The sequence below is a fragment of the Acetobacteraceae bacterium genome (genome assembly GCA_004843345.1).
In the GTDB taxonomy this organism is placed as follows: Bacteria; Pseudomonadota; Alphaproteobacteria; order Acetobacterales; family Acetobacteraceae.
On the sequence record CP039460.1, the window covers coordinates 1938700 to 1996370 of the forward strand.

At 39.6% G+C, this 57671-nt stretch carries 57 protein-coding genes, 1 tRNA gene and 1 pseudogene (2 of these 59 only partly in view); 42 read left to right on the plus strand and 17 right to left on the minus strand.

Going from position 1 to position 57671, the window contains the following annotated elements; translation table 11 throughout:
• Positions 1–37 carry the end of a preprotein translocase subunit YajC gene (yajC, locus tag FAI40_09460; GenBank protein ID QCE35534.1) on the plus strand. The gene continues 323 nt to the left of window position 1, outside the view, so only the last 37 of its 360 coding nucleotides appear in the window; its start codon lies off the left edge, out of view; its stop codon occupies positions 35–37.
• 90 nt (positions 38–127) lie between these two features.
• Here the strand turns inward: yajC and FAI40_09465 are convergent, their stop codons facing one another.
• Positions 128–730 (minus strand): superoxide dismutase, encoded by a 603-nt coding sequence (locus tag FAI40_09465; GenBank protein QCE35535.1) that lies wholly within the window; start codon positions 728–730, stop codon positions 128–130.
• A 289-nt stretch (positions 731–1019) separates the two neighbouring features.
• Between FAI40_09465 and FAI40_09470 the strand changes: the two genes are divergently transcribed.
• From FAI40_09470 to FAI40_09600, 27 genes are all read left to right on the plus strand, one after another.
• A complete protein-coding gene (locus FAI40_09470) occupies positions 1020–1361 on the plus strand; it encodes a DNA-directed RNA polymerase subunit omega (GenBank protein QCE35536.1) in 342 nt (113 codons plus the stop codon).
• A 45-nt stretch (positions 1362–1406) separates the two neighbouring features.
• Positions 1407–3623, plus strand: a complete 2217-nt coding sequence (locus tag FAI40_09475; GenBank protein QCE35537.1) for a bifunctional (p)ppGpp synthetase/guanosine-3',5'-bis(diphosphate) 3'-pyrophosphohydrolase — start codon at positions 1407–1409, stop codon at positions 3621–3623.
• Entirely contained in the window at positions 3620–4021 is a 402-nt protein-coding gene (gene acpS / locus FAI40_09480; protein ID QCE35538.1) for a holo-[acyl-carrier-protein] synthase, read from the plus strand. Before FAI40_09475 ends, acpS begins: the two co-directional genes overlap by 4 nt.
• A 31-nt stretch (positions 4022–4052) precedes the next feature.
• Positions 4053–4919 carry a signal peptidase I gene (gene lepB / locus FAI40_09485; GenBank protein ID QCE35539.1) on the plus strand — a complete coding sequence of 289 codons (867 nt, stop codon included), beginning with the start codon at positions 4053–4055 and terminating at the stop codon, positions 4917–4919.
• A gap of 3 nt (positions 4920–4922) precedes the next feature.
• Entirely contained in the window at positions 4923–5627 is a 705-nt protein-coding gene (gene rnc / locus FAI40_09490; GenBank protein QCE35540.1) for a ribonuclease III, read from the plus strand.
• Positions 5624–6562, plus strand: coding sequence for a GTPase Era (locus FAI40_09495; protein QCE35541.1), 939 nt, complete (start codon positions 5624–5626; stop codon positions 6560–6562). Before rnc ends, FAI40_09495 begins: the two co-directional genes overlap by 4 nt.
• 85 nt (positions 6563–6647) lie before the next feature.
• Entirely contained in the window at positions 6648–7379 is a 732-nt protein-coding gene (locus FAI40_09500) for a UMP kinase (protein QCE35542.1), read from the plus strand.
• A 42-nt stretch (positions 7380–7421) separates the two neighbouring features.
• Positions 7422–7988 (plus strand): ribosome recycling factor, encoded by a 567-nt coding sequence (locus tag FAI40_09505; protein ID QCE35543.1) that lies wholly within the window; start codon positions 7422–7424, stop codon positions 7986–7988.
• Positions 7989–8005: 17 nt separating this feature from the next.
• The gene (gene uppS, locus FAI40_09510; GenBank protein QCE35544.1) at positions 8006–8731 is read left to right on the plus strand and encodes a di-trans,poly-cis-decaprenylcistransferase; all 726 of its coding nucleotides are present in this window, start codon (positions 8006–8008) and stop codon (positions 8729–8731) included.
• Positions 8694–9485 carry a CDP-archaeol synthase gene (locus tag FAI40_09515; protein QCE35813.1) on the plus strand — a complete coding sequence of 264 codons (792 nt, stop codon included), beginning with the start codon at positions 8694–8696 and terminating at the stop codon, positions 9483–9485. The genes uppS and FAI40_09515 overlap by 38 nt, the downstream gene beginning before the upstream one ends.
• A gap of 24 nt (positions 9486–9509) precedes the next feature.
• Entirely contained in the window at positions 9510–10700 is a 1191-nt protein-coding gene (locus tag FAI40_09520) for a 1-deoxy-D-xylulose-5-phosphate reductoisomerase (GenBank protein QCE35545.1), read from the plus strand.
• Positions 10693–11805 (plus strand): RIP metalloprotease RseP, encoded by a 1113-nt coding sequence (gene rseP, locus FAI40_09525; GenBank protein QCE35546.1) that lies wholly within the window; start codon positions 10693–10695, stop codon positions 11803–11805. Before FAI40_09520 ends, rseP begins: the two co-directional genes overlap by 8 nt.
• A gap of 177 nt (positions 11806–11982) precedes the next feature.
• Entirely contained in the window at positions 11983–14451 is a 2469-nt protein-coding gene (gene bamA, locus FAI40_09530; protein ID QCE35814.1) for an outer membrane protein assembly factor BamA, read from the plus strand.
• A gap of 32 nt (positions 14452–14483) precedes the next feature.
• Entirely contained in the window at positions 14484–15410 is a 927-nt protein-coding gene (locus tag FAI40_09535; GenBank protein QCE35547.1) for an OmpH family outer membrane protein, read from the plus strand.
• Positions 15411–15456: 46 nt separating this feature from the next.
• Complete coding sequence (gene lpxD / locus FAI40_09540; protein QCE35548.1) at positions 15457–16518, plus strand: UDP-3-O-(3-hydroxymyristoyl)glucosamine N-acyltransferase; 1062 nt, start codon at positions 15457–15459, stop codon at positions 16516–16518.
• A 62-nt stretch (positions 16519–16580) separates the two neighbouring features.
• On the plus strand, positions 16581–17084 hold the full coding sequence (fabZ, locus tag FAI40_09545) for a 3-hydroxyacyl-ACP dehydratase FabZ (GenBank protein QCE35549.1): 504 nt from the start codon (positions 16581–16583) through the stop codon (positions 17082–17084).
• 55 nt (positions 17085–17139) lie between these two features.
• Positions 17140–17955 carry an acyl-ACP--UDP-N-acetylglucosamine O-acyltransferase gene (gene lpxA / locus FAI40_09550; GenBank protein QCE35550.1) on the plus strand — a complete coding sequence of 272 codons (816 nt, stop codon included), beginning with the start codon at positions 17140–17142 and terminating at the stop codon, positions 17953–17955.
• Positions 17924–18790: an LpxI family protein gene (locus FAI40_09555; protein QCE35551.1), complete on the plus strand. Its 867-nt coding sequence runs from the start codon at positions 17924–17926 to the stop codon at positions 18788–18790. Before lpxA ends, FAI40_09555 begins: the two co-directional genes overlap by 32 nt.
• Positions 18791–18870: 80 nt before the next feature.
• A complete protein-coding gene (locus tag FAI40_09560) occupies positions 18871–19005 on the plus strand; it encodes a 50S ribosomal protein L34 (GenBank protein ID QCE35552.1) in 135 nt (44 codons plus the stop codon).
• A 9-nt stretch (positions 19006–19014) separates the two neighbouring features.
• A complete protein-coding gene (gene rnpA, locus FAI40_09565) occupies positions 19015–19362 on the plus strand; it encodes a ribonuclease P protein component (protein ID QCE35553.1) in 348 nt (115 codons plus the stop codon).
• Positions 19363–19366: 4 nt separating this feature from the next.
• Positions 19367–19579: a membrane protein insertion efficiency factor YidD gene (yidD, locus tag FAI40_09570; protein QCE35554.1), complete on the plus strand. Its 213-nt coding sequence runs from the start codon at positions 19367–19369 to the stop codon at positions 19577–19579.
• 44 nt (positions 19580–19623) lie between these two features.
• A complete protein-coding gene (gene yidC / locus FAI40_09575; protein QCE35555.1) occupies positions 19624–21411 on the plus strand; it encodes a membrane protein insertase YidC in 1788 nt (595 codons plus the stop codon).
• A 40-nt stretch (positions 21412–21451) separates the two neighbouring features.
• Positions 21452–22126, plus strand: a complete 675-nt coding sequence (locus FAI40_09580; protein QCE35556.1) for a YihA family ribosome biogenesis GTP-binding protein — start codon at positions 21452–21454, stop codon at positions 22124–22126.
• A gap of 12 nt (positions 22127–22138) precedes the next feature.
• The gene (argB, locus tag FAI40_09585; protein QCE35557.1) at positions 22139–22960 is read left to right on the plus strand and encodes an acetylglutamate kinase; all 822 of its coding nucleotides are present in this window, start codon (positions 22139–22141) and stop codon (positions 22958–22960) included.
• A gap of 24 nt (positions 22961–22984) precedes the next feature.
• On the plus strand, positions 22985–23818 hold the full coding sequence (gene dapD / locus FAI40_09590; protein QCE35558.1) for a 2,3,4,5-tetrahydropyridine-2,6-dicarboxylate N-succinyltransferase: 834 nt from the start codon (positions 22985–22987) through the stop codon (positions 23816–23818).
• Between the two features lie 21 nt (positions 23819–23839).
• The gene (gene dapE / locus FAI40_09595; GenBank protein QCE35559.1) at positions 23840–25006 is read left to right on the plus strand and encodes a succinyl-diaminopimelate desuccinylase; all 1167 of its coding nucleotides are present in this window, start codon (positions 23840–23842) and stop codon (positions 25004–25006) included.
• Positions 25003–25341, plus strand: a complete 339-nt coding sequence (locus tag FAI40_09600; protein ID QCE35560.1) for a multidrug efflux SMR transporter — start codon at positions 25003–25005, stop codon at positions 25339–25341. Before dapE ends, FAI40_09600 begins: the two co-directional genes overlap by 4 nt.
• A 68-nt stretch (positions 25342–25409) precedes the next feature.
• On the opposite strand, the gene truA is transcribed toward FAI40_09600, so the two are convergent.
• The 9 genes from truA to FAI40_09645 all read right to left on the minus strand — a co-directional run bounded on the left by truA (position 25410) and on the right by FAI40_09645 (position 31858).
• Positions 25410–26198 (minus strand): tRNA pseudouridine(38-40) synthase TruA, encoded by a 789-nt coding sequence (gene truA / locus FAI40_09605; protein QCE35561.1) that lies wholly within the window; start codon positions 26196–26198, stop codon positions 25410–25412.
• Complete coding sequence (locus FAI40_09610) at positions 26195–27121, minus strand: methionyl-tRNA formyltransferase (protein QCE35562.1); 927 nt, start codon at positions 27119–27121, stop codon at positions 26195–26197. The genes truA and FAI40_09610 overlap by 4 nt, the downstream gene beginning before the upstream one ends.
• Positions 27122–27123: 2 nt before the next feature.
• Positions 27124–27672 carry a peptide deformylase gene (locus tag FAI40_09615; protein ID QCE35563.1) on the minus strand — a complete coding sequence of 183 codons (549 nt, stop codon included), beginning with the start codon at positions 27670–27672 and terminating at the stop codon, positions 27124–27126.
• Between the two features lie 57 nt (positions 27673–27729).
• On the minus strand, positions 27730–28473 hold the full coding sequence (lptB, locus tag FAI40_09620) for an LPS export ABC transporter ATP-binding protein (GenBank protein ID QCE35564.1): 744 nt from the start codon (positions 28471–28473) through the stop codon (positions 27730–27732).
• 1 nt (position 28474) lies between these two features.
• Positions 28475–29380 (minus strand): hypothetical protein, encoded by a 906-nt coding sequence (locus FAI40_09625; GenBank protein QCE35565.1) that lies wholly within the window; start codon positions 29378–29380, stop codon positions 28475–28477.
• Positions 29377–30141: an LPS export ABC transporter periplasmic protein LptC gene (locus FAI40_09630; GenBank protein ID QCE35566.1), complete on the minus strand. Its 765-nt coding sequence runs from the start codon at positions 30139–30141 to the stop codon at positions 29377–29379. Before FAI40_09630 ends, FAI40_09625 begins: the two co-directional genes overlap by 4 nt.
• 308 nt (positions 30142–30449) lie before the next feature.
• The gene (locus tag FAI40_09635) at positions 30450–31067 is read right to left on the minus strand and encodes an SIS domain-containing protein (GenBank protein QCE35567.1); all 618 of its coding nucleotides are present in this window, start codon (positions 31065–31067) and stop codon (positions 30450–30452) included.
• Positions 31068–31083: 16 nt separating this feature from the next.
• Positions 31084–31731, minus strand: a complete 648-nt coding sequence (locus FAI40_09640; GenBank protein ID QCE35568.1) for a ribonuclease D — start codon at positions 31729–31731, stop codon at positions 31084–31086.
• A gap of 40 nt (positions 31732–31771) precedes the next feature.
• Positions 31772–31858 (minus strand) — tRNA-Leu (locus FAI40_09645).
• A gap of 181 nt (positions 31859–32039) precedes the next feature.
• Between FAI40_09645 and FAI40_09650 the strand changes: the two genes are divergently transcribed.
• The 6 genes from FAI40_09650 to FAI40_09675 all read left to right on the plus strand — a co-directional run bounded on the left by FAI40_09650 (position 32040) and on the right by FAI40_09675 (position 39817).
• Complete coding sequence (locus tag FAI40_09650; GenBank protein QCE35569.1) at positions 32040–33857, plus strand: M3 family oligoendopeptidase; 1818 nt, start codon at positions 32040–32042, stop codon at positions 33855–33857.
• The gene (locus tag FAI40_09655; GenBank protein ID QCE35570.1) at positions 33844–35253 is read left to right on the plus strand and encodes an AarF/ABC1/UbiB kinase family protein; all 1410 of its coding nucleotides are present in this window, start codon (positions 33844–33846) and stop codon (positions 35251–35253) included. The genes FAI40_09650 and FAI40_09655 overlap by 14 nt, the downstream gene beginning before the upstream one ends.
• Positions 35250–37355, plus strand: a complete 2106-nt coding sequence (gene uvrB / locus FAI40_09660) for an excinuclease ABC subunit UvrB (GenBank protein QCE35571.1) — start codon at positions 35250–35252, stop codon at positions 37353–37355. The genes FAI40_09655 and uvrB overlap by 4 nt, the downstream gene beginning before the upstream one ends.
• Positions 37356–37360: 5 nt before the next feature.
• Positions 37361–37798, plus strand: coding sequence for a transcription elongation factor GreB (locus tag FAI40_09665; protein QCE35572.1), 438 nt, complete (start codon positions 37361–37363; stop codon positions 37796–37798).
• Complete coding sequence (gene gshB / locus FAI40_09670; GenBank protein ID QCE35573.1) at positions 37799–38770, plus strand: glutathione synthase; 972 nt, start codon at positions 37799–37801, stop codon at positions 38768–38770.
• A gap of 393 nt (positions 38771–39163) precedes the next feature.
• Positions 39164–39817, plus strand: coding sequence for a class I SAM-dependent methyltransferase (locus FAI40_09675; GenBank protein QCE35574.1), 654 nt, complete (start codon positions 39164–39166; stop codon positions 39815–39817).
• Positions 39818–39854: 37 nt separating this feature from the next.
• On the opposite strand, the gene FAI40_09680 is transcribed toward FAI40_09675, so the two are convergent.
• The 6 genes from FAI40_09680 to tsaD form a co-directional block, all read right to left on the minus strand.
• On the minus strand, positions 39855–41120 hold the full coding sequence (locus tag FAI40_09680) for an insulinase family protein (GenBank protein QCE35575.1): 1266 nt from the start codon (positions 41118–41120) through the stop codon (positions 39855–39857).
• 151 nt (positions 41121–41271) lie between these two features.
• Positions 41272–43944, minus strand: coding sequence for a hypothetical protein (locus FAI40_09685; protein QCE35576.1), 2673 nt, complete (start codon positions 43942–43944; stop codon positions 41272–41274).
• A gap of 10 nt (positions 43945–43954) precedes the next feature.
• The gene (gene mutS, locus FAI40_09690) at positions 43955–46489 is read right to left on the minus strand and encodes a DNA mismatch repair protein MutS (protein ID QCE35815.1); all 2535 of its coding nucleotides are present in this window, start codon (positions 46487–46489) and stop codon (positions 43955–43957) included.
• Between the two features lie 76 nt (positions 46490–46565).
• A complete protein-coding gene (murJ, locus tag FAI40_09695; GenBank protein ID QCE35577.1) occupies positions 46566–48158 on the minus strand; it encodes a murein biosynthesis integral membrane protein MurJ in 1593 nt (530 codons plus the stop codon).
• 24 nt (positions 48159–48182) lie between these two features.
• On the minus strand, positions 48183–49166 hold the full coding sequence (locus tag FAI40_09700) for an NAD(P)H-dependent glycerol-3-phosphate dehydrogenase (GenBank protein ID QCE35578.1): 984 nt from the start codon (positions 49164–49166) through the stop codon (positions 48183–48185).
• Between the two features lie 51 nt (positions 49167–49217).
• On the minus strand, positions 49218–50318 hold the full coding sequence (gene tsaD, locus FAI40_09705) for a tRNA (adenosine(37)-N6)-threonylcarbamoyltransferase complex transferase subunit TsaD (GenBank protein ID QCE35579.1): 1101 nt from the start codon (positions 50316–50318) through the stop codon (positions 49218–49220).
• Between the two features lie 122 nt (positions 50319–50440).
• Between tsaD and hemC the strand changes: the two are divergent.
• Both hemC and FAI40_09715 read left to right on the plus strand, forming a co-directional pair.
• A pseudogene (gene hemC / locus FAI40_09710) lies at positions 50441–51498 on the plus strand (hydroxymethylbilane synthase).
• Positions 51499–51534: 36 nt separating this feature from the next.
• Positions 51535–52236 (plus strand): uroporphyrinogen-III synthase, encoded by a 702-nt coding sequence (locus FAI40_09715; protein QCE35580.1) that lies wholly within the window; start codon positions 51535–51537, stop codon positions 52234–52236.
• A gap of 46 nt (positions 52237–52282) precedes the next feature.
• Here the strand turns inward: FAI40_09715 and secB are convergent, their stop codons facing one another.
• Complete coding sequence (gene secB, locus FAI40_09720) at positions 52283–52810, minus strand: protein-export chaperone SecB (protein QCE35581.1); 528 nt, start codon at positions 52808–52810, stop codon at positions 52283–52285.
• A 244-nt stretch (positions 52811–53054) separates the two neighbouring features.
• On the opposite strand from secB, the gene FAI40_09725 reads away from it, so the two are divergent.
• From FAI40_09725 to FAI40_09750, 6 genes are all read left to right on the plus strand, one after another.
• The gene (locus tag FAI40_09725) at positions 53055–53756 is read left to right on the plus strand and encodes a hypothetical protein (GenBank protein ID QCE35582.1); all 702 of its coding nucleotides are present in this window, start codon (positions 53055–53057) and stop codon (positions 53754–53756) included.
• Between the two features lie 43 nt (positions 53757–53799).
• The gene (locus tag FAI40_09730; GenBank protein ID QCE35583.1) at positions 53800–54282 is read left to right on the plus strand and encodes a hypothetical protein; all 483 of its coding nucleotides are present in this window, start codon (positions 53800–53802) and stop codon (positions 54280–54282) included.
• A 117-nt stretch (positions 54283–54399) separates the two neighbouring features.
• Positions 54400–55584 (plus strand): iron ABC transporter substrate-binding protein, encoded by a 1185-nt coding sequence (locus FAI40_09735; GenBank protein QCE35584.1) that lies wholly within the window; start codon positions 54400–54402, stop codon positions 55582–55584.
• Between the two features lie 41 nt (positions 55585–55625).
• Positions 55626–56663, plus strand: coding sequence for an iron ABC transporter permease (locus FAI40_09740; GenBank protein QCE35816.1), 1038 nt, complete (start codon positions 55626–55628; stop codon positions 56661–56663).
• Positions 56660–57439 (plus strand): ABC transporter ATP-binding protein, encoded by a 780-nt coding sequence (locus tag FAI40_09745; protein QCE35585.1) that lies wholly within the window; start codon positions 56660–56662, stop codon positions 57437–57439. The genes FAI40_09740 and FAI40_09745 overlap by 4 nt, the downstream gene beginning before the upstream one ends.
• 128 nt (positions 57440–57567) lie before the next feature.
• A protein-coding gene (locus tag FAI40_09750) for a co-chaperone GroES (protein QCE35586.1) crosses the window boundary here: on the plus strand, positions 57568–57671 show its start. The gene runs 187 nt beyond the window's last position; 104 of the gene's 291 nt are visible here — the first part of the coding sequence; it begins with the start codon at positions 57568–57570; its stop codon lies off the right edge, out of view.

Genomic DNA, 57671 nt, shown 5'->3' on the forward strand with positions numbered 1-57671 from the left:
TGTTATTTCGAAGACAAAACCTGCAAATGAAGCTTAAATCGTAGCGTTGTAATTTAAAATGTTATGAAAAAAGTCCTGCCACTTAGTTAAGAGGCAGGACTTTTTATTTTAGACTGAACTATCAGAATTAAGCGAGTTGCTCTTCTACAAATTCATAATTTGCAAGATGATTTAAGAAATTATCTGTAAAATCAGGTCTGCGGTTCTGGAAGTCTAGATAGTAAGCGTGCTCCCAAACATCCATAACGAGCAGGGCTTTTCCTGTATTTTTAGAGAGGGGGCTCTCTGCGTTGGCTGTTTTTGTAACAGAAAGCTTGCCATCAGCTGTCTGAATAAGCCAAGCCCAGCCAGAACCGAATTGGGTTGTTGCTGCGGTTTTAAATGCGGCTTTAAAAGCATCAACGCTACCAAAATCTTCGATCAGCTTTTTTTCTAGTTTGGCAGGAATTTTTCCACCGTTTGGTGAGAGACTTTTCCAAAAAAGGGAGTGGTTGTAGTGTTGGCCCGCGTTGTTAAGAACAGGTGTTAAATCTGCTTTGTTTGCAGCAAATTGAACCAGTTCTTCTAGACTTTTTCCTTGCAGTTCTGGATTTTTTTCGACCAAGGCATTTAAGGCATTAACATAACCTTGATGATGCTTTCCGTGATGAAGATCTAAAGTTTCCTTTTTCATTCCTTTTTCAGAAAGGGCTGTGTCGGCAAAGGGTAGGGAAGGGAGTTGAAAGCTCATTCTATGTCCTCATGTATAATGCTGTTTTTTGGAGAAAGGAATTTCTCCAATGTATAAAAGATGGGTGTGCTTTTATAAAACTTCAAGAGAAACGAAGCGGTTTCTGTATAAGCAAAAAAAACGTGTTTTTAAGAACTCAAACTCAAAAATAATGCCGAATAAAGAAATTATAATGAAAAATAGATAAAAATGTGATAAGTAGGTTTGCTACTATGTTTAGGTATTGTACTCGCTCTCTTTATCTACATGTACTTATGTAAGCTGATATGAATTAGGGATTGAATTAAGTATGGCACGCGTTACCGTTGAGGATTGTATTGAAAAAGTTTCAAATCGTTTTGAGCTTATTTTGTTAGCAGCTCGGAGAGCTCGTGCGCTTTCTTGTGGAGAGGAGTTAACTCTTCCAAGAGATAATGATAAAAATACAGTTGTTGCGCTTCGTGAAATTGCAGAAGCGAATATTAGTCCAGAAAACCTAAGAGAATCTATTATTCATTCCTTTGTGGCTCTTCCGAAAGACGAGGCAGATGACGATGAAGGTGAAGATTTGATTTTAACGGATCAGAATGTTTTTGGGTTGCAAGAAATTTTGCCTGAGGAGCCAGCTTCAGGAGAAGAAGGTGAGTATTGATTCTCACCTTATTTGTGATAGAAATTTGTTATTGATTTCAGGGTAATGAATCTTCCAAGCCTCCTTGCTAAAAAAATTGAAGCAACAGTGGAGGAGGCTTGGAAAGAAGATTTAGAGTCTAATCTTCTTTCCTATCTTCCTTTAGAGGAAGTTCTTAAAGTAAAAAAGGCACTGCTGTTTGCTGCTACTTCTCACGGAGATCAAAGCAGAGATAGCGGGGAATTATATATTACACATCCTATTTCCGTTGCGCATTCTTTGGTCGCATGGAAAATGGATTCCTCTGTTGTGATTGCTGCATTTTTACACGATGTTCCAGAAGATACTGGTGTATCGCTAGACGAGATTTCTGAACTTTTTGGGGAAGAAGTTGCTTTTCTGGTTGATGGTGTCACAAAACTAAAAAAAATGGAATTGCATCCTGTTGGTCATAAGCAGGCGCAGAATTTCAGAAAACTTGTTCTGGCGATGGCTAAGGACGTTCGTGTTTTACTGATTAAACTAGCCGATCGTCTTCATAATGTCGGGACACTTCGTCATATAAGGTCCGAAGAAAAACGTAGAAGAATAGCCGTAGAAACATTGCTGATTTATGTCCCTCTTGCTGAACGTTTGGGGATGTATGAGGTAAAAAATCGCTTAGAACGGCAAGCTTTTTCTATGTCAGAGCCTAAGGCGGATATCGCCATTCGTGAGCATCTGAATCATTTGCGCACAGATGGAGGAGAAGGCATTGATTCTATTATCTTAGCGTTGAAAGAAAATTGTCAAAAGCATGGTTATCTTTCAGTTGAAATTTTTGGACGTGAAAAAACGCCTTATTCTATCTGGCGGAAAATGAATGCAGGGCAGTTGAAGGTAACGCAACTTTCAGATGTTCTCGCTTTTCGTATTATTGTCGAAGATGTTGCAAGTTGCTACGCAGTGCTAGGAATTTTGCACCATGCTTATCGTGCTGTAAATGGAAAATTCAAAGATTATATTTCTACTCCCAAAGCAAATGGTTATCAGTCTATTCATACCGTTCTTAATTTGCAGAATAAAAGCCATCGCATTGAGATTCAGATTAGAACAAAAGTCATGCATGAACAGGCTGAACATGGGATTAGTGCGCACTGGATCTATAAAGAAGGAAGTACGCTTTCTGCAAAAAATGGTTTAAAATGGCTTAAAAACCTGAGTTATGTTGCAGAACACTCTATTGATACAAGAACTTTTGAAATTGATTCAAGATTAGAGCTCTATGAGGATGAAGTTTTTTGTTTCACTCCAAAAGGAGATATTATTTGTTTGCCAGCTGGAGCAACGCCGATTGATTTTGCTTATGCAGTTCATACAGAAATTGGGGATCGCTGTGTTGGAAGCAGAGCCAACGGTAAATGGGTGCGTTTGTCAGATACTCTTGAGAATGGGGATGAGATTGAAATTATGACCGCTCTTGGTGCGATGCCACAAAGAAACTGGGCAGAGAAAATTGTTAGTGGCAAAGCAAGGACAAGGGTTAGGCAAGCGATACAAAAGCTTGATATGGCTTTGCATCAGAAAAAGGGGCAGCGCTATCTTGCACAAATTTTTAATGAAGCCGGCGTTGCTGGAGACGAGAAAATTTTGGCAACCGTGCTTGAGAAGTTTTCTTGCAGTACGATGTCCGTTTTGTATCAGAAGGTCGGTCTAAATATTGTTTCTGCAGAAGTTGTTCTTAGGACAATATATCCTCGCATTTCTTCAGGGGATGTAGAATTAGCAAGAGAGCGCTCTTCTTCTGTTGATGAGAACAGTTCTTTGATTCAAGAGTGGGAAGATATATACGCAAATGGTGGAATACATTTGGCTTTAGCATCCTGTTGCGCCCCTTTACCGGGAGATGCCGTGAGTGCTGTTTTGGATGCTTCTAATATTTGTATCGTTCATCGTTCTGAGTGTCATAATTTAGCGGAAAAAGGGGCTGAAAGCTTTCCCGTTATGTGGAATTTAGCTAAACAAGATCGGTATCCGCACTTGTTAAATGCACATCTCTTTTTAGTGATTGATCCACGTTTGGAAGCAACAGCAGGAATTGTTCCTCTCGCAGAAGAGCATGAATCTATTTTAGAGCGTATGAATGTGGTTATGCGACAGGATCGTTTTGCGGAGATTCAAATGGATTTAAAGGTTCCTTCTTGGCGGCATTTAGAAGAGTTGCTTGAGGTTATGCAAAAACGTTCTGGTTTCTTCCATGCAGCAAGAGCGATCTTTTCTCCAAAAGAAGGTGTGATGACGTGATTATAGGTATAGGAATTGATCTATGTCGCATTTCAAGAATTGAAGAAATTATCTGTAAATTTGGAGAGAGTTTTTTAGATCGTATTTTTGCAGAAGAAGAGCGAGAATATGCAGATAAATTTACGTTATTACCTTTGCGTTCTGCTGCTTATGCAAAGCGTTGGGCTGCGAAAGAAGCCTGTGCTAAGGCTTTAGGGACAGGATTTGGTAAAAGGGTGGTTTTTCAGGATATTGTTGTTATACGCGATGATCTAGGAGCTCCCTCATTAGTACTTAAGGGAGGAGCGTTGGCGGTTTTGAAGGAAAAAACACCTCAAGGAAAATTAGGGAAAGCCTTTTTGAGCTTAACGGATGATGAGCCTTTTGCAATGGCTCAGGTTATCCTTGAAGCATATTAATTAAAAAAAGTAGAAAGCTCATAGGAAAATAATGGATAAAAAAACAGATATTCAGAGATTATTACGACAGGCAAAAGATGATGGATGGCTTTTATTTTTAGCTCAGATTATCTTCTTATTGTTCTTGGTATTCGGATTTAGATCCTTGGTATTTCAGCCATTTACTATTCCATCAGGTTCAATGGTGCCTACTTTGCTTGTTGGAGATTATATTTCTGTTACAAAATATGATTATGGTTACTCGCGTTATTCCTTCCCTTTTCCTGTCCCTTTTTTAAAGGGGCGTATTTTTGAATCAGAGCCAAAACGGGGTGATGTAATTGTTTTTCGTTTCACGCAGGATAGCTCCATTGATTATATTAAAAGAGTGGTCGGGGTGGCTGGAGATCGCCTTCAATTAAAGCATGGTGTTGTGTACTTGAATGATAAACCTCTACAGCGTGTGTCTCAGGGAGAACATCAGTACTTAAATAGAGAGGGGCGTTCTTGGAGCGGTGAAGAGTTTATTGAAGAGAATCATGTCGGTGAAAAAGATTCAGAGGAAATAAGGCGTTATCACATTTTGCAAGAAACGGAAGAAGGTGCTGCCAATAATACAGAAGTTTATACCGTTCCGTCTGGATGCTTATTTGTAATGGGAGACAATCGAGACGATAGTGCCGATAGCCGTTTTCAAGGAGGGCGTGAAGTTGGAAGTTGCTCTACGCCTTTGGGGAGTAATTATTTAGTTGGAAGCGGTCGAGATTTGGGATTCGTTCCATTAGAAAATGTTGAAGGAAAGGCAAGAAGAGTTTTACTTTCTTTTGATTTTTCGCATTCTAAATGGGCTTTTTGGTACTGGCCATCTGAGATAAGGTTAAATCGATTTTTCCATCCTATTCAGCAAAGAGGGGTATGAGAATTGCCTTTCTCTCACTTAGAAGAAGCCTTAGGATATAGATTTTTGTCCCAAGAGTTATTGCGTCATGCTTTAAGGCATCGCTCTGCTCTGATTGATTTTCGAACGGTTAAAAAGAAGAATAATAAGAAAATAGCTTCAAATGAGCGTTTGGAGTTTCTTGGAGACCGTGTTTTAGGTTTGGCTATGGCGACTTGGCTATTCGAGACGTTTCCTTTAGAGGTGGAGGGCAGTTTAGCATTGCGCCACAATGCTCTTGTATCTGGTGAAACTGTTGCTGAAGTAGCTAAAGAGATTGATCTTGAGAGAAGTCTAGAAATCGGAACAAAGGAAAAGACAGTGAGAAAAATCGCATCCGTTAGAGCAGATGCAATGGAAGCTGTTTTAGGAGCTGTTTATTTAGACGGTGGTTTTCTTGTTGCTAACGAAGTTGTTCGCCGCCTTTGGAAAGATCGGATTCATTCATATAAAGAGCCCCCAAAAGAATGGAAAGGGCGTTTACAGGAATACCTTCTAGGAAAGGGCAGAGCTTTACCTGTTTATACTATTCTTGAAAGGCGGGGGGCGGATCATGCGCCTGAATTTCGAATTAAGGTAGAGGGAGATGGTCAGTCTGCTGAAGGTATTGGGGGAAGTCGACGAGAGGCTGAACGAGAGGCTGCGGCTAATCTTCTGCATATGTTTAAAAAGAATAAGAAAAGTAAATGACAGGAGAAGCGTTGTTGAATAATAATTCTGAAAAACAGCAGGAACGTTGTGGTTTCGTTGCGCTTTTGGGTGCTCCGAATGCTGGAAAGTCCACTTTCTTGAATAAGGCTGTTGGCGCAAGAGTTTCTATTGTAACACCTAAAGCGCAAACAACGAGAATGAGGGCAAGGGGAATTGTTAATGAAGGACGAACACAAATTGTTTTTTGTGATACCCCTGGTTTGTTTAAGCCTAAGCGGAAGTTAGACGAAGCAATGGTTGGTGCGGCTTGGGATGGATTGAAAGATGCTGATTTGGCGCTACTTGTCGTTGATGCAACAAGGGCAAAGAAGGACGATATAAAAAATATTTCTATAGAATCTGGCGCAAAGGCGCAAAAAAGCAAGATTCCTTTATGGCTCGTTTTGAATAAAATTGATGACATAAAGCGAGAGTTACTTCTTCCATTAGCCGAAGAAGTTATGCAGCAAAGTCAGGCATCTGAAGTGTTTATGGTTAGTGCTTTGACGGGAGATGGTGTTCGGGATTTGATGTGCAAATTGGCTGATATTCTGCCAGTAGGGCCATTTATGTTTCCTGAAGATATGCTTACAGACATGCCTGAGCGCACATGGGTTTCGGAACTTATTCGGGAACAAGTTTTTTTTCAAACGCATGATGAGCTACCATACGACTCAACGGTGGAAATCCAGAGTTTTAAAAATAGGCCAGATGGATCTGTTCGTATCGATGCAAATATCTATGTGATGCGTTCAGCACAAAAAGCCATTGTTATTGGAGAAAGGGGAAAAAGGATCCGAGAAATTGGAAAAAAAGCAAGAAGTGCTATTGAATATTCTCTGGGACAGACATGTCATCTCTTTTTACAAGTAAAAGAAAAGCCAAAATGGGATCAGGATATACGACGATTAAAAGAGATACGACCGACTTTTTGAGCAGAAACAAAGATAATAGATGCTTCAAAAAAAAAATTAGGATATAAAAAGACAACTTATCAGCCTCGACAGGAACGTTATTGCAATGAACAAAATTTCTTCTCCTTCTTACAAGTATAAGAGAGTTCTTTTGAAGGTCTCAGGAGAGGCTTTAATGGGTAAAGGGGCTGGTGGAATAGACCCTCAGGTCGTAGAGCGGATTGCTTCGGATATTACAGATGTGACAAAAGCAGGCATTCAGGTTTGTTTGGTTGTCGGCGGAGGAAATATTTTTCGGGGCGTGGCTGCTGCTGCAAAGGGGATGGATCGGGCTCAGGGCGATTACGCAGGGATGCTTGCAACTGTTATCAATGCCTTAATGCTTCAAAATGCTTTGGAAAAGAACGATGTTGAGACGCGTGTCATGACGGCCATTCATATGTCGGCCATTGCAGAGCCATATATTCGTCGTCGCGCACTTATGCATTTGGAAAAGGGGCGGGTTGTTATTTTTGGAGCGGGTACTGGAAATCCATTTTTTACAACAGATACAGCTGCGGCTTTGAGAGCAAGTGAGATGGAGTGTGATGTTCTTTTGAAAGGGACACAAGTTGACGGGGTTTATTCAGATGACCCACATAAAAATCCTGATGCGTTACGTTATGAAAGACTCTCTTATATAGACGTTCTTTCAAAGAGTTTGAAAGTTATGGATGCCGCTGCAATTAGTCTTGCACGTGAGAATAAGCTTCCTATTCTCGTTTTTGATATCCATGAGCATGGAAATCTTGCAAAAATATTGTGCGGCGAAGGAAAGTTTACGGTGATTACCGAATAACTTGTTGTTTGTTTTATTATTTATGAAGATTTGAGGTTTGTCATGTCAGGTAATTTTGATGAGTTATTAAAAGATGTGCATGAGCGCATGGATAAAGTGAAACTTAATCTAAAAAAAGAATTTTCAGGTTTGAGGTCTGGGCGTGCAACGCCAGCGCTTTTGGAGCCTGTGCGTGTTGAGGCGTATGGCTCTCTTTCACCTTTGACGCAGGTAGCATCTATTGCTGTGCCAGAGCCTTCTATGTTGTCAGTTTCTGTCTGGGATAAAGGATTAGTTCAGGCTGTTGAAAAAGCCATTAGGACAAGCGGTTTAGGTTTAAATCCAGCATCCGAGGGGCAGACAGTTCGTGTGCCTGTACCTCAGTTGACAGGCGAACGTCGTGAAGAGCTTGCCAAGGCTGCTGGGCGCTATACAGAAAATGCCCGTATTGCAGTAAGAAACGCCAGACGGGATGGTATGAGTAAAGCTAAGGCAGAAGAGAAGGAAGGTACAATCGGCGAAGATGAGTTAAAAAATTGGCTAGATAGTATTCAGAAACTTACAGATAGTTTTATTGCTGATTTAGATGATTTACTTTCTAAAAAAGAGAGTGAAATCAAACAAGTTTGATTGATCTATCGAAAATAATGTCACATTCTCAAACAGATCTCTCGTCGTATCCTAACCATATTGCTTTCATCATGGATGGAAATGGTCGTTGGGCAAAGAAAAATGGACTTTCCATAGCCGAAGGACACGAAGAAGGTGGTGTTGCTGTTCAGCGCTGCGCAAGGGCAGCGCTTGATTCAAAAATTCCATATATTACGTTATATGGATTTTCATCTGAAAATTGGCGTCGTTCAGAAGAAGAAGTTTCTAACTTACAGATGCTTTTACTTCACTATTTGCGTGAAAATATTGACGAGTTACATCAGGAGGGGGTGCGTTTTCAGGTTATTGGAGAAGTTGAACGCTTCTCTCGGGAGGTTCGGGAAGAGTTAAAAGTTGCGATTGAAAAAACATTTCATAATGATCGACTGACCCTGACCTTAGCGCTTTCCTATGGATCAAGGTTAGAAATCACCTCAGCTTTTAAAAAAATGGCTCAAGATTTACTTTCTGGTAAGATTTCACAGGATGAAATAAAGGAAGAGCTTGTGCAGCAATATCTTCAGACAAAGGATATTCCTGATCCAGATGTGATTGTTCGTACGAGTGGAGAAGCCCGTTTGTCTAATTTTTTGCTTTGGCAGGCAGCATATAGTGAGCTCGTTTTTTTAGATATTTTTTGGCCTGAATTTACGAAGAAAGACTTTGAAAAAGTCTTAGTTGAGTATGCTTCAAGGCACAGACGTTTCGGTGCAAGAAGTTAAGGGAAACATAACCTTGAAAAAAATATTCCACTCTAAAAGTGGTTGGGCGGATCTCATGCCTAGGCTGCTTTCCGCAATTGTTTTGTCTGCGGTTTCTGTTTTTGTTATTTGTTATGGGCATTGGCCTTACATTCTTTTTATTGCGCTAATTTCCTTTTTCGTTGTTTTTGAAGGACTTTCTTTAGCAAGAGGCAGTCAAGAGAAGCCTTTTAAAGGTGGAAAGCTATTTCTCTACCAATCACTAGCTGTTCTTGTTGCACTCATTGGGGGGCTGGGTTTTTTTTATCTCCGGATGTCTCCTTTCGGCGTTATAAATGTATTTTTTGTCGTTTTGATCGTCGCAGCTTGTGACACAGGCGCTTATTTCTCAGGTCGTATTATTGGTGGTAGGAAACTAGCCCCCTCTATTTCTCCAGGCAAAACAGTTTCTGGAGCTATTGGTGGCTTGTTTTTTGCTGTGTTGCTTTCGTTTCTTTTGGAGTACTTGTTCACAGGTGTTTGGATTATCGATACTGCTTTTTATGCAATTTTACTTGGTATCAGCTCGCAGCTTGGGGATTTGTGTGAGAGTGCTGCCAAAAGAAGGGCTGGCGTGAAAGATTCTGGAAAAATTATTCCAGGGCATGGCGGAATTTTAGATAGATTGGATGGAATGCTAGGGGCGATACCTATTGCATTATTTTTTCAGTTTTTTGCTGGAGAAAATGCTTTTTGGACGATTAGTATAAAAGATTTATTTCATGTGGGTTTATAATTTTTGAGGGATTTTGATTGCGTAATGGATAGTTATAAAAAACAGAGCCCTCGTACTGTCACTATTTTAGGAAGTACAGGAAGTATCGGTACTTCAACTGTTGATTTATTAAAGTCTTCTCCTTCAGATTTTTCTGTTTGTGCTCTGGTTGGGGGGGATAATGCCGAATTACTAGCAACTCAGGCAAGAGAATTAAATGCAGAATGGGCCGTTTTAAATAATGAAGAAAAACTACCAGAATTGAGGGCGCTTCTTTCAGGTACAGATATAAAGACTTCTGCTGGTAGAAAAGCCGTTATTGAGGCTGCATCTATTAAGGTTGATTGGACGATGGCTGCAATTACGGGAGCAGCTGGCTTGGAGCCTATTTTGGCTGCGGCTAAAAATGGGGGACATATTGCCCTAGCAAATAAGGAAGCTTTGGTCTGTGCTGGGTCTATTTTATTAGACAGTATTGATAAAAGCGGTGGAAAATTATTGCCTGTAGATTCTGAACATAATGCCATTGTTCAAGCTTTAGGAAAGAGTAAGTTAGCTGAGGTTGAAAAAATACTTCTAACAGCCTCAGGAGGGCCTTTTAGAACTTTTTCTCTGGAAGAGATGAAAAAGGTTACCCCAAAAATGGCTTTAAAGCATCCAACTTGGTCCATGGGAGCGAAGATTAGCATTGATTCTGCAAGCATGGCCAACAAAGGGCTAGAAGTTATTGAAGCCGCACGTTTATTTAATTTACCAAGCGATCAGATTGATGTTTTAATTCACCCACAGTCTGTTGTTCATGGTGGCGTTCTTTTTAGGGATGGCAGCTTTGTTGCTCAAATGGGCGCTGCAGATATGCGCATTCCGATTTCTTTTGCATTGGGAATTTCAGAGCGTCTAAAAACCAACTGTGATCGTTTAAATTTGGCGGAGATGGCTAAGTTGGATTTTTATCCGATGGATGAGAGGAAATTCCGACCATTGGCTTTAGCTAGAGAGGCTCTAACGATTGGCGGTGGGGCTCCTGCAGTCTTTTCGGCTGCTAATGAAATTGCTGTTGAAAATTTCTTAAACAGGAAGATCACATTTTTGCAAATTGGGGAGTTAATTGAAAAAACCCTGGAGCAGGGGAAATTTTCTGGAGAAATTACTTCTTTGGAAGAAGTTTTTGAGTGGGATTGTTTTGGCCGTCAAGCCGCGCAGCAGTTTATTAGTCAAGGAAGTTTGAATGCTTGATTTTATACGGATGATTGCGGCTAGCATTGTCGTTTTTGGAATTTTAGTTTTTATCCATGAAATGGGGCATTATCTTGCGGCACGTTATTGCAAAATTAAAGTAGATGTTTTTTCAATCGGTTTTGGTTCTGCGATTAAAGGATGGTACGACAAATTAGGGACGGAATGGCGCTTAAGTGTGTTTCCTCTGGGAGGGTATGTCCGCTTACATGGCTTTGAAAAGCCAGATGATCCTGAAGAATTAGCGAAGATTGTTTCTGATCGTGCCTTTTATGAGAAATCTGTATTACAAAAAATGCTGGTTGTCTCCATGGGACCTATTTTTAATTTTCTTTTAGCTATCCTCTTATATGCCTTTATTTTTGCATTTGTAGGCGCGCCTAAATCTACTCCTGACGTCGTTTCTGTTCAGGCAGGGAGTCCAGCAGCTGAAGCTGGAATTAAAGCTGGGGATCATATTCTTAAAATTGATGGTAAAAACGTTGTTTCTTTAGAACAACTTCAAAAAGTGATTTTAGGACATTCTGAAACAGCGTTAAGTTTAGGAATCCAGAGAGAGGGTAAGGAAGAAAATATTTCAATTCAGCCAAAATTAATAAAAGAAAATGGACACGAAATTGCACGTATTGGAGTGGCTTTTTCTGCTGTATCTGGGTATGGAGAGCCTGTTTCTATTTACAAAGTTATTCCCATGGCGGTACAGCAGACTTGGGAAACAACCGAGAATGTCTTGTCTGGCATAGGACAAATTTTGACGGGTAAGCGAAGTGCTTCTGAACTTGGGGGGACGATCCGAATTGTTCAGATGTCTGGACAGGTTGCTTCTTATGGCTTTGTCAGTTTGCTCTCTTTTATGGCTTCATTATCGGTCAATTTAGGGTTGCTTAATCTATTGCCTATCCCAGCTTTGGACGGAGGGCGGCTGGTTTTTTATGCGGTAGAAGGTATTTTAGGACGTTCTATTCCAGACCGCATACGAGATGTTTATTTGCAGATCGGCATCTCTTTAATTCTGTTCTTATTTCTTCTATCAACATATAATGATTTGAAAGGCATTGGTGTTTTTGGTTGGGTTTATAAAACCTTTGCTTCTATTTCGCACTGATAAATATTTTATTCTAATTCTTCTCTGAATTTATGAATATATTATAATGCTGTTCAAGTTCGCAGGAAGAATTGCAGAACTGTAAATTTCAGAGTGAATGAGGACGACTGTTTGCGGGGCTATTTTCGCCAAAAAGAAGGAAACGAGGCTTTTTTAGCGCTTATTCTAGTAAGTGCTATGATGCTCTTATTCTGTCTTTTGCCCCAGACAGCCTTTTCCAAATCAGCTTCAAATAATGTTGTGCAGAACGAGCCTGTGACTTCTTCAAATATTATTGAAGATATAAAAGTTCGTGGGAACGACCGTATTGAGACGAGTACAGTATTGTCTTATATGGTGGTGCAGCCGGGAGATAGTTTTAACCGAACAAATTTGAATAGATCTCTAAAAACGCTTTATGCAACAGGACTTTTTCGGGATGTTTCCTTAGAGCGTGAAGGGAGTGCCTTGGTGGTTACTGTTGCTGAAAATGCCGTTGTTAATCGAATTGTTTTTGAAGGTAATAGTGCCATTAAAGACGAAGATATTACCAAAGAGGTGACGTTAAGAACAAAGGCTGTTTACTCAGCACGTGCCATTGCGGCCGATCGTCAACGTATTTTAAATTTATATGCGAGCAAGGCACGTTACGGTGCGACCGTGACACCCCAAATTATCAAACTTTCTCACAATCGTGTTGATGTCATTTTTAAAATCAATGAAGCACATGAAACAAAAGTGAGAAAAGTCGTTTTTGTTGGAAATAAATTTTATACACAAGCTGCTCTTTCTGCTGTTGTTTCTTCGAAAGAAGATGCTTGGTATCGTATTTTTTCATCTTCAACGCAATATAATCCTGATCGTGTTAAATATGATGGTGAGTTATTGCGGCGTTTTTATTTGCATAATGGTTTTATTGATTATCACCTTGTTGATTCAACAGGAGAACTCTCAACAGATCATCAAAGTTTTTATATTACTTACACAGTGCATGAGGGGGAGCGTTACAGGCTTTCCAAACTTAATATTCGTTCTACGATTACAGGCGTAACCCCAAAAATGATGCAGTCACACATGGTTTCTCTTATTAGAGGTGCTTTTTATGATGCAACAGCTGTTCAAGATGTGGCAACGAGCATGCAAGAATGGCTACAAGGGCACGGTTACCCTTTTACAGTTGTCCGAAGTGAAATTGCACGGAATCCTGAAAAAAGAACGGTAGATTTACTCTTCGATATTGTTGAGGGGCCTCGTACATATGTTGAGCGTATTGATATTAATGGCAATACGATTACAAGAGATTCGATTGTCCGTCGCAATCTACCTGTTGCTGAGGGGGATGCCTTTACACCTCTGGAAAAGAAATATTCTAAATATGCCATTCAAGATTTAGGATATTTTAAGGATGTGAGTGTTAGTCAAACACCAGGGTCTGCTCCTGATAAAATTAATTTAATTGCACATGTTCAGGAGAAGCCAACAGGACAGTTTTCTGTCGGCGGTGGTTACTCTACCGATGCCGGTGTTATGGGGAATGTTGCTGTTAAACAAACGAACTTACTTGGATCAGGAGTGAGCGCTGGCTTCAATGGCACGATCGCTTATTATGAAAGGCAGGCTGATTTATCTGTTACGGATCCATACTTTCTCGGAAGAAATATGGTTGCTGGTGCTGATGTCTATTTTACACAAAGTTTGGATGAGACTTATCAGAGCTATAATGAAGGTAGATATGGATTTGACTTGAGAACAGGATACAGCATTAGCCGATATTTATCTCAATCTTGGACTTATAGTTTGGTGGACAGAGATATCGGAAACGTGAATTTGCGACAGGCTATGAGTGGTGCATCCTCAGGTTACAATGATCAGTATGTTTCCTCTGCCTATATTATTGATTCTCGTGGTTGGTCATTGTTGTCTCAGTTAAGTACATCATTGACGTATGATAGGAGAGATAGCCGTTCCGCACCGCATTCTGGTTATGTTGTTACCATTGGTGGGGATTTTGCTGGTATTGGTGGAGATGAGGAATATATGCGTGGAAAAATTAATGGGGCATATTATTTTCCGTTGGATAAATTTACAGGAAACCATGATTGGGTCATCAGCCTAAAAGGAGGTTTTGGTTACATGGGGAACTGGGGAGATGCTGATTCCGATAGACGAGTTATTGATAACTTTTACCTTGGTGGACAAAATTTAAGAGGGTTTTTACAGGGTGGTGTTGGTCCACGGTCAGCACATATTAATTGTGGCCCAGATAGAAATCCTAATGGGCCTCCATGTACGCCTAACTGGGAAGGTCAAGAAGATATGCTTGGTGGACGTTTAATGTACACAGCTTCTTTTCAGATAAATTACCCTGTTCCTATGGGAAAATCCTTGGGAATTTCAGCGCGTTCGTTTATTGATATTGGGGGATTGGGTGGCGTTCGTGTTGAGCATCTTTACACGAGCCCTGGTGATATGTGTCATTCAGACCCGAGTTTGTCATGCTATACCCCTATCGAAGGAAATACTTTCGCACCGAGAGCAACGATTGGTGAAGGAATTTCTTGGAAAAGTCCTTTCGGACTGGTTAATATCGATGCAGCGATTCCTTTTGAAAAGCAGCCAGGGGATATTACATATCCTTTCCGGTTTGGTTTTGGGCAGCAATTCTGATGTTGGATAAGAGAAAAAGGCAGGTACTCTTGATGAAAAACTGGAAATATAGACCGCTTTCACAAAAGAAGTTTTGTTATTTCAGCGGGGCTTTGTTGCTTTCTTTTGTGAGTGTAAGTTTCTTTGCGACACCTGCAAAGAGTGAAGGGTGGTTTGTGCCAAAAGCGGCTAAATCGGATAAGCCAGAGCCGAAGACCATTCCAGTTCCAACTGGTGCACCAGCAGCTGCCCCTGCGCCCCCTCCTGCCGCTGGTATGCCAGATGGGGGGGGGATGGATGAGCAGATGGGAGCTCAAACGCCACCTATTTTGCCATTGCCGAATGTTCCAGTTCCACCACCTATTGGTAAAGAAGCTCCACCTCCGGGTGCAACAATTGGTGTAATTAATATTCCAGGTGTTATGGCGCTTTCAACCGCAGCGCGTGAAATTCAACAGGAATTGGGAGCGCGACGGGATAAGTTAGCTAGAATCGTACAAGATGAGGAGCGTGCATGGCAAGGTGAAGTGCAACAATTACAGGCACAAGCCCATAGTTTGCCACCAGATCAGCTTCAGGCCCATGAGAAGAGACTTCAAGAGCGAAGGATTAAAGACCAGCGAGAATTCGGAGGAAAAGCAAGAATTATTCAAGAGGCGTATCAAGTTGCTTTTCATCAATTAGAAAGAGAGCTTGAACAACGTAATGGTATTATTGGTCAGGTGGCAGAAGCACATAATATGAATCTTGTTTTGCGTTCTGAGCAGACGGTTCTTCATGTCGATGAGCAGGATATTACCAAAGAGGTTGCAGATCGTTTAAACAAGGTCTTGTCTCACGTTTATATTCCAGCGGCTGATGAAGATCCTGAGCTTTTGGCAAAAAGTGGAAAAATGCCAACGACAGCGGATGAAGAGCGTCTTATGAATCAGGCACCACCACCAGAAGAAAAATCGCCACCGTCTGTATTACGTAATTAATTAGAGATTAATATCAATTTGAGTTTAAGAGCCGGAGGTAAGTGTTTTGGCTATAGAGGAAATTCCGGGAGATCCAAGGTTTTTTGAGCGTCAGGGGCCATTTTCTCTTCATGATCTTTTTGACGGCTTGAAATGCCAGATTAAGGATTTAGAAGAAAATGGCAAAAAAATATTTACAGGTGTTGCACCTTTGCAGGCTGCGAAGGCAGATGAAATTGCGTTTTTAGATAATAGAAGATACATACCTCTCATAAAAAATACGTCAGCAGGCGCTGTTATTATTAGTCCTGAATTTCAAGAACATTTGCCTTCGAGCGCTGTGGCAATTGTCACAGAGCATCCTTATGTGCTTTGGGCAAAGATTGTTGCACGGTTTTTCGCAACAATGCCGAAAGAAGCTTTAATCCATCCGACGGCTGTTATTTCCCCTAATGCAAAAATAGGAAAAAATGTTTCGATAGGTGCTTTTTCTTTAGTCGGTGATAACGCGGTTATCGGGGATGGTACGGTTCTCGCAAATCATGTCTCGATTGGAAATGGTGTTGTCTTGGGCGAAAAATGCCGTATTTATCCACATGTAAGTGTGGAATGTGCTTTGCTTGGAAATGGCGTTGCTTTGCATACAGGCGCACGGATTGGCCATCCTGGTTTTGGTTTTGCTATAAGCCAAGAGGGATTTCACAATATTCCCCAAATTGGCAGAGTGATCATCGGTGATTATACAGAAATTGGAGCTAATACGGCTGTTGATAGGGGATCTGTTCGAGACACGGTGATTGGTTTTGGCTGCCGTATTGATAATTTGGTGCAAATTGCCCATAATGTACGGATAGGGAATTGTGTCGTTGTCGTTTCTCAGGCAGGGATTTCTGGTTCCACAGAAATTGGTGATTTTGTTCAAGTCGCAGCACAGGCTGGTCTGACGGGTCATTTAAAAATTGGTTCAGGGGCTCGGATTGGAGCGCAATGTGGTGTTATGTCAAATCTTGATGAAAAAGCAGAAGTGATTGGAAGTCCAGCCTTGCCTTTTAGAGAGTTTTTTCGAAATGTAGCAACGTTGCGTCGTCTTTCACGTCGTTCTGGTCATGGTCAAAAAAGTGAAGTGTGATTGTAATTTTATTTGGAAGTATGTATTTGCTTTCGGAGTAAGATAATAACAAGGAGAAAATTATGGCTGCAAGTCCGAACGCGGAAGTGGTCCAGAATGCTGACAAAGCTTCTGTTGGAGAGACAGCAGATATTGTTGCTATTATGAAGGCTTTGCCACATCGTTATCCTTTTTTGCTACTAGATCGGATGGAGCAAATTCAGTTTGGTGAGTCTGCTGTTGGTATTAAAAATGTAACAATAAATGAACCTTTTTTCCCAGGACATTTTCCTGGAACGCCTGTTATGCCAGGTGTTTTGATTGTTGAGGCTATGGCTCAGACAGCAGCCGCTCTTGTAATGATGGGATTGGATTTTGAGCGCGAAAATAAAATTGTCTATTTTATGACAGTTGAAGGTGCAAAATTTCGAAAGCCAGTTAGTCCAGGGGATCAATTACGTTTAGAGGTGCAAAAGGAGCGTCAGCGTGGAAATGTTTGGCGTTTTAAGGGGGTGGCACGTGTTAGTGGAAAATCCGTCGCTGAGGCCTCATTTAGTGCAATGATTTTGGATCCTCCAACGGAATAATTCCTTACTGTCGTTGTTTTTATTTTAATTATCTCCACGGAAGTAGTTGTTCTCCATGGAAGTTCATCCAACAGCCATTATTGAAAAGGGTGCCATTCTTGGGAATGGCGTCCACATTGGTCCATGGTGCCATATAGATTCGAATGTTATCATTGGAGATAATGTTCGTCTTCATTCGTCTGTTTCTATTTCTGGACGTACAAAAATAGGAAATGGCGTAGAAGTATATCCCTTTGCGACAATAGGTCTTGCCCCTCAGGATTTGAAATATCAAGGGGAGGATTCTGAATGTCTTATTGGTGATAATACAATCATTAGAGAAGGCGTTACTATTCATCGAGGTACAGCCTTCGGTGGTGGGACTACATCTGTCGGTAAGAATTGTCTAGTCATGGTAAATGCGCATATTGCGCATGATTGCTGTATTGGCAATAATGTAATTATTGTAAATAATGTTGTTATAGGAGGGCATGTTTGTATAGAGGACAATGCCCGAATTATGGGGGCTGCAGCCATTCACCAATTTGTAAGAATTGGTCGGGGGGCTATGGTTGGTGGAAAGACAGGTATCGAGCGTGATCTGATCCCCTATGGTACGGCTATGGGAAATCGTGCTCGTCTTGTTGGACTTAACTGGGTTGGTTTAAAACGCAGTGGGGTGCAGCATGATGAATTACAAGTTATGCGTCAGGCTTTAAGGGTTTTGTATCCTAGAAACGGTGCTATTGATGGCTCCTTGCCGCAACGAATTATTCGTGCCAGAGAGTTATTTGGAAAAGAGCCTAAAGTTTTAGAAATTTTAAATTTTATGGAAAATCCAAGTAAGAGAGGGTTGACCATTGCTCAGATTTTTGAGAATGGGGATGGCTAATCTAAGAAAAGTTGGGATTATAGCAGGTGGAGGGGGGTTGCCAGCTTTGCTAGCGAGGCAATTGCATCGGCAGGGTGTTCCCTTTACTCTTATTGCTTTAGAGGGCTATGCTAACTTAAAAATACTGGCTTCTTTTTCGCCTAATGTTATTCGGTTGGGCGCTGTTGGCCGTATTCTTTCTTGCTTAAAAAGAAATGAATGCACAGAGTTGGTTATGATTGGTCCAGTTAAGCGCCCATCATGGTACCGCTTGTGTCCTGATTTGAAGGCATTGCCATTTTTATGGAAACTTGGAGAGCGTTTTTATAAAGGGGACGATGCTTTATTAAAAACGATTGTTTCTCTTTTGGAGCAGGAAGGTTTTGAGGTTAAAGGAGCAGATTTTTATCTTCCGTCTTGCGTCGGTCAGAAGGGTTTTAATCGCTCTTTATCTTCTAATGAAAAAAAAGATTTAATTTTTGCTTGGCGATTTTTGACAGTAACGGCCTCTTTTGATATGGGGCAGGGGTGTGTTGTTCAGAACGGACGCATTTTAGCAGCTGAGGGGCCTGAGGGAACAGATAATATGTTGAAACGCGTGGCTTCTTTAGGTATTTCTTGTTCGAAAAGGGCAGGATTGTTATTAAAAAAGCCAAAAGTAAATCAAGAAATGAGAGTAGATATGCCGATGATCGGCTTAGATACTCTAAGACTAGCTTCCGAAGCGGGGCTAGCTGGTGTTGCTTATGAGGCTGGAAGTACATTTGTAATGGATGAGCTTTTATGTCAACAAATGGCAGCAGAACTCGGTCTGTTTTTTGGAGGTGTGAAAATTCCGCCTTTTAACAAAGATTGAAAATTGACAAGAACCCCTATGCATAAGTATCAATGCATTAGAATTTTAAGAACTAAATTGTTTTATCTCGGAGAAAAATAATGAAACGTACGTATCAACCTTCAAAACTTGTCAGAAAACGCCGTCACGGTTTTCGTTCACGTTCAGCGACCGTTGGCGGTCGCCGTGTTTTGGCTGCAAGAAGAGCTAAAGGCCGTAAAAAGCTTTCTGCTTGAGTTTATTCTATTTACAGGCATTTACAAAAAAGATCTGAGTTTTTGCGAGCAGCTTCTCGTGGCGTGAAGGCTGTTCGTCATACAGTTGTTGTGCAAGCTTACCCTTCATCTCTTTCAGCGGGGGTGGGTTTTACGGTGACCAGAAAACTTGGAAATGCTGTTGTACGTAATCGAATACGTCGTCGCCTTAGGGCAGCTTTTCAGGAAGTTGCAAAAAATGAAAAGGTGCCGGCGGGCGATTATGTATTGATTGGTAGAAAGTCAACAGGTGATGAGGCCTTTACAAAGCTGGTTTCAGATATAAGAGGGGGCATTTTTTCGTGTATAAAAAAAATGTCAGTCACTCAGTTTTCATAATTTTATGTTAAAATATATCTTATTGTTTCTTTTGGCACTTTATCGTTTTTGTATTAGTCCTTTTTTAGGTAATAATTGCCGTTTTTACCCAACATGTAGTGAGTATTCCCGTATCGTTATCCAACGGTATGGTCCTTTTAAGGGGACTTATTTAACAGTGTTGAGGCTTTTAAAATGCCATCCGTGGCATCCTGGTGGGACTGATCATCCTGCTTGATACAGTGTTGTTATTAATGTTTAGGGAAAAATAGGGTAGCGTTTATGGATAATGATAAGCAGCAGGCTAGTACAAGATTAGCTGTAGCGATTATTGGCTCTGCCCTGATTATAGGTGCCTCAACATGGGTTCAGTATAAGTTTTTTCCACATCCAGAAGCCCAAAAAAAAGCTTCTGTAATATCTGCTGATCAACAACAGACTTCTGCACAACCTCAAGGCACTGAGGTGCAAAAAAGTGAAGCGCCGGTCATTCCAAAACCATCAGAGCCGGTACGTAGAATTGAGATTACAGGCGAAAAATTACAAGGCTCATTGAATCTTCGCGGTGCAGTACTGGATGATTTGGTTTCTTTGAAATACAAAGAAACTTTAGATAAAGATTCACCTCACGTTAGATTTTTATCGGCTCAAGATTCTTCTTATCCAACTTACGTAACAATCGGCTGGAATCAACTTTCTGAAAATGCAAGCACCAAACTTCCTAATTTAGAAACTGTTTGGCAGAGTTCTGATAATGAATTAAAGGCTGGTGGAAATCCTATTCTCTTAACATGGGATAACGGGGAGGGGGTCAATTTTAAAATTAAAATCTCACTGGATAAACAATATATGTTCAATATCCAGCAAGAGGTTGAGAATAATTCAAATAATAAAATTACTTTACAGTCCTATCAGACGGTTCATAGAGATTTTCTTCCTAAAAATGCAGGATCTTTTACAGAATATTTAGGGCCTATTGGGGCTATAAACGCTGTTTTGAAAGATATAGGCTATAAAGATATTAAGAAAAATTCTGAGGCTACTGGCGGGTTAGCTTGGAGTGATACAGGATCTGGTGGCTGGGGCGGTATTACCGATAAGTATTGGCTTGTTGCTGCGGGTGCTCAGAAAGATCAGAAAGTCACACTTTCGTATAAGCATCAACAGTCATTAAAGGAAAGCGGAGATTATCTTGTTTCTCTAACGTCTGCTCCTTCATTAACAGATTCTCAGACGGAATCTTCTACAAAATCTCTTGTTTTTGTTGGTCCGAAGGACTTTTCACTTCTTTCCGCATATCAGAAACAATATAGTCTTGATAGGTTTGACTCTGCGATTGATTTTGGCTGGTTCTCTTTTCTAACGCGTCCTATTCTTTGGGTTTTACATTGGCTTTATGGTTTAATTGGGAATTTTGGTTTGGCTCTGATGGCCTTGACCGTGATTGTCAAAATTCTTCTTTTTCCATTGGCTTCAAAGGCAGCGGTTTCTGCTGCTCGAATGAAGCTTTTGGCGCCAAAGATGGCAGAGCTTAAAAAGAAATACTCGTCTGATCCTAAGGCAATGAATCAGCAGATGATGGCACTTTATCGTGAAGAGAAGGTACATCCTGCTGGTGGCTGTCTACCAATACTTATTCAAGCTCCCATCTTTTTTTGCTTGTATAAGATGTTGAATATTAGTCTTGATGAGAGGCAGGCTCCGTTCTTTGGTTGGATTAAAGATTTATCTGTTCCAGATCCCACGAATATTTTTAATCTCTTTGGTTTGTTGCCCTTTAATCCAACTGTAATTTCTCCATTTTTACATGTGAGTTTATGGGGGTTGGCTCTTGGGTTTACATTCTGGATGATGCAAAAACAGACCATGGTTAGCATGGATCCAGCTCAGGCACGCATTATGCAATTTATGCCTTTAGTCTATGTTTTTATTATGTCAGATTTTCCAGCAGGTCTTTTAATTTATTATACATGGAATAATATTTTAACGTATTTGCAACAGGCTTACATTCAGCGTCGCACAGTTCTTCCTGTTCCTGTAAAAGGCGGTGTTATTGAAGGGAAGAAGTGATTTTCAGAGATGAAAATGCGAGGAAGGAAGTGTGTTGAAGATGTTAAAAAATGATGCAAATCTGGAGGCAGATCGCTTCTCGGAAGAAGAAATTAATTTTGGAAGAAAGCTTTTTGCCCAGGATTGTTCTTTTTTTCACGGTGCACAGGTATTAGAGCATTTGCCTGCTCCCTCTCTTCCGGAAGTAGCATTTGTTGGACGTTCGAATGTTGGAAAGTCTAGCATTATTAATGCAATTACAGGACAAAATGCCTTGGCACGTACTTCCTCAGAACCGGGAAGAACGAAACAATTAAATTTTTTTAATTTGGGGAAAAGGTTAGTCCTTGTTGATTTGCCAGGATATGGTTTTGCTAAAGCTTCCAAGGAAGTTAAGGAAGACTGGCAAAAAACAATGTTTTTGTATTTACAAGGACGCCCAACCTTACGACAGGTTGTTGTTTTAGTTGATGCTCGTGTAGGTGTTAAGCAAAGCGACAAGGATGTATTTACGCTTTTGGACAAGGCTGCAATTTCGTATCGTGTGGTTTTCACTAAGGTAGATGATGCACGTAAAACAGAGCTTGATAAACATCTTGTTGCGCTTGAAGATGTCATACGCATTCATCCTGCGGCTAATCCAGAAATCTTATTTACGAGTAGTCGAAAAAATGTAGGTATTGAAGCGTTAAGAGCTATTTTGTCAGCCTTTTCAGCCCCTAAACCCGTTCTTTAATAAATAATAAAGATGCCTTTACCAGAAATGACAGAAAGAGACGCCTTTTTTACACCTTCTAAGCGCTACGTGGTGATTAAGTATGGTGGGCATCTTATGGAAGGAGGAGATACTGCTTTCTCAAAACAAATTGTCTCCTTATACAAGCAGGATATTCTTCCTATTATTGTTCATGGAGGAGGTCCAGAGATTACCCAAATGCTAACGCGTTTGGATATACCAAGTGAGTTCATTGACGGTTTACGAAAAACAACTGAAGAATCTCTAGAGATTATTCAAATGGTGTTGTGTGGTATTATCAACAAGAGATTGGCGAATTCGCTTACCTTAGAAGGAGCTTCTGCTGTTGGAATTTCTGGAACGGATGCTTCCTTGATCGTAGCAGAGCGTATGAGTCATGAGTTAGGCTTTGTTGGGCGTCCTGTGGATGTGAATACGGCTGTTTTAGAGACAATTTTAAAAGGAAATGTGATTCCTGTTATTGCGCCAATTAGTGCGGATCTGGTCGGGCAGTCTTATAATATTAATGCAGATGCGGTTGCAGCTTTTATTGCTGGTGCACTTCAAATTAGTCTATTTATTTTAACAGACGTTGCTGGTGTTCGGGATGCAAATGGTGAAATACGGGATTCTTTAAATGAATTTCTAGCTCAAAAATTCTATGATGAGCGTATTATAAAAGACGGTATGTATCCCAAAGTTCAAGCTTGCTTATCAGCTTTAAAGTTAGGGGCTAAAGAGGCTTTTATTTTAGACGGAAGAGTTCCGAAAAACTTGCATCGATTTTTGATAGATAATGATCATTACATTGGGACGAAAATTTCTTTAGATTAAGCACTCAAAGCTGGAGAAAAAATTATGTTAGAACAAAATTTTTCAAAACAAATAGAAGAAATTTGGAATCGTCGAGATTCTTTAAGTGCTCTTCAGAATCAAGAGGATTTTAAACTTGTTAATAAAGTTCTCTGCGCTTTGGATGAAGGTTCTGTTCGTATCGCCTCTCTTACTCCCCAAGGTAATTGGCATGTGAATGAGTGGCTTAAAAAAGCTATTCTATTATATTTTAGACTTTCCAATAATAGCGTTTTACAGGCTTCTTGTGGTGGCGCTTCTGGCTTTGATAAAGTCCCTTTGAAATGTGCGGGTTGGACAGAAAGCGATTTTCAAAAGGCAGGTTTTAGAGCTGTCCCAGGGGCTATTATTCGTTATTCTGCACATATTGAAAAAGGCGTTGTTGTTATGCCTTCTTTTATCAATGTTGGTGCTCGTGTTGGTAAAGGCACAATGATTGATACTTGGGCGACTGTCGGGTCATGTGCCCAGATTGGAAAAAATTGTCATATTAGTGGTGGGGCTGGAATCGGTGGTGTTTTAGAGCCATTGCAGGCTTCTCCAGTTATTATTGAAGATAGTTGTTTTATTGGAGCTCGCTCTGAAGTTGCAGAAGGCGTGATCATACGCAAAGGATCAGTCTTATCTATGGGGGTTTTTTTGAGTGCCTCAACACGTATTATAGATCGCAATACAGGGGAGGAGTTTAGAGGAGAAGTTCCGCCATATTCTGTTGTTGTTCCAGGTTTCCGTGAGCCGTCAGAAAAAGGAAAGCCTGGACTTTCTTGCGCTGTGATTGTTAAAAGAGTTGATGCCCAGACACGTTCGAAAACAGGGATTAATGAACTTTTACGGGATTGAAAGTTTGAAAGAACTTTAATATTGGAAAATCAAGAAAATGAGAAAGAGCTTTTTTTAAGAGAAAAGCTTGAGGATCCTGTTTTTATTTTACAGAACTTGCTGCGTTGCCGCTCTATTACGCCAGAAGACGACGGTGTTCTTTCTTTAACAAAAAGAATGCTGGAATCTTTGGAGTTTTTCTGTACGGAGCTCGCCTTTGGCCCTAAAGGAAAAGAAACAAAAAATCTTTTTGCTTTTTTAGATGGTAAGGCTGAAGAATATCTTTGTTTTGCGGGGCACACGGACGTTGTGCCAGCTGGAGAAGGATGGAGTAAGGAGCCGTTTTCAGGAGACTTAACAGACGGAATAATAACAGGACGAGGTGCTGTTGATATGAAGGGCGGCTTGGCTTGTATGATAGCAGCTGCTGCAAGAGTTTTGAAAGAAAAGTCTTTTAAGGGCAAACTTGCTTTTCTTCTTACAGGAGATGAAGAAGGGCCTGCAACTTTCGGGACAGTCAAGTTACTTGAATGGCTCAGAGAAAAAAATGAACATCCAGATTTTTGTCTTCTTGCAGAGCCTACAAGCGTTGAAAAAATTGCAGATGTTTTAAAGATTGGGCGTCGTGGTAGTCTGAATGTAAAGCTTAGAGCTCAAGGTAAACAAGGACATGTCGCTTATCCGCACTTGGCATGTAATCCTGTGCCTATTCTTTTGAATATTTTGCAAGAATTTTTGCAATGGCAGTTAGATGAAGGGAGTGAGTATTTTGAACCGTCTTCTTTGCAGATAACGTCATTGGAGACAGCTGAAGGGGCAAGTAACGTCATTCCATCTACCGCTTCTGCTTCTTTTAATATCCGCTTTAATGATCTCCATACAGGAAGCCAACTTTCAAATTATATTGAAAAAATTGTTTTAAAATATCCTGAAGTTAAATGCGAAATTAGCGTCAGTGGAGAATCTTTTTTGACGACGCCTACAAAATATGTTCAGAAATTAGAAATCGCCTCTGAAAAAATTATGGGATACAAGCCTAGAAGAGAAACAGGAGGAGGCACTTCTGATGCTCGCTTTATTTCAAAATATATGCCCGTCGCAGAGTTGGGGCTTTTGAATAAAACGATGCATGCTGTTAATGAATGTGCTTCGATAAATGATTTAGAAAACCTAACACAGATTTATAAAACCTTTTTAGAAATTCTATGAACACGTTTTTACCTTGGGTTTATCTTGGTTTTGCTATTTTGTTAGAGGTTATAGCAACATCCTTAATGAATAAAAGCGCGGGTTTTTCTAAAGTTGTGCCTGCGATTTCTGTATTGGCTTTGTATGGAGTAAGTTTCTTTTGCATGGCGAGAGCATTGATAGCAATTCCTGTTGGGTTAGCTTATGCTATTTGGTGCGGTTGTGGGATCGTTGCCATTGCATTTATCAGTTTGCTGTTTTTTAAACAGCATCTTTCTTGGCTTGCTTGGGCAGGAATCGGATTTATTTTCTTGGGAACGATTTTGGCCGTTATAGGCGGAGGGCTTAATGAGTAGTCTTTACGCATGAAGGAAAATAAAGGTTTACAGGGACAAAATGCTAAAAGATATTAATAATTAAAACCTCAATGGAAAAGTTTCTCTTTATAGCCAGCTTCCATAAAAAATAATCCTTCGGGAGGAGCTGTTTGCCCTCCTGCTGATCGGTTTTTTGCTTCGAGTGCATGGATTAAATCCTGATTAGACCATTGTCCTCGTCCAATAAGTGTCAGTGTTCCGACCATGTTTCTGACTTGATGATGTAAGAAAGAACGGGATTTTGTAATGATACGGATGAGGTCGTTTTCTCGGATAATATCAAGCTGATCTAATGTTTTGATAGGGCTCAAAGCTTGGCAAGCGCTTGCTCGAAAAGTAGTAAAATCGTGCTGACCTATTAAAAGTTTTGCGGCATCTTGCATAGCTTGAGCATCTAAAGCGAAAGGAAAATGCCAAACTCTATGTTTTGAGAGGGCAGGGCGAGCACGTCTTGTTAAAATATGGTACTCATAGCGACGCCATAATGAAGAAAAGCGTGCGTTCCAACCAAAAGGCGCGGGGGAAGCATTTAAGACAACGATAGGATGCGGCTTTAGATGGAAGTTAATGCCATCAATGATATTTCGTTCACATAAGGAAAATTCTTTAGGAAAATCCAGATGCACCGGCATTGCTTGTGCATGAACACCAGAATCTGTTCTTCCAGAAGCAACAGAATGAACGCATGCGCCTTTGACTAATTTAGAGGCAGCTTTTTCTAAGAGCTCTTGCACCGCAATATCTGTCTTCTGTCTTTGCCATCCGACATAATTTGTGCCGTCATACTCAAGTAAAATGGCCCAGCGTTGCTTATTTGATGCGCAAGCGTCTTTCATTCTGAATCAAAATGGGCTGAGGAAGGTAAGTCACTTCCATTCATAAAATCTTTTGCGCTGAGCATTTTACGTCCAGACTTTTGGATTTTTTCAATTGAGATAATGCCGTCACCAGTCACAACATTGAGGCTATTTTCTAGGATAGTTCCTGCTCGATAAGGGTTGGACAGTGTAGAAGGAATAATTTTTAAAGCGCCAATTTTCAGTTTTTCCCCGTTTAATATGGTGAAGCTGCCTGGCCACGGATAAAAAGCTCTAAATTTATTTTCAATTTCATGAGCAGATTTATTCCAGTTTATCTTCCCATCTTCACGGCTGAGGCGCCCAACGGTTGTTACGCCTTTTTGAGGCTGTGGCGTTGGTTTTGGAAAAGGAGACTGTAGTAATTTTGTTAAAGATGAAGCCCCTAAATTTGAGAGACGAGTGGAAAGCGTTTCGGCAGTATCTTCTGGAAGGATAGCAAGCTTTGAAATTTGTAGAATATCACCTGTATCTAATCCTGCATCCATTTGCATGAGCGTAATGCCTGTTTCTTTGTCCCCAGCAGCAATAGCCGCTTGGATAGGAGAAGCTCCACGCCAACGTGGTAAAATACTTGCATGGATATTGATACAGCCCAATTTAGGCGCATCAAGAATTTCTTGTGGTAGAATGAGCCCATAAGCGCAAACGATTGCTAAATCGGCATTTAAAGATTTAAATTCTTCAATCGTTTGAGGGCGATTTTTTAAACGTTCTGGAAAGCGAACTTCAATACCTGCGTTTTCAGCCACAAGATGTACTGGTTGTTTTGTCAGTTTATTGCCTCTGCCCGTCGGGCGTGGCGGTTGCGTATAAACAGCTACAATGTCATGTCCAGCTTTAATTAGAGCCTTTAGAGCTGGTACGGAAAAGTCTGGAGATCCCATAAAAATAAGGCGCATAATTACCCTTTTTTTCTTTGGTCTTTAGTAAGTTTTTTTAAAATGCGACTTCTCTTCAAGCTTGAAAGATGGTCTACAAATAAAACGCCATTTAAGTGATCAAGTTCATGTTGAAAACAAGCAGCCTTGAGGTCATCACCTTCTTCCTCGATCCACTTTCCTTCAATATTTTGATAACGGATTTTGACTTTCTCTGGCCGTGTGATTTCGGCAAATTGTTGAGGGAGAGAGAGACATCCTTCTTCTCTTGAGGAGAGTGTTTCACTTTTTTCAATAATTTCAGGATTTATAAGAATTTTAGGATCGGGTTCTTCATCTTCACGGCTTAAATCCATAATATAAAATCGTTTAGAAATTCCGACTTGAGGGGCAGCAAGTCCAATACCTGGCGCTTCATACATTGTTTTAAACATAGAAGGTAAGATTTTTTTGATAAAATCCATATCCTTATGTGAGACTTCTTCTGCAATTTTGTGCAGAATAGGATGAGGGGGAAGCAAGATAGGGATTGTATTGTGTTTTTCGAGATTTTTAAGGAGTGAGTGAAGCATAAGTCTTTGAGTACAGTGGATTGGAAATAGCGTATAGCAAGTTTAGAGAAAAAATAACTAGAGAGAAAAGTTCTCACCAAGGTAAACGCGACGAACGTCATCGTTTTTAACAATAATTTCGGGCGTCCCTTCTGTTAAAACCTGACCACTATAGAGAATATATGCTCGATCAATAGCGCCTAGAGTTTCTCTCACATTATGGTCTGTAATCAGAACGCCAATGTTCCTATCTTTCAAATGGATGACAAGTTCTCGAATTTCACTCACAGCAATTGGATCAATTCCGGCAAAAGGTTCATCTAAAAGAATATAATCTGGTTGGCTAGCAAGGGCTCTCGCAATTTCAAGTCGTCGGCGTTCGCCACCAGAAAGTGCCATAGAAGACGACTTCCTCAGGCGTGTGATGCCAAATTCTTCTAAAAGATTGTCTAGCATCATATGGCGTTTATCGCGATTAGATTCAACAACCTCAAGGGCAACCATAATATTGTCTTCTACCGAAAGACCTCTAAAAATGCTTGCTTCCTGAGGAAGGTAGCCAACACCTAGTCGTGCCCTGCGATACATAGGTAAGCGTGTAATATCAGCATTATCTAGCGTAATCATGCCCTCATCAGCTTGAACAAGTCCAACAATCATATAGAAAGTGGTCGTTTTTCCTGCTCCGTTAGGGCCAAGTAGACCGACTGCTTCACCTTTTCTAACAGATAATGAAACGCCTTTTACAACTTGGCGTTTTTTATAGGATTTCATGATGTTATGAGCTACAAGGCCTGTTTCAAGAGAGATATTTTCAGTCATTTTAGCTCGCATTTTCATTTGGGACGATTAAACCTTGAACAGGATCTTCACCACCTGGAAGCATTCGTGAAATTCCTGTTTTCATATTTACAATAGCTTGAGAGCCATTATTTTGATTTTGGCCTTTTGTTACGCGAACATGTCCCATTAAACGTGCTAACTCAGGTCCAAATAAGTAAACGCCACGATCTCCAACAGCTGTTCTTGTTGGCGTTCTGACGGTGACATCTCCCCATCCATATGCTCGATCAAGATCTGGAGCATCTGGTCCAAGCCTTTCCTTTTCTTCATCAGAATATCCGATGGCCTTAACCACATCGGCGGAAAAGCGTTTTCCATCACTTGTTGTGACGATTGCATCTCCTCGTCCGATAGAGATATGTGTATCAGGATAATATTCTAGCAGATCTCGGGCGGTTACAAAATTCTTTGCTGAAACGACACGTAATTTATTGCCTGTTAAAAGCATAATGCCTTTGTCTAGGTCGTAAATACCGTGATCTCCCCAAGCTTGATCTTTTTGGTTATAAATATGCACATGGCCTATGGCCTCAATCCGATACAAGTCTTGATCGCCATCTTGGTCTCCATCATCTTCAGATTCTGGCTGAGGAATAGGTTCTTTTGTTACAGGATCTAAAGGTACTTTTTTTCTAAGATAACCAATGATTGTATCCGCATCTAAAGTAATATTGTTGCGAATACCTCTTGCGCCTCCAGTTAATGTAACTGTATGAGCGTTTCGATCATAAATTTCTTCTTTTTTCCAATAAAGTCGAACTGTAGGGCCATGAGAGTTGTCATCAGCAGCATTAGCTACGGACGCTTGTAATAAAATCGGCGTGGCTAAAAAAGACCCAAGGGAAAAAAGGAGTAAATATTTTCTTAAAAAAGAACTCTGTATCATTTTAACTTCTCTTTTGAATCTTCATCGTGATTTCTCAAAGAGCGTCCTGTTCCAATAAAAAGCATTTCTCCACGATTATGGTCCATGAAAAAACTTTCGGCATCTTGTGTTCCAAAAGGGCCCTCAGCATGTATCCAATTTGGGGAGGCGATAATATTTTTATTCAGATCAATACTGGCTGTTAAACCATTAATGAAGAGGCCATCACTTCTATATAGAAAGACATGGCCATCAAGGTCTAAAGTTCCATGGTCTTGCATGAATGTGCCTTTATCGGCTCGAACCTCAACCCATTTTCCATTTGAGAGGTGAAGATCGGCAATGGGTTGATCCATGTCAATTCTTTCTGAGCCAATTTGACGTGCTGTCGTCGAGGTAATCATATAGGAGCGGTTACGGGAATCAACACCTCTATAGATAGCTTGCTCCATATTGCTGCTTTCAGGGCCTCTGTGTGTTATATGGGATTTAATAATTCTATTTTCATGCACCAAGTGAGAAATTTCTGGCCATAAAATGATGGAAAGTAAAAGTCCACCAGCAAGTGCTGGGAGTGACCATTTCGCAATCAGAATTTTTTTATGGTGTTGGTCTATTTCTTCTTGTGTGGGAAGCTTTCTGTTGGCGCGACTCTCCTGCTGCAACAACTCTAGTTCTTTGCGCCTAGATTCCCTGTTACCTGAACTAAAATCCTCCCTTTGAATTTGGGAATGATTCTGTTCTGAAGGTTTATTTGCTTCGGAAGACGGATTTTGTTCCATTTTTATTTATGGAATTTCTTCAGAGGAATTTAAGTCCGATAGGCGAAGGGCAGCAATGGGTAAATTGTTTAGATCCACCACGAAGATATTATCAGTAAAGAATTCCTTTTTCTTCACAAAATCTAAAGCTTCTTTCACAATCATTTCTACATTTAGAGTTTTTATATTTTTGCTCATAATACACATGCTTTAATTTCATTAAAACGCTTTAGATCTTTTTAAAATAGGTCTTGTAAATTTCTCTCCCTGATTTCGCTTATCAGTTTGCCTATTCAGGAATATGTGAAAGAGGAGCAGGGGGAATAATTTCAGAAAGACGCCGGGCATTTTTTTCCGATTGATCCCCCTGGGTGTATGTCAAAAAAAGTTTCTTTCGAGATTTTCTTAGATTGAGCAATCGTTGTGATTAGGGCATTTGCTAATGCTAGAAATAGAAGAGATGATGTCGTTGGCGCCGAGGAAAAAAGACCTGATTCTTTTGATAGAGGAACAGAGAGCACAATATCACTTTGTTTTGCTAATGCTGAAGAGGGGCTTGTTGTTATTATAGCAATCTTGATTGCATGTTTTTTTGCGTATTTAATAAGCAGTCTTAATTCAGCAGTTTCGCCAGATTTTGTAATCAACAATAATAGGTTTCTAGAGGTAATCGCACCTAATTCGCCGTGTGCAGCTTCTGTTGGGTGTAAAAAAAAGGAAGATATTCCAACTGAGGAAAAGCTGGAGCTTATACACTTCGCAATATAGCCAGATTTTCCAACTCCTGAAAGAATAACATGTCCTTGAGAGGAATCGATTGCCTTAATTAAATCAAGTATGGAAGATCGGAAATTTTGATTTTCTGCACTGAAAGCAAGCAGATCTTTCAGGGCTTTTTTATCTAAAACTAAAGCTTGTTCAAGTGCAGAAAGGACATTATCAGGCATGCAGAGAAAGTTTTATTTAAGCTTTGTGAGAAAATATATCTGGATTATCGTAACCCATGAGATCCAGTTTTGCACGTGATGGCAAGAACTCAAAGCATTCTTTTGCTAAGGAAAGACGGTTTTCACGCTCAAGGAGATTCTCTAATTTTTGCCAGAGTTTATGTAAATATAAGACATCTGATGCAGCATAATGTAGCTGTTCAGAAGTAAGATCTGTATTGCCCCAATCGGAAGTTTGTTGCTGTTTTGAAAGCTCTACATTGAGCAAATCACGACAGAGAGCAGCTAATCCATGGCGATCTGTAAAGGTTCGTGTGAGCCGGGCAGCAATTTTTGTGCAAACAACCGGAGCGGCAACAACATTTAGATATTGCCAAATAGCCGCAAGATCAAAACGTGCAAAATGCATGATTTTGGTTACATTTTGATCCGAAAGTAAGCGTTTTAAATTGGGGGCATTATACCCATTTCCACCTAGAGTTTCAGGGATAAGTTGTACTAAATGAGCACTGCCATCTCCAGGTGAAATCTGAACTAGACAAAGACGATCTCTATGTAGATTTAACCCCATTGTTTCTGTATCAACAGCGATTGAAGAGCCTAGATTAAGGCCATCAGGGAGGTCATTTTTATAAAAATGTATAGAAGATTCGGGCGTTTTCATTGATAATTCGTCCCGCTTTAATTTTTCAGGAAGGCGCAGATGGTGCCCAGAAGAAGACTCGAACTTCCACGTCCAGAAGGACACAGGCACCTGAAGCCTGCGCGTCTACCAATTCCGCCATCTGGGCATACATAATTTTCTGTATAGTCCAAAAGAGTTTTCAGACCAACGCTTTATTTAATTATAATTCATTATAAAATTCGTCAACGGGACTTTTCTCTAGAAAACAGCTTTTTATTGAATTATTCTTAAATTGATAGAGTTTGCCTTGAATGAAGTTTTGTTTTTAGTTTGTAATGGATAGTTAAATGAAGATAGTGCTTAACCAGATCACGGAAAAAGAGAGTGAAAACGCAGAAGTTTTAAGCGCTCCACGATGGGATTTGTCAGATTTATACCACAGCTTTGAAGACAATTCTCTTAAGGTTGATTTAGAAGTAGCTATTAATAAAGCAAAGGCATTTCAAAAAAATTATCAGACTAAAATTAAGAGTCTTTCTGCAGAATCTTTTTTGAAAGCTTTGATTGAATATCAAGAAGTTGAAGAAATTTCTGGGAGAATTTCTGCTTATGCTCATTTAGCCTTTGCAGCTAATACAAATGATCCAGAGATAGGGAGAGCTGTTCAGAATATACGTGAAAAAATGACAGAACTTTCACGAGATCTCCTCTTTTTCTCTTTAGAGATTATTGGGCTTGAGAAGAATTTGTTTCAAGAGTGGTTGTTATCTCCATCTTTAGAAAGTTGGCGTTTTTTCTTAGAGGGAATTCGAAAATTTAAGCCTTACCAGCTTTCTCATGAAGCAGAACTTGTTTTTATGGAAACCTCTTTAACCGGGAGAGAGGCTTGGATTCGGTTGTTTGATGAGACAATGGCGGAGCTTCGCCTTCCATTATTTGGAAAAGAGATTTCTTTAACGGAAGCTCTTTCTAAAACGATGGATAAGGATAAAAAGGTTAGAAAAGCAGCTTCTGAGGCTGTTGGGGATTTGCTAAAAGAAAAATCTCACATTTTTACACGTATTATGAATAATTTGCTGCAAGCAAAAAGTATAGAGGATCGTCTTCGTGGCTATAAAACGCCAGAAGCATCTCGGCATTTGGCAAATAGGCTGTCTGGAAATGTCGTTGATGTTCTTGAGGAAACAGTAAATCGAAAATTGCCCTTGCTATCTCACCGTTATTATCAATTAAAGGCAAAATGGCTAAAGCAGGATTATTTAGATTATTGGGATCGAAATGCGCCTATCACAGAAGAAGAAACAAGGTCTTTTTCTTGGGAAGAGGCAAAAGATATTGTTTGTAAAGCGTATACCCAGTTTCACTCTAAAATGGGGGCATATGCAAAACGTTTTTTTGATAATGCTTGGATTGATGCCAAGGCTGTTTCTGGGAAGTCTGGTGGAGCGTTTTCTCATCCAGTAACGCCTTCGCGGCATCCGTATATTTTAACAAATTTTCAAGGTAAAACCCGTGATGTCGCAACGTTGGCGCATGAGGTTGGTCATGGAATACATCAGCTTCTTGCTGGAGAGACGCAGGGGTATCTCAAGGCATCAACACCATTGCCTTTGGCTGAGACAGCCTCTGTTTTTGGTGAAATGCTTACTTTTCAGTATTTGTTAGAAGCTGCAACAACGAAAGAGGAGCGTAAGGTTCTCTTGGCTGGAAAAGTAGAGGACATGCTCAATACGGCTGTGCGTCAAATGGCTTTTTATAGTTTTGAAAAAGCCATTCATGCAGAACGTAAGAAGGGTGAGATTTCAACGGATCGTTTTGGAGAATTGTGGTCTGATATTCAAAGGAAAAGTCTAGGTGGTGCTATTCGACTAGAAGGAAATTATTCATATTTCTGGTCTTATGTACCGCATTTTATTCATGCACCGTTTTATGTGTATGCTTATGCTTTTGGAGATTGTTTAGTAAATGCGCTTTTTGCTGCATATCAGCAGAGCCCTGAAGGTTTTCCAGATAGGTATATGCGTTTATTAAGCGCTGGAGGTTCTCAGGATTATCGAGATTTGTTAGCAGAGTTTTCCTTTGATCCGGAGGAGCCAACATTTTGGGAAAAAGGTTTGGAGCAAGTTCAGCTTATGATTGATAAATTGGAGAATGACAATTTCTGAAAAATCTTTCCAAGATTCATCTTTGGATAAAATGAGCCTCCTTAATAATACGAAGAGAATGGTAAAGTCTGGGACGGTAGTCGGGGGGGCTGTTGCAAGAGCGACTTGGCGTAAGTTATCGCCCCATTCTTTGCAAACAGGTTCTCTTCAAGAGGATGCTGAAAAATTAAAAAAATCTTTAGGAGAGCTGAGAGGCCCTCTCGTTAAAGTTGCCCAACTTTTAGCTTCGATTCCAGGGCTTTTGCCGGAAGATTATATAAAAGAGCTCTCGGAACTTCAAACACAGGCGCCAGCTATGGGGTGGGGATTTGTTCAACGGCGTATGAGAGGAGAGCTTGGAGAGAATTGGCAAAGGTATTTTGGATCTTTTGATAGAGAAGCCTGCAATGCTGCATCTCTAGGACAAGTCCATAAAGCCGTTCTAATAAATGAAAAGCAAGTTGCCTGTAAACTTCAGTATCCAGGAATGGACAAATCTATTTCCTCTGATTTATTGCAGTTAAAAACACTTTTTGGGCTTTATTCTTTTTTCGATGGAGCTATCAAGCAAGATCAGGTTTATAAAGAGCTTGAAGATCGCTTGAAAGAAGAGCTGGATTATAGACGAGAGGCTGCAAATTTAGTTTTATTTGGTTACGTTTTTAGAGCTAATCCATATGTACATGTTCCACGTCCAGCAAAGAAAATTTCAACGCACCGTTTATTAGTAATGGAATGGTTAGAGGGTATTAGTTTTTCGGAGTTTTTAAAAAAAAATCCTTCTTTAGAGGAGAGAAATCAGGCTGCAAGAGAGTTATTTAAAGCTTGGTATTATCCTTTTTATCATTTTGGGATTTTGCATGGGGATCCACACTCAGGAAATTACGGGATTAGAGAGGATGGGGGGGTTAATTTATTCGATTTAGGGAGTGTAAGAGTTTTTCCGCCTAAATTCGTTCAAGCTGTCGTTCAGCTCTACCGGGCTGTTAAAGAAAAAGACCGGTTTAAGATTGTTCAAGCTTATAAAGTTTGGGGATTTAAGGGACTGAATGATGAGGTGGTTGAAGCTTTAAATGCTTGGAGTTCATTTTTCTTTCGGCCATTTTTAATAGAAGGTGATCATTCTTTAGAAGAAACAAATAGTGCTGAAGCAGCACATGAAGTTTTAGAGAATGTGTATGCTACTCTTAAAAAAGGCGGAGGTGTAACATTGCCTAGAGAGTTTGTTTTGTTAGACCGTTCTGCCCTTGGGCTCGGAGGCGCATTCTTACGTTTAGGGGCATCTCTTGATTGGAAGAAATTATTTGAAGAAGAGATTCAAGATTTTTCACTTGAAAAATTAGAAATTTCTCAAAATGAAGCATTATGTGCAGCAGGTTTGAGAGTGCAGGATGGTGAGGTTTCCTTTATTTCATGAAGCTTTCAAAATCAAAGAAGAAACCCATTGCTCCGAGACAAACTGATTTTTTTCCAACGGCTCAGCCGGTTAAGCCTAAAATAAATCGATTGAAAGTTTATTCGGATTATGAACCTGCTGGCGATCAACCAGCTGCAATTGAAAAATTGACTAAAAGCTTGCAAACCTCCGAAAAAAATCATGTTTTGTTAGGTGTTACAGGATCAGGAAAGACTTTCACGATGGCAAAAGTCATTGAGAAGTTGCAACGTCCAACGATTATACTTGCTCCGAATAAGACATTGGCAGCACAACTTTATGAGGAAATGAAAAAGTTTTTCCCTGACAATGCAGTGGAGTATTTTGTTTCTTACTACGATTATTATCAGCCAGAAGCGTACGTACCACGCTCTGATACTTATATTGAAAAAGACAGCCAAAGAAATGAGCGGATAGACCGTATGCGTCATGCTGCAACACAGGCATTATTAGAAAGAAATGATGTTGTTATTGTTGCGTCTGTTTCTTGCATTTACGGTATCGGTGGTCCAGAAGCATATGCAGCAATGATGGTACTGATTAAAGCAGGCGAAGATATGGATAGAGAGGAGTTAATCCGATCTCTTGTTGAATTGCAGTATCAGCGAAATGATCATGCTTTTGAGCGTGGATGTTTCCGAGTGCGTGGAGATCAAATAGATATTTTCCCTGTTCAAAATGAAGATAGGGCTTGGCGAGTTTCATTTTTTGGTGATGAAGTCGAAAATATTGAGGAATTTGATCCTTTGACGGGTGTGAAAACGGGAAGTCATGAGGAGGTTCGATTGTATGCAAATTCCCATTATATTACGCCGCGCCCAACCTTAAACCAGGCAATGAAATCTATTTCTGAAGAATTAGAAGAACGTTTGAGAGTGCTGAAGAATGAGAATAAATTACTAGAAGCGCAGCGTTTATCTGAACGTACACAATTTGACCTGGAAATGCTTGAAACTGCGGGCGTTTGTAAAGGAATTGAAAACTATTCTCGATATTTATCTGGCCGAAGAGCTGGGGATCCACCACCAACTTTATTTGAATATTTGCCAGAAGATGCTCTTCTTATTGTAGATGAAAGTCATGTTGCTATTCCACAAATAGGAGGGATGGAGAGGGGAGATAATGCACGTAAGCAGACCTTATCAGATTTTGGTTTCCGTTTACCTTCCTGTATGGATAACCGTCCTTTATCTTTTTCAGAATGGGATGCCTTTCGCCCTCAAACATTATTTGTCTCTGCAACGCCAGGTCCATGGGAAATGGATCAAACAGAAGGTGTTTTTACCGAGCAGATTATTAGGCCAACGGGGCTAGTTGATCCAATTACAGAAATAAGGCCAGTAGAAGGACAAGTCGATGATTTATTACACGAAATAAAATCGACGATTGCAAAACAGGGGCGCGTTTTAGTGACGACTTTGACAAAGAAGATGGCTGAAGATTTGGCGGAGTATCTTTCGGAATCTCAGATTAGAGTACGTTATCTTCATTCGGATATTGATACTTTGGAACGTGTTGAAATTATTAGAGATTTGCGCTTAGGCGTGTTTGATGTCCTTATTGGGATTAACCTTTTAAGAGAGGGATTAGATATTCCTGAATGTGCTTTGGTTGCAATTTTAGATGCAGATAAAGAAGGTTTTTTACGCTCAAAAACTTCCTTGATTCAGACCATTGGACGCGCCGCACGCCATGTAGATGGGCGTGTTTTATTGTATGCAGATCATTTAACGGGATCTTTGCAATATGCAATTGAAGAGACAGATCGACGTCGAAAATTACAGATATTATGGAATAAAGAGCATAATATTACGCCGCGATCTGCTTATAATAAAATTAGCACTGAAAGTTTTTCTGAGGATAAGGAAGCTCTAAATGCGCAGAAAGAAGAGAAGGTTTCGATTGAAGAGCTAAAAGCAAAAATGAGAGAAGCAGCAGCGTCTTTGGAATTTGAAGAGGCTGCTGCTTTACGTGACAAAATAAGACGTTTGGAAGCTGAGGCCATGGGAATTTTTCTTCCGTCTTCTTCTAATTTTTTGATGTCGCAGAAAAAACAGCGCTCTAGAAATAAGCGAAAAAATTGAGCATTATGTCTGGATCCCATAATTTGTTTCGGAAATATTTATCGTTGAATGGTGCTCAACGTTTCCGTAAAGAGTTGGAACATTTGAGGCTTGTTGAGCGCCCTAAAATTGTTGAGATTGTGGCATGGGCTTCTGGCAATGGTGATCGTTCAGAAAATGCAGATTACCAGTATGGACGTCAAAAATTGCGTGAAATTGATAGAAGAATGCGTTTTTTAGCTAAGCGTATTGAAAATGCTATTATTGTTCGACCAGAAGAGCAAAAGAGGCGAGATTGCGTGTTTTTTGGTGCTAGAGTGACACTTGTAGATGAAAATGATGTTGAAAATTCTTTTACAATTTTAGGAGCTTCTATTGGGGATGAGAGGGTTGTAAAGAGACCTGATGGGGAGAAGAGTGTAGAAATTATGGATATTTGTTATCCGTTACCGGAGAAAAGCTAGATGGGTTTGAAAATCGCAGTCCAAATGGATCCAGTTGAAAATATTAATCCAAGAGGAGATACGACTTTTGCTTTGATGCTGGAAGCACAAAGTAGAGGAATGGAGGTTTATACTTATTCTCCAAAGGATTTAATTTTAAAAACAGATCGCAAAACAGGGACGCCTATTTTTGAAATACGAGCTAGACGCGTTTTTTTAAGGGATCAAGAAGAAGGATTTGTTGATTTTCAAGATTGGGAGTGTTTAAATCTTCAAACGATGGATGTGCTTTTGGTGAGACAAGATCCTCCATTCGATATGTCCTATTTAACAGCAACCTATTTGCTTGATGAATTAAGTCGTCAGGAAAAAGCTCCTTTGATGATTAATAAACCATCGGGAATTTTGAATGCGCCTGAAAAGCTTGCTCCTTTACGGTTTCCAGGTTTGTTTCCACCTACATTAATTTCTAGAAATCTAGAGGCTCTAAATAATTTTCGTGAAGAATGGAAAGATATTATTTTAAAGCCATTATATGGAAATGGGGGGGCTGGAATTTTTCGAATACGTTCAGAGGATGGAAATTTTTCATCTCTGTTAGAAATGTTTTTTTCGATTTCAAATGAACCTCTTATTTTGCAACGCTATGAGCCTGCAGTTCGTAAGGGAGATAAAAGAATTATTTTAATTGATGGGGATGTTGCAGGTGCGGTCAATCGTGTTCCGGCAAAGGGATCAGATAGATCTAATCTTCATGTGGGAGGGCGTGCAGAAGCGACAAAATTGACGAGGCGGGAATTAGAAATTTGTGAGAAATTAGGGCCGTTTTTACGTCAAGAGGGCTTATTGTTAACTGGGATTGATGTGATTGGTGATTGGCTAACAGAAATTAATGTGACCTCACCAACAGGTATTCGTGAAATTTCTACATTTAACAATGTAAATATTGCTGGAAAAGTTTGGGATAGTATTCTGAGTAAGCTCAAAAAGTGATATACTCCTACGAAGAGAAAACCTTCTTACGCATGATGAGAGGGAGTCGTTTATTGTTTTGTATCTGTTGGATGTTCTGAAAGAGAATCCTTCTTGTTGCGTTGTGGGAACAGGTCTGTAAAGCCAAGTTCTTGTTCCTTTGGAATTTCAGGAAATCGGTGAAACGTGCTGATAAGCCACCTATGAATTGATTTTCTACATTGCAGAAATATGAGGCTCATCCAAAGGAAGATTGCGACAATACATAAGAGAAAGTTAAGCCAAAACATATTTTTCTTTTGATAAAGGGATAAAAGGTTGATGTATACTACTCTCAATTTATAAAGAGTGATGATGCGATATCCTATTAAAAAAGAACATAGCGAACAACAGTATTAGGGAAGATGAAGTCAAATGGGTGATAAAAGCAGCAAAACATTTTTCTTAGATGAAAAAGGTGTAAAGGATGCTTATGAACGTTGGGCAAATGTATACGATGTTGTGTTCGGAAGTGTTTCTGAGCCAGGGCGTAGACAAGCCATTAAAGCTGCAAATGCACTTCCTGGAAAAGATGTTTTAGAAGTTGGTGTCGGCACTGGATTGGCTTTACCCCATTATAATGCCGATAAACAGGTCACAGGAATTGATCTTTCTGAGCATATGCTAAACAAAGCTAGAAAAAGAGTTGAGCGTCTTGGATTGACTAATGTCTGTGATATTCGTGAAATGGATGCAGAACATACAGATTTTTCTGATAATAGTTTTGATATTGCTGTTGGTATGTTTGTTGCGTCTGTTGTTCCAAATCCAGATAAACTTCTGCAAGAGTTGATGAGGGTTGTACGTCCAGATGGATATATTTTGTTTATCAATCATTTTAATGCTCGGAAAGGGCTACGTTTATTTGCAGAAAGAAAATTAGCAAGAGCCTCTAGGGCACTTGGTTGGCACCCTGATTTTCCAATTGAAAAATTGTTTCCTGAGGAAATTTTGCCAAAGGTACATTTTTGCGAAGTATCTCCTTTAGGCCTTTTTTCTTTGGCTGTGTTGAAAAATCCAAAAGCCTAAGCATAAAAAAGCCCTTCATTTTGAAAGGCTTTTTTTATTAATTAAACGATCCCTTTTGGAAGCTTTCAAAGGATTGTTCGTCTTTCATGCTTCCAATAGAACTCACTGTTTTAGGCGTTGTGAAGATCTTTTTTGCACTTTCAATAATATCGTCGCAGGAAAGATTTTCTATTTTTTGAATTCTTTCTTGGAGTGGAATAACACGTTTCCAAAGCTGCATTTGCCTAGCAAGCCGACTACAGCGGTTACTTGTGCTTTCCATAGACATGAGAAGAGAAGCTTTGTGTTGTGACTTTGCTCTGTTGAGCTCTTCAGATGTAATTTCTTTGAGGACTTTGTGCAGTTCAGTTTGAATAATTGGAAGTAATTCTTGTACTTCATTAGGGCTAGTACCAGCATAAATTCCAAGAATACCAGCATCGGAGAAGGCATGAAGGAAGCTATAAATTGTATAAACGAGTCCTCGTTTTTCGCGTACTTCTTGGAAAAGTCGAGAGGACATTCCACCACCAAGAATAACAGAAAGGGTTGCTGCTGCATCAAAATTTTCGTCATGGTAGCTTGGTGCTTCAAAACCAATAACAAGGTGCATTTGATCTAATTTACGTTCAATATGACTCCGTCCACCAATATATTGAGCGGATGTGCTTTGAATAGATTCTGAAATAGGTAAGTTCGAAAATGACTGTTGAACCATTTTGACTAAAGATTCATGCTCGAGATTGCCTGCGGCTGAAATCGTAATATTTTCCGCTGTATAATGCGTACGCATATATGAAGTGAGTTGTTTACGATTCATTTTTTCAATAATAGAGGCACTTCCTAAAATAGGACGCCCCATAGCCTGCTTTGGGAATGCTGTTTCTTGAAATAGATCATGAACAATATCGTCAGGTGTATCGTGAGATTGATGAATTTCTTGGAGAATGACTTTTCGTTCTTTTTCAATTTCATCGGGAGCAAAAAGACTTTGTGTTAAAACATCACCAATCAAATCTACACCTAGATCTAAATTTTCCTTTAGAAGTTTAACGTAATATGCGGTGGTTTCTCTTGCGGTATATGCATTAATGTAGCCTCCAACATTTTCAATTGTTTCAGAAATTTGAAGAGCGGTACGTTTATGTGTTCCTTTAAAAGCCATGTGTTCTAAGAAATGCGAAACTCCATTCACGTCTTCATTTTCATTGAGCGCACCTGTTTTTACGTATGCGCCAAAAGAAACGGTTTCAACATTTTTCATTTCTTCTGAAACAATGGTAAGGCCATTTGATAAAGTTGAAATTTTAGGGGAGGAAGCCATACAAAAGAAATACCAGTGTAAGTAATAAGGAGTTTTTTACCCCTTAGAAAAATGGGATAAAAAGTAAAGAACCGTACATTAGCGCATTTGGATTATTTAATAAATTCTTCGTAAGAAAAGATGTTCGTTTCTTATTTTTTAAGAGATGACATTAACTATCAAAATTTCTATCGAGAATAGAAATAATATCTTCTTCAAATTTTGCTAAAATTTTTTGATCAGAAAATTTATTTCCAGCTTCATCAGTTACATGAAAAATATTCGTAATACGTACGCCATAAGTTCGAATATTAGCTTGTTTGATGTACATTTTATATTTTAAAAATGTCGCGCAGATACGGGATAAGCACCCCTTGCTATCCCTGCCATTAATTTCAATAAAAAGAAATTTGTCTGAAAAGTTATTATCGAAATAAAGCCGTGCTGGGGAGAGAATTTTTTCATTAAATGAGAGAGGTGATGTTCTTTCAAAGTTGATAGAAAAGTCACGCTTTAAAGTGTTTCTGAAGTCTTTTGCATCTTCATCAAAGGCAAATTTTAATAAAATCGTTAAATTTTGAATACTTTCCTCAACCGTTTCTATGATCCCTCCATACCAAGGCGAATGCAGTACAAATAAGGCAGCATCTATGGAAGAAAATGCATAAAATTCGGCATAATTAATATTAACTTGGATTTCCCTTAATCTTTTAGTTAGGTAGGTTAAAATGCCAGTAAAGCGTGGAACAATGATAGAAATGACAGTTTCTTGCTTGTGAATTTTTATCTGATATTGGATTTCTAAGGGGGAGGCAAAAAATTTTTTAAAAAGTTGAAAGTGCGTTTGGTGTTCTTCACGAATAAATTTAGACCAGTAGTCATAAGATGTAATTTTTAAGTATTTTGTTAGAAAAATTTTATCTTCCGGATCATTTAAAGAGGATTCAATTTCTTTTTTTGCTTTTTCTATTAGAAAAATATTTTTTGCTTTTAATGTTAAATTTCCTCTTAACCGATTACAAAGACGAAAATAATTTTTTTGCAAAATACTTTCATCCCAGTTAACTGAGAGATCGTTGCGTAATGCAAGAATATCAATAACCGTTAAAAGATAGATAAGTTTGAGACGGTTTGGAGATTGTATCTTTCTGGAAATTTCATGAATCTTTTGCTTTAGATTTCCAGTATGTGTGATGGATTCATACAAGATTTCACGATGTAAAATAAGCCAGTAGACTGTCTCTTGTTCAGCTTCAGATAGTCCGAGTTGTTTTGCAATTTTTTTGGCGATTGATGCGTTTTCTACATAATTATCAATTTCTGAAGCTTCTCCAATTTTTTGTAAAAGGGCCGCTAAATAAAGAGCTTTCCATTCCGAAATACTTTTCACAATTTTTGAGGCTAATGGCGCTTTTTTTTGAAAAAAATTATTTTCTAAAAGGGCTAAAACATTAACAATATTGAGTATTTCTTGATCAATAAGCAGGGCGTTACCTTGAGAGGAGATATGCGTTGCACAGTAGAAGCGCCTCCAAGGACGTATCATGGCTGATAAAATCCCAGTTTCGTTTAGGAAAAATTTTCCTAAGAACAAAGGAGCTTTACGTAGAAGATTTAGAAAAATACGGGCTGCTTCAGGGTTTCCAGCAAGAGTTTCTAATTTTGAGGCGGAACGAATAATTAAGCCAAGTCCTTCTGGATGAAGAGCTTTTCTGGTTAAACTAGATTTTTCAAGGGTTCTTAAAATTGTAATAGGTCTATCTTGAAAGATATTATTTTTTGGGATGGGAAGAAACAGTTTATTAGCAATAGGCGAGCTCGATGAAATTTTTGCAAAAAGGGTAGGTCCAACTGTTTTTTCAAGACGCTCAAGACCTCTGATTGCAAAGAAATAATGGCGCATGAATTGGCTTTGATAGTTTTCACTGCCTTTTCCCGAATATTTCATTTTTGCAGCAACAAGAGGCTGGAGAAAGGTAATCAGATTATTTTGAGTCTTGTTCGTCAAATAGTGTAAATGGAAACGTACAGTCCATAAAAAACGCCATATGAAACGGAATAGGATAATTTCTTTCGGTAATAGAATTTTATTTGTAATTAAAATGGATAGCGGATAATTTTCATTTTCTTTATCTTGGTTTTTCTTTGGGAATTGCTCAGTTAATTCATTTTTCGGAAGAAAATTAAGGAGAAAATCAAACTCAAGGATTTCCTCTATAGGACAAAGGTTGTTTTCACTTTCTTTTGGAAATGGAAAGATATCCTTGGGTGTATAGAGAGATTTTAATCTTTTCGTAATAATTTCGCTGCATTTCTCTTGAAAGAGAGAGATGTTCTCTTTTTGAAATTTCAGAAAAATATCCTTCTTCCCAAATATAAAACGTAAATGTTCAGGAGCAGCCCTATAGTTTTTTTGCTGAGAAAAAGCTTTCAGAGAGATAATTTTCACTCGAATTCGGAAACCAGCGCTCCAAAGGTAATATAAAAAGTCATTAAAATATTTTTGAAGATTAGTGGATTTTACTTCATCGTGAAGTAAAATTATGTCCAGAGGATCAAAAGGTGCTAAATATCCAGATCCGTACGTGAATGCAGCACATAGAGCAAAATTTTGACTATCATTTTTAGAAAAACCTGTGAGAGGTATGATATGGTCTAGAATGATATGATCGGAAAGTTTGGCAAAGCTTCGAGCAGCCTTAGCGCCTCCTAAGTTTTCTTTTTCAAACAGATTCCTTATTGAAGCGCGTGTTTTTCCAAGAATATTTTGCAATTTCTTCGTATGCGAAGAGGCTTGCGTGTGTTTGGGTTTATATTCTGAGGGATGCCAGTATGTAGAGCGCATTTAGTTCCCTTTAATCTTCTAAAATCGTTTTAAGCTCGTATAGCAACTCATGGGCTTGGCGAGGTGTTAAAGTATCGGGATCTATTTTTTGAATATATTCTAATAATTTGTCGTTTTTTGTTTCAATAGTAGGCTGCGAGATGTTTTCAAAGAGAGGCAGTTGTGTTTTGCCTTGTGGATGATCCTCAAGTTTCTTTCTTATTTCTTTAGCTCTTTTAATAATAGATTGTGGGATTCCAGCTATTGCTGCAACATGGATTCCCCAGCTTTCGAAAGTAACCCCAGGTTTAATTTCATGAAGAAAGATAAGCTCTCCATTCCATTCTCGTGTTGCCATTGTATATAGAGAGAGCGCAGGAAGACTTTCTGATAGATTTGCAAGCTCATGAAAGTGTGATGCGAAAATTCCGCGGCATTTAATTTTGGAATGAAGAGCTTCAAGAGTTGCCCAAGCAATTGAAATTCCATCGGACGTCGCTGTGCCACGGCCGATTTCATCAACAACAATAAGAGATTTTTCTGTTGCTTGCGTTAAAATAGCTGCTGTTTCTTCCATTTCAATCATAAAAGTTGACTGTCCGCGGGCTAAATCATCTGAAGCACCTATACGTGAAAAAATGCGATCAGCAATTCCTATTTTTGCTTTTTTAGCGGGAACAGGGAAGCCAGCTTGCGCTAAGATAACAGCTAAAGCCGTTTGACGAAGGAAGGTTGACTTTCCCGCCATATTGGGACCTGTTAAAAGCATTAGACGCTTTGCTGGGAAAAGTTCGCAATCGTTGGGAATAAAGCTATTCTTTCCTTGTTCTTTTAGAGCGGTTGCCACAATTGGATGCCAAGATCCAGAGAGGTGGCATTCTGGCGTTTCTGTCAAGATTGGACGGCACCAGCCTTTTTCATTTTTAAGTGTTGCACAACTACAAAGAACATCTATTTCGGCCAAGGCTTGGCTAATTTCATCTAATTCGGACGTTTCCGAAATCAGATTAGTAAACATTTCAAGAATACGTTTTTCTTCAATTTCGGCTTCTTCTTCTGCATTTTTGATTGTGACAGAGAGTTCTTCTAACTCTATGCAAGAATAACGTTTGAGATTAGCAGTTCCTTGCCTAAGTATTAGGCCTTCTTTTGTTTTTATTTTGGCCGCTTGAGCAGAAGGTATCTCAATAATGAAACCGAGTTGTGAATGATGTTTGATTTTTAAAGAAGAAGTTTCTAGTTTTTCTTTTAAGTTCTTCTCAAGGGAAAGGATCATTGCTTTGCTATTTCTTTGGATGTAGCGAAGCTGATCTAATTTTGAATCAAAGCCATCTATAATAGATTCATTATTTAAATTGGGTGGGAATGCCGCTACAAGTTTATCTTTAAGCTGGTCGGCTCGAGCATAAATTGAGCCTAAGATTTTACTCAGAAAAGGATTAGGCGGAATATTTTTTTCTTTTTGTTCTGTAAGTATTGTTTGTAATGGAAGGGTAATTTCATCGCAGCCAATCAGAGCATTTCTTGTTTCTATAATAGATTTTGAATTGCCTTTCTGATTACGAATTCTTCCTAAAATACGTGCCATATCCGGTATTTGGCGAAGTGTATTTTGGAGCTGTTGTAGTGCAAAATTGTTTAATGACAGAAGCTCCCAAGCAGATTGCCGGTCTTCAATGATGTTTAAACAACAACTTGGAGCTGAGATCCAAGATTTTAAAAGGCGTTTCCCAGCGGGTGTGACATTACGGTCAATAGCCCATAATAAACTATATTTTTTTTCACCGCGTCGACTTTTTACAATTTCTAAATTTTGTCGGGTAGGGCCATCCATCCCTAAAATGGAACGTTCATCATGGTCTAAAATATGTAAGAGAGGAAGGGCACCAGCTTGTGTTTTTCGGAGGTAATGAAGCAAGGATCCACTAGCAAGAATTTCTTCTTTATTTTTTAGTTCAATTTTTTTTCCTACAGCTTCTGACAGGAGTTTTTCGGAAGTTTTTAAATCTGGAGTTGGAAAAACGGGCGCAGATAGATCAGAAAATTCTGTTGGTAAAATTGAGCTTTCAGATAGGATTTCCGAAGGTGATAAGCGAGAAAGAAGTTCTGGTAGACTTTCTTGGCTAATGCTTTTTGTTTCAAAAGATCCTGTAGAAATGTCGCACCAAGCAACGCCAAGGTGATTACGGTAAGATCGAATGGAGAGAAGTAAATTGGGTTCTTCAGAGTCTAAAAGTTCTTCCTCTAGAATGGTGCCAGGAGTAACGATGCGAACAATTTTTCTTGGCATAGGTCCTTTTGTGCCAATAGGAGATATTTCTTGTTCAACGATGGCAATGCGAAATCCCTGTTTTATGAGTCTAGCTAAGTAGCTATCCGCTGCACGAACAGGGACACCGCACATGGGAATAGGAGAGCCTTGCTGTTCACCACGAGTTGTTAAGGCAATATCCAATGCTGCCGCCGCAGTGTGTGCGTCATCGAAGAAGAGTTCATAAAAATCCCCCATACGAAAAAAAAGTAAGGCGTTGGGTTCTTGTTCCTTCAAATCAAACCATTGTGACATTGCTGGCGTTGCGTTGTCTCTAATGGGTCTTTGATAATTCAATTTTGGTTTTAAAGGCTTCATTATAAAAACTTTATTAACTGCGAGAGGGAGATTTTCGTCTTATTAATTTAAGAATATCTTCTGGAAAAAGTGAAAATTTCCAAGAAAAACCTAAGTAGAAAATAGCTGACATTAAGATAATGAGCATCAAAAGGCTTATTTTTAATAAAAAACTCCAGTTTAAAAATGCATTATTGGCAAAATGAATAGCTTCAAAAGCCATTAAGCCCATAGTTGTTGCCAAAAAGAAAATTTTAGATTGTTTTCTTAGGAGAGAGTATGGATTTAGTATTTTTTTCTTGTAGAGAATAAAACTTAGAAGAAATAAATTGAAATAAGCAGCTAAGTCACTTGCAATTGCAGGAGCGAGAAGCCCTATTTGTTTATATAAAAGGATAGAAGCTGCAAGATTAATAATGATAGCAATAAAACCGACTTTTACAGGGGTTGATGTGTCGCCTTGTGCAAAAAAGACAGGTGCCAACGCTTTCAGGAGGACAAATGCAGGTAGGCCAATCGCATAGACACGCAGCACTTTTGAGGTTTGAATGATATCAAAAGTTTGAAAATGTCCGTAACCAAAGAGACCTGCAATGAGTAATGGTGCAATCGCAATAATCCCAATGGTCATTGGTAAAATAAAATAACAGGCCAAGTTTATGGCTTTAGAAAGATGATCAATCAGTTCATCTGTTTGTTTATTTGCTACAGATTTTGAAAATGTTGGAAGAAGTGTTGTACCAAGAGCAGCCCCTAATATTCCAAGAGGGAGTTGTGTCAGGCGATCTGCAAAATAAAGCCAAGATACAGATCCCGTTGGAAGAAGTGTAGCGATAATTGTGTCAATGGTGAGATTTAACTGTGTAACACCTGACCCTATTAAGCTTGGTAGGATACGTTTTAATAAGCGTTTAATCCGAGCAGAAAAGGAGGGAAGTTGTTTTGTTAGAGTTAGTCCAGCTTTTTTACAGGCCCAAAAAAGCGCCATAAGCTGAACAAAGCCAGAGAGTAAAATTCCCCATGCCCCTACCTTTACAGTCAAGATTTCTTTTTGAAGAAGATCGTTAGAAGGGAGGTATAGATTTGCAAGTATGGCACCAAGAATAATCGATAGAATCCCAATGACATTGAAACTTACATAAGCAATAGAAGCCGCTGCATATTTTTCTCTAGAGTTGAGAATGCCAGCAACGAGTGCTGCTGAGCATATAAGCGTCATATATGGCATCGTAATGCGAGAAAACTGAACAGCTAAATTGAAACGAGAGCCGTCACCTTCTAGAAATCCTGGTGCGACAACAGTAACAAGCAAGGGCATCATCAGTTCTGCAAGGAGCGTAATGATAATCAAAAAGGCTAACAGGGTTGAAAAGGCCTCACTTGCAAAATTCATGGCCTGTTTTTGACCGTGTTTTTCCCATTCTGTTGTAAATAGAGGGATGAAGGCTGCGTTAAAGGCGCCTTCTCCAAAAAACCTTCGAAACATGTTTGGGAGACGTAAAGCAATTTGATATGCGTCTTGTGCGCTACCTGCGCCTAAAAGAATAGCTAAAAGTTGATCTCGAATTAGGCCAAGAATTCGAGAAACCATTGTCCAGCTGCCAACTGTGAAAAGATTTTTAAGCACAAGAAAACCTTTTAAAAGAGAACGTCAACGAGCAAAAACGGCACGAATATGCTGTTCTATGGTTGATGGTTTGTTTAGCATTTGATTAATAGATTCTATAATAGGAACTTGAATGCCAAATGATTGGGCTAGCTCTAAAAGGACGGGCGCCGTTAAAGCACCTTCTGTTACGGCAACTTTATCCGTTCCTGCGTCAGGAGGGTAGGATTTGTGCTGGCCTAAATACTCTCCAAGACTATAGTTTCTTGAGGCTGAGCTTGTAGCTGTCAGAAAAAGATCCCCTAAACCGCCAAAGGTGAAAATGGTATCTTCCTTTCCTGAAAGATGTGTTATGAGAAGGCGTAATTCTTGTAAAAAATATAGAATGAAAGCAGCACGTGCGTTTTCTCCCATTTTCGCTCCCATGAGCGCACCAACCCCAACAGCTAGAACATTTTTGGCAGCGCATAGTATCTGAATAGAAATAGTGTCCTGGCACGGGTGTATAGAAAAAGACGGAAGGGATAATTTGTGAGAAATTTTTTTTACAAGGTTGATATTATTCCCAGCAAGTGTTGCAGCAGCAGGTAAGTTCTCAGAAATTTCTTTTGCAAAATTTGGACCAGCTAGTACCATTTTTGTAGTATTGGGCAAAATTTCAGAAACAATATCTAGCGGCATTAAATTAGTATGTCGTTCAAGCCCTTTACAGCATGTGATTAGAATAGATTCTGTACATTTCTCTTTTGGAAGTTTTTCACAAACACGCCTAAGGGCTTGGGTTGGTATTGCAAGTAAGACAATATCTCCAAAAGAAATATCTTCTTTTGTTGGTATCCCCAGTTTGAGAGATAATTTTTCAGGAGGTAAGCAGCTTGGAAGGCGAGGAAAAGGCTCTTCCTTTTTAAGTAATTTTCTTGACCATAAGTTTACCCTAAAGGGCGAAAAACGGCTATAGGCTGTTGCGAGAGCGCTTCCCCAAGCACCTGATCCTATGATGTGTAAAGAGGAAATGGATTTTTCTGTCATTTATTATATTACTGAGTTCTTAATAGAAATTATTTAGAGGATTGAGGTTTATTAGAGAATTTCCATCTCTTTGAGAGGCCATCTTGGGCGTGGAATATGTTGGAAAGGGGATTGTTTTTCTCCCCATTTGTTTCGAAGGAGGGCAGTCCATGCCACCATGGTTGCATTGTCAGGACAAAGTGATTTTTCCGCAGCCAAAAAACGTATTTTGTGTTCCGATGATATTGTTTTTAAAATATCCCTAATAAATGTATTGCAGGCGACGCCTCCACCGACAGCGATTAGTTTCAAGGGAGCTTTGCTTTGGGCAATTTTTATGGCGTTGTTGGTTCGATCCACGACGACATCAAGGACTGCTTTTTGAAATGATGCAGCAAGGTCTGCCGCAAAAGCGAGTGGTACAGCGTTATTTTTATAAGGCTCTAATAATTTTCTTACCGCTGTTTTTAAACCAGAAAAAGAAAAATCACATCCGTCTCTTCCTTTTAACGGACGAGGTAGGTTAAAGGCCTCAGAATTTCCAAAATGCGCTATTTGTTCAATTTTTGGTCCGCCGGGCCATCCTAAGCCCAGCATTTTTGCGACTTTATCAAACGCCTCTCCTATTGAGTCGTCAATTGTGCCACCTAAGGTTGTGTACTTAGAAATTCCTTCTGCCAACACGCACTGGCAATGTCCTCCAGAAAAAAGTAAGGCAAGAAAAGGGAAAATATTTTTTTTCTTATTTAAGAGATCTTGTTTTTCACCTTCTGTTAGGCTGAAGAGAGGAGATAAAATATGTGCTTCTATATGATTAATGCCAACAAAATTTTTTCGCGTTGCGATGCTTATACCACGGCCCATTCCATTTGCTGTTAAGAGCCCTCCAATAAGCCCAGGACCGATTGTTGCCGCAATGCGAGAAATCTCATTCAAGGTTACATTTGCATCAAGAAGAGATTTTTCAATCAGAGTATCGAAAGCTGACAGGTGCGCCCGTGCTGCAACTTCAGGAACAACGCCACCTAAAGTAAAGTGCTCTATTTGTGTTTTTTTTGAATGAGAAAGGAGATTTCCGTTTATATCCATAATAGCGCAAGCAGTATCGTCACAAGAAGATTCAAGCGCAAGGATCATAGAAGTCGAATTGTAAGTGGAAAATGGTGTTCGCATCTGTCGTAGGTTAAAAGTTTTTTTTTAAATAAGCTATGATTATGTGAATGTTAATAAGTTTAATGCGCTTTTGAAAAGAGCATATCTACGGTATAAGATAGGCCTTAATTGTAATTTTTTTAATGACGACGGATATTTTGAATTTACCTTCCTCACATTTCTCAGATGTTTTTAACGAGAATTCCCCAAGCTGTTCCTGTGGACATAAATTATCTTTAAACCACGACCTCCCGTTGAGAGTTGGAACACGGGCTTCGCCATTGGCACTTGTGCAGACTAGAAGTTTCATGACAAAAGTGACACGCTTTTGTCCCCCGTTGCGTGAACTTGGTGCTTTTAAAGAGGTTCCTGTAAAAACAAGTGGAGATCAAAATCAAAGGGATAGATTAGCCGAAATTGGGGGAAAAGGGTTATTCTCTAAAGAAATTCATGAACTTTTGCGTTTGAAAAAGATAGATCTTGCCGTTCATAGTTTAAAGGATTTAGAGACTTATCTCCCTGAGGGGATTATTCTTGCTGCGACAATGAAGCGCGAAGATGCCAGAGATGTTTTGATTTTGCGTGATAGAAAAGCGCTAAGGAATCCAGAAGATCCGTTTTCTGCTTTGAAGGAAGGCGCTGTTGTTGGGTGTGCCTCTGTGCGTCGTCAAGCGCAGTTATCATCAATTCGTCCAGATTTGAGTTTTCGTTTGTTGCGGGGAAATGTTCAGACCCGCTTAGATAAAATAAAATCAGGTGCATGCGATGCAACAATGTTAGCCTTGGCAGGCCTTCGTCGGCTTGGGATGGAAGATCGGGCAGATATTATTTTAGAGCCAGAGTTTATGATTCCTGCTGCAGGGCAGGGAATTGTTGGAATTACTGCGCGTCAAGAAGACGAGGCACTTTGTTCTTTATTAGCGGCTGTAGAAGATAAAGAGGCAAGAATTATTGCGACTGCAGAGCGATCTCTTCTAGCTGAATTGGATGGATCTTGTAGAACGCCAATTGGCAGTTATGGACGTATATTGGAAGGAAGTTTACATCTTACAGGGCTTTTAGCCACAGAAGATGGTTCATTTTTATTAAAAAAATCTATTTGGGGGATCCTGTAGATGCAGCGAATCTTGGGAAGTCATTGGGAGAAGCCTTGCGTAAGGATACACCTCCAGAGGTTTTAAGAGCAATTATTTCCCATTGAAATGGGGATGTTTATTTAAAAAGCCTAAAAATTTTTATGAAGATTGTTGTGACACGTCCAGAGCCGGGTCTTTCAGAAACAGTTGATAGGCTTTTGCTCCTCAATAAGACCCCAGTGTGCTCTCCCTTGCTTGCTGTGGAGTATGAGCCCGTACTGCCGCCTATGTTAGGGAGTTCTATTTTAGTTACAAGCATGCATGCTTTGCCTGCTTTAATGGCTCAGGATAGAAATACAAATATCTTATCCGTAGGAGAAAAAACAGCACAAAAAGCAAGAGACTTAGGGTTTTTAAGGGTGTTTTCGGCCAATGGTACGGCTTTAGATTTGGCTGAGTTATTTTTAAAAATGAACTTTTCGAGGGAAAATGCTTGGCTTGCCGTAGGAGCTGGAAATGACGGTCGTTTGTATGGGGAACTTCTAGACCAAAGATTAGGTATTCAAAGGATTAAGGCTTATCAGATAAGATGGTGCCAATCTTTTTCTAAAAATGTTTTGGAGCTTTTAAAGTCAAATGAAATAAAACAATTTTTGTTTTACTCATCTGAAACAGCAAGAGCTTTTTTAAGTTTACTTGAAAAAGAGAGACGCTCGTCCAAGGGGGCTATCTCCTTGCATCGACTAGAGATTTTCTGTTTGTCTAAGGCTATTGCTCGGGTGTTCTTTTCAAGCAAATATGCTCAGGAATGGAAGTGCGTTCAAGATAATTTTTTAGACATTTTTCTTGCGAAGGATGCTTGAGGAGAGGCTTTTATAAAGCTCTCTCCAAGTTTTTTAGCGTGTAAGGTTAGGCTTCGCCAGCAGGTTCAGGAAAATTTTGAGCGCGCTTTGCCTGCCAGAGAGACATAAAATCAACAGGATGCAATACGACAGGAGGGAAACCGCCTTCTCGTGTTACATCTGAGATGATTGCTCGGGCGTATGGGAATAAGAAGCGAGGAACTTCAACTAATAAGAAAGATTCTAGTGCCTCTTGAGGTAAGTTGTTGTCATTTAGGGTTACAACCCCTGCGTATGCTAGTTCAGCAATAAAAACAGCTCGGCCTTTTTTTTGTTTTTCTTCTTCAGAAACAGTTTCTGTTGCATCAGCTTTTATAGAGAGGATGACTTCGAAAAGAGGCTTTTCGTTATTTGACTCATTTTGTTGGAGTTGGTTCGCTTGAACATCAATGTTGATATTGACTTGAGGGGCTGATCGTAAAGCCATAAAGATCCCAGCACCATGTGGAACTTCGAAGGAGAGATCCTTTACATATTGGTGGATGAGTTGTGGTGGAAGGGCGGTTTTTTGTGTTTCTGCAGTTTGGTTTGTCACAAAAGTGAATCCTTACAAATTGAAAACTGTATATTTTTAAAAATAGAATCCCGAAGCAATATGTAGGGATCTTCTAAAGAAAAGCAATGGAGAGAAGGGCTTTGAGGTGTGGGTAGTAATGACACTTTTGGCTCATTCTCTTTGTTTTAGGGCTTTTTCTTGTGTGAACTTTTAATTTGTATATAGAATTTTCGGAGAGATTACTGTTTAATAAGGAGCCTAAGTTTTTAATTATTGGTAGGTTATGGATTACTTGAATCATCTTAATATTCCATGGGACATTGTTTCTTTATCTGTGGCGGCTGTTGTCCTGGGGATTGTCTTATATTTATTTTTGGGGAAGAAAGCTGGTGTTCATATTTGGAAAAATGCGCCGGATTCTTCAGTCATGCTTTCTAAGTCAAAGGTGCCACCACCATTGCCTTCGCATGCTCCAATGCCGAAAGAACCTACGCAGTATCTAATGCCATCTTTAGGAAGTGATGGCGCAGCCTCTTTGGCGCGGCTTTCTGAAAAAGACCCTAAGTTGTCTTTTGAATCTTTATTGAAAGATATTCAAAAGGCATATACCTCAATTATGAGTGCTTATGGTGATCGAAATTTAGAGGTGCTTTTAAATCTTCTGGGAACATCAGCCTTTAAGGCTTTTAAAGAAGAGATTGAAACGTTACCGAAGAAAAAAGAGACATTAATTTGCCAATTAAAGGCTGTAGAATCAATTAAGTTAGTTGCAATACATTTTCCCCCAGACCTTCCTGCTGAGAGCTCTTCTATTCCTCAAAAAGTGGAAGTCGAAATTTCTTCATGGCAGGTAAATGGTGTTAAAGATTCTTCAGGTCACTTGGTTTTTGGGACGCAGGGCTTAACGCATTTTTCGGAAAAGTGGCTTTTTGAAGCGGGAGACACGACAATTCCTTGGCGGGCTATAGCCGTTGAGTCTGTTTAAATTAAAAGGACAGGGTTGTTGATTTAGGAACTTTGTAATTCTCATGCCATACCGACGAACCAGTCTTTCTGAAGAGGAGCGTTTATTGTGGGAACTTGTCGTTAGAAAGACGCGTCCACTTCTCTCGAAAAGAGAGGTATCTTCTCAAACTTTCTTTTGCGATATTGAGAAAAAAAGATTGCGCTCCAATGAGGGCAAGACACGGATTGTTTTTTTTGAAAATGGTCAAAAAAAAGAACGTCCAGCAGCTATATCGAAATCCACAGATTTTTTACATGTGTTAGATTTGCATGGTTTTACTGTTCAGGAAGCTTTTTGCTCATTTCGTTCTTTTATGGAAAGAGCTAAGGGAAAAAAGTGGAAAGAGGTTGAAATTATTACAGGTTTGGGTGTTTCTGGACGAGGTATTATCCGACGGGAGTTGCGTCATTGGTTAGAAAGAAAAGAATATTCTTCAAGAATTACAGAAATTTTTCATCCTTCTAATAATTTAGGGGCTGTACGTATAAAATTTTCTGTTAGGTAATCTGCCACTTTTTACTATTAGATTCTTTTTGAGAAAACAGGTATAAAACATTTTTGCAAATAATTATCATTTGCAACTGGTGGGGTGCGATATGAATTGTTGTGAGGTATAAGGCATATGTGTGGATGGAAAAAGAGTATTTATAAAAAAGTTTCCTTAGGAGCTTTTTTTGTTGGGCTTGCACTTTCTTTTCAGTTAGCTCCAACCTTCTCATTTGCCAAAACGGTTACGGATATTTTAGGAAAAAAAGTTGAGATTCCAGATTCTCCCCAACGTATTATTCTAGGGTCTGGACGTCTTATTTATGCGTTAGAGCCATTGGAAGGTGAGCATCTTTTTGATAGAATTGTGGGCTGGCAAGGCGAATTTAAGCAAGCTGATACACAGACTTATACAAAAATTAAGAAAAAGTTTCCCCAAATAGATAAAGTTTCTGTTATTGGGAAAACCACGGCAGACAGTGTTAATCCCGAAAAAGTTTTGGAGCTGAATCCAGATCTTGTGATTCTGAGTATTACAGGCCATGGACCAGGCCCAAATGATCCCTTGACCCTGCGTCTTCAAAAAGCGCATGTTCCTATCATTTTTGTCGATTTTCGTCAGGACCCCGTAGCGAATACCGTGCCAAGCATGACTCTTCTAGGAGAGGCTTTAGGTAGACAGAAAGAAGCCAAGGCGTTTACAGATTTTTATCAAAATCGTTTAGATATTGTTGAGAATAGGTTGAAAGATTTACCTGAGAGTAAACGCCCCAGCGTTTTTCTTTATATGTTAGCTGGTGCAAGGCCATGTTGCCATACAGCGGGTAATGGGAATATGGGGCATTTTGTTCAAACAGCTGGCGGCAAGAATATTGCTAACGCAATTCTTCCAGGATTATTTGGAGAGCTATCTATTGAGCAAGTGATTGCGTCTAATACTGATTATATGATTCTGGACGGGACTAGAGGGCCTCTTGCTGAAGGTCCAGGGTTAAGAATGGGAGCGCTCGTGGATAAAAAAGACGCTCGTTCGTCTCTTCAGGATTTATCAAAATCTTCTGCTTTAACCGAACTCAATGCCACAAAGAATAAACATGTTTATGGTATTTGGCACAGCTATTATGATAACCCATTCAATATTTTGGCGATTGAAGCTATGGCCAAATGGTTGCACCCCGATTTATTTAACGATTTAGATCCAGAGGCCGATTTAGAAAAAGTAGGAAAAGAGTTTACGCCTGCGGATGTTGGTGGAACTTATTGGACGAGTTTGGCGGATCCTGTTTTTGAAAATAGTGATGACGCTTCAGCAAAATCTTAATAAGGCTTCTATAATTTATGCTTTCATCAGATCATAAAAATATGTCAAGCAGGGGAGTTCCGGCGTATTTTGATCACTTACAAAAACGCAGAAAACTGATACTTTTATTTCTGTCTATTATTATCCTTTGCTCGTTACTCCTAGACTTCTCACTAGGTCCTTCAGCTTTAAGCGTAAGGCAATTGTTTTTTGCCCTTTTCCATAGAGCTGAAGCTGGAATGCAAGGCATTATTGTTTGGGATATTCGTTTACCTTATGCATTAATGGCAGTGATAGTTGGTTTAGCGCTTGGCAATTCAGGCGGAGAAATGCAAACTTTGCTAGATAATCCTTTAGCAAGTCCTTTTACATTAGGAGTTTCCGCTGCGTCTGCTTTTGGGGCATCTTTAGCGATTGTTTTGCATTTATCTATTCCTGGTGTGCCTTGGAAGTGGACGATTCCTGTTGAAGCTTTTGTTTGTGCTTTGGGGTCTGTTTTTTTATTAGAACTGGTTTCTCGCTTACGGCAGCATTCAACATCGCTTGTCGTGCTCTTTGGGATTGCACTTGTTTTCTCTTTTCAGGCTCTTGTCTCTTTGATGCAATTTGTTGCTGATGAAGATGCTTTGCAAGAATTAGTTTTTTGGACGATGGGAAGTTTGACACGTTCCGATTGGGCGCAAGTGTGTATTTTGGGCGGGTGTTGTGCGATTATATTGCCTTTGTCATGGCTTTCTTCAGCATCTTTAACCGCAATGCGTTTGGGGGAGGAAAGAGCGGCCTCTTACGGCGTTGACGTTAAGCGTGTCAGAATGATGGGTTTGCTTAGAGTAAGCGTTTTGGCGTCGTTAGCTGTTTCTTTTGTTGGGACAATTGGTTTTATTGGATTGGTTGCGCCGCACATAGCGCGAAAACTTTTAGGAGAAGATCATCGTTTTTATCTTCCTGGATCGGCGTTGTGTGGTGCGGTCATTATGTCTTTGTCATCAATTGCAGCAAAAAATTTAGTACCAGGAGTTGTTATTCCTGTCGGAATTGTCACGGCATTAGTTGGTATTCCTTTCTTTTTGGGAACAATCTTAAAAGGCGTTAAGGAATGAAGAAAAACTTTGAAACGAGAAATCTTGATGTAAGAATTTCTTCAAAAAAACTTCTATCTTCTATCAATATTTCATCTCTTAATGGTGGTTCTGTTATCGCATTGTTAGGGCCAAATGGCGCAGGGAAGTCAACTTTGTTGCGCACAATCGCAGGCCTTCTAAAGCCTTCGTCTGGTGAGATTTTCCTAAATCAAAAAAATATTATTCATTTTTCAATGGTTGATCGGGCAAAAAAGGCAATTTATTGTCCTCAAATTCTGCCGCCTCCTGTTCGTTTACAAGTTCTTGAAGCTTTGATGGTGGCAGTGCAAGCTGGTAGTCGAGGTTATTCTCGAGATACAGCGATTGAAGAAAGTTTGAAAATTTTAAAGCGTCTTTCAATTGAGGAGTTGGCGGGCCGCTATTTAGATGAATTGTCAGGTGGGCAACGTCAACTCGTTGGAATTGCTCAAACGCTTATTCGAAAGACAGAAGTTCTTTTATTAGATGAGCCTTTGAGTGCTTTGGATATGCGTCATCAAATTCATGTTATGGATTTGATAAAGTCTGAAACAAAGCAACGGTCTCTTATAACGTTTTTAGTGGTTCACGACCTGAATATTGCTTTACGTTACGCTGATGAGGCAATTTACCTTAAAAAAGGAAAGATCCTTGCCCAGGGAAGATTAGAGGAAGTAACGACACCAGATGTATTAGCTCAGGCCTATGGAATAAAAGGACGCTTGGGACATGATAGTTTTGGTTGTACCCAGCTTGAGATTGAGGGATTGTGTTAAAAAGCTTTTTTCTTCTCTTGACTTATCGATGATGCTTCTTAGTTACATGCTTACATTAGGTCTCGATGGAGACCTATTTAAATTTATTAACATCTCCCGGTAGTTGCCGGTCAAAAACGGAGTTTTTAATGACAAACTTTCGTCCTCTTCATGATAGGGTTGTGGTTCGTCGCTTAGACGCAGAAGGAAAGACCAGAGGTGGAATTATTATTCCAGAAACAGCCAAGGAGAA

Bases quoted from the DNA above. Each gene is read 5' to 3' on its own strand.
- FAI40_09465 (QCE35535.1), bottom strand. From the start codon at position 730: ATGAGCTTTCAACTCCCTTCCCTACCCTTTGCCGACACAGCCCTTTCT.
- FAI40_09470 (QCE35536.1), top strand. From the start codon at position 1,020: ATGGCACGCGTTACCGTTGAGGATTGTATTGAAAAAGTTTCAAATCGT.
- FAI40_09475 (QCE35537.1), top strand. From the start codon at position 1,407: ATGAATCTTCCAAGCCTCCTTGCTAAAAAAATTGAAGCAACAGTGGAG.
- lepB (QCE35539.1), top strand. From the start codon at position 4,053: ATGGATAAAAAAACAGATATTCAGAGATTATTACGACAGGCAAAAGAT.
- FAI40_09495 (QCE35541.1), top strand. From the start codon at position 5,624: ATGACAGGAGAAGCGTTGTTGAATAATAATTCTGAAAAACAGCAGGAA.
- FAI40_09500 (QCE35542.1), top strand. From the start codon at position 6,648: ATGAACAAAATTTCTTCTCCTTCTTACAAGTATAAGAGAGTTCTTTTG.
- FAI40_09505 (QCE35543.1), top strand. From the start codon at position 7,422: ATGTCAGGTAATTTTGATGAGTTATTAAAAGATGTGCATGAGCGCATG.
- uppS (QCE35544.1), top strand. From the start codon at position 8,006: ATGTCACATTCTCAAACAGATCTCTCGTCGTATCCTAACCATATTGCT.
- FAI40_09515 (QCE35813.1), top strand. From the start codon at position 8,694: ATGCTTCAAGGCACAGACGTTTCGGTGCAAGAAGTTAAGGGAAACATA.
- FAI40_09520 (QCE35545.1), top strand. From the start codon at position 9,510: ATGGATAGTTATAAAAAACAGAGCCCTCGTACTGTCACTATTTTAGGA.
- rseP (QCE35546.1), top strand. From the start codon at position 10,693: ATGCTTGATTTTATACGGATGATTGCGGCTAGCATTGTCGTTTTTGGA.
- bamA (QCE35814.1), top strand. From the start codon at position 11,983: ATGATGCTCTTATTCTGTCTTTTGCCCCAGACAGCCTTTTCCAAATCA.
- FAI40_09535 (QCE35547.1), top strand. From the start codon at position 14,484: ATGAAAAACTGGAAATATAGACCGCTTTCACAAAAGAAGTTTTGTTAT.
- fabZ (QCE35549.1), top strand. From the start codon at position 16,581: ATGGCTGCAAGTCCGAACGCGGAAGTGGTCCAGAATGCTGACAAAGCT.
- lpxA (QCE35550.1), top strand. From the start codon at position 17,140: ATGGAAGTTCATCCAACAGCCATTATTGAAAAGGGTGCCATTCTTGGG.
- FAI40_09560 (QCE35552.1), top strand. From the start codon at position 18,871: ATGAAACGTACGTATCAACCTTCAAAACTTGTCAGAAAACGCCGTCAC.
- yidD (QCE35554.1), top strand. From the start codon at position 19,367: ATGTTAAAATATATCTTATTGTTTCTTTTGGCACTTTATCGTTTTTGT.
- yidC (QCE35555.1), top strand. From the start codon at position 19,624: ATGGATAATGATAAGCAGCAGGCTAGTACAAGATTAGCTGTAGCGATT.
- FAI40_09580 (QCE35556.1), top strand. From the start codon at position 21,452: ATGTTAAAAAATGATGCAAATCTGGAGGCAGATCGCTTCTCGGAAGAA.
- argB (QCE35557.1), top strand. From the start codon at position 22,139: ATGCCTTTACCAGAAATGACAGAAAGAGACGCCTTTTTTACACCTTCT.
- dapD (QCE35558.1), top strand. From the start codon at position 22,985: ATGTTAGAACAAAATTTTTCAAAACAAATAGAAGAAATTTGGAATCGT.
- FAI40_09600 (QCE35560.1), top strand. From the start codon at position 25,003: ATGAACACGTTTTTACCTTGGGTTTATCTTGGTTTTGCTATTTTGTTA.
- truA (QCE35561.1), bottom strand. From the start codon at position 26,198: ATGAAAGACGCTTGCGCATCAAATAAGCAACGCTGGGCCATTTTACTT.
- FAI40_09610 (QCE35562.1), bottom strand. From the start codon at position 27,121: ATGCGCCTTATTTTTATGGGATCTCCAGACTTTTCCGTACCAGCTCTA.
- FAI40_09615 (QCE35563.1), bottom strand. From the start codon at position 27,672: ATGCTTCACTCACTCCTTAAAAATCTCGAAAAACACAATACAATCCCT.
- lptB (QCE35564.1), bottom strand. From the start codon at position 28,473: ATGACTGAAAATATCTCTCTTGAAACAGGCCTTGTAGCTCATAACATC.
- FAI40_09625 (QCE35565.1), bottom strand. From the start codon at position 29,380: ATGATACAGAGTTCTTTTTTAAGAAAATATTTACTCCTTTTTTCCCTT.
- FAI40_09630 (QCE35566.1), bottom strand. From the start codon at position 30,141: ATGGAACAAAATCCGTCTTCCGAAGCAAATAAACCTTCAGAACAGAAT.
- FAI40_09635 (QCE35567.1), bottom strand. From the start codon at position 31,067: ATGCCTGATAATGTCCTTTCTGCACTTGAACAAGCTTTAGTTTTAGAT.
- FAI40_09640 (QCE35568.1), bottom strand. From the start codon at position 31,731: ATGAAAACGCCCGAATCTTCTATACATTTTTATAAAAATGACCTCCCT.
- FAI40_09650 (QCE35569.1), top strand. From the start codon at position 32,040: ATGAAGATAGTGCTTAACCAGATCACGGAAAAAGAGAGTGAAAACGCA.
- FAI40_09655 (QCE35570.1), top strand. From the start codon at position 33,844: ATGACAATTTCTGAAAAATCTTTCCAAGATTCATCTTTGGATAAAATG.
- uvrB (QCE35571.1), top strand. From the start codon at position 35,250: ATGAAGCTTTCAAAATCAAAGAAGAAACCCATTGCTCCGAGACAAACT.
- FAI40_09665 (QCE35572.1), top strand. From the start codon at position 37,361: ATGTCTGGATCCCATAATTTGTTTCGGAAATATTTATCGTTGAATGGT.
- gshB (QCE35573.1), top strand. From the start codon at position 37,799: ATGGGTTTGAAAATCGCAGTCCAAATGGATCCAGTTGAAAATATTAAT.
- FAI40_09675 (QCE35574.1), top strand. From the start codon at position 39,164: ATGGGTGATAAAAGCAGCAAAACATTTTTCTTAGATGAAAAAGGTGTA.
- FAI40_09680 (QCE35575.1), bottom strand. From the start codon at position 41,120: ATGGCTTCCTCCCCTAAAATTTCAACTTTATCAAATGGCCTTACCATT.
- FAI40_09685 (QCE35576.1), bottom strand. From the start codon at position 43,944: ATGCGCTCTACATACTGGCATCCCTCAGAATATAAACCCAAACACACG.
- mutS (QCE35815.1), bottom strand. From the start codon at position 46,489: ATGTCACAATGGTTTGATTTGAAGGAACAAGAACCCAACGCCTTACTT.
- FAI40_09700 (QCE35578.1), bottom strand. From the start codon at position 49,166: ATGACAGAAAAATCCATTTCCTCTTTACACATCATAGGATCAGGTGCT.
- tsaD (QCE35579.1), bottom strand. From the start codon at position 50,318: ATGCGAACACCATTTTCCACTTACAATTCGACTTCTATGATCCTTGCG.
- FAI40_09715 (QCE35580.1), top strand. From the start codon at position 51,535: ATGAAGATTGTTGTGACACGTCCAGAGCCGGGTCTTTCAGAAACAGTT.
- FAI40_09725 (QCE35582.1), top strand. From the start codon at position 53,055: ATGGATTACTTGAATCATCTTAATATTCCATGGGACATTGTTTCTTTA.
- FAI40_09730 (QCE35583.1), top strand. From the start codon at position 53,800: ATGCCATACCGACGAACCAGTCTTTCTGAAGAGGAGCGTTTATTGTGG.
- FAI40_09735 (QCE35584.1), top strand. From the start codon at position 54,400: ATGTGTGGATGGAAAAAGAGTATTTATAAAAAAGTTTCCTTAGGAGCT.
- FAI40_09740 (QCE35816.1), top strand. From the start codon at position 55,626: ATGTCAAGCAGGGGAGTTCCGGCGTATTTTGATCACTTACAAAAACGC.
- FAI40_09745 (QCE35585.1), top strand. From the start codon at position 56,660: ATGAAGAAAAACTTTGAAACGAGAAATCTTGATGTAAGAATTTCTTCA.